Annotated in this window: 51 protein-coding genes and 1 pseudogene; 42 read left to right on the top strand and 10 right to left on the bottom strand. The window is 37.5% G+C overall.

Annotated elements, in window-relative coordinates; genetic code table 11:
* On the bottom strand, positions 1–1,193 hold a 1,193-nt coding region (locus tag M0Q20_RS05160; protein WP_295059103.1), incomplete at its 3' end, for a methyl-accepting chemotaxis protein.
* A 169-nt stretch (positions 1,194–1,362) separates the two neighbouring features.
* On the opposite strand from M0Q20_RS05160, the gene luxS reads away from it, so the two are divergent.
* The 5 genes from luxS to M0Q20_RS05135 are packed head-to-tail and all read left to right on the top strand — an operon-like array spanning position 1,363 to position 4,156.
* On the top strand, positions 1,363–1,866 hold the full coding sequence (gene luxS, locus M0Q20_RS05155; protein WP_295059102.1) for an S-ribosylhomocysteine lyase: 504 nt from the start codon (positions 1,363–1,365) through the stop codon (positions 1,864–1,866).
* 3 nt (positions 1,867–1,869) lie between these two features.
* Positions 1,870–2,172, top strand: coding sequence for a hypothetical protein (locus M0Q20_RS05150; RefSeq protein WP_295059101.1), 303 nt, complete (start codon positions 1,870–1,872; stop codon positions 2,170–2,172).
* A gap of 7 nt (positions 2,173–2,179) precedes the next feature.
* Complete coding sequence (locus M0Q20_RS05145; RefSeq protein ID WP_295059100.1) at positions 2,180–2,674, top strand: hypothetical protein; 495 nt, start codon at positions 2,180–2,182, stop codon at positions 2,672–2,674.
* A gap of 49 nt (positions 2,675–2,723) precedes the next feature.
* The gene (locus tag M0Q20_RS05140) at positions 2,724–3,392 is read left to right on the top strand and encodes a uracil-DNA glycosylase family protein (protein WP_295059099.1); all 669 of its coding nucleotides are present in this window, start codon (positions 2,724–2,726) and stop codon (positions 3,390–3,392) included.
* A gap of 8 nt (positions 3,393–3,400) precedes the next feature.
* Positions 3,401–4,156, top strand: coding sequence for an MnmC family methyltransferase (locus M0Q20_RS05135; protein ID WP_295059098.1), 756 nt, complete (start codon positions 3,401–3,403; stop codon positions 4,154–4,156).
* Here the strand turns inward: M0Q20_RS05135 and M0Q20_RS05130 are convergent.
* From M0Q20_RS05130 to M0Q20_RS05115, 4 genes are all read right to left on the bottom strand, one after another.
* Positions 4,153–6,366 (bottom strand): methyl-accepting chemotaxis protein, encoded by a 2,214-nt coding sequence (locus tag M0Q20_RS05130; RefSeq protein ID WP_295059097.1) that lies wholly within the window; start codon positions 6,364–6,366, stop codon positions 4,153–4,155. The two genes, M0Q20_RS05135 and M0Q20_RS05130, sit on opposite strands and share 4 nt — an antisense overlap.
* A gap of 104 nt (positions 6,367–6,470) precedes the next feature.
* Entirely contained in the window at positions 6,471–8,246 is a 1,776-nt protein-coding gene (recQ, locus tag M0Q20_RS05125) for a DNA helicase RecQ (RefSeq protein WP_295059096.1), read from the bottom strand.
* Positions 8,247–8,380: 134 nt separating this feature from the next.
* A complete protein-coding gene (ribE, locus tag M0Q20_RS05120; protein ID WP_295059095.1) occupies positions 8,381–8,992 on the bottom strand; it encodes a riboflavin synthase in 612 nt (203 codons plus the stop codon).
* A 59-nt stretch (positions 8,993–9,051) separates the two neighbouring features.
* A complete protein-coding gene (locus M0Q20_RS05115) occupies positions 9,052–9,738 on the bottom strand; it encodes a tetratricopeptide repeat protein (RefSeq protein ID WP_295059094.1) in 687 nt (228 codons plus the stop codon).
* A 99-nt stretch (positions 9,739–9,837) separates the two neighbouring features.
* Here M0Q20_RS05115 and mnmG point away from each other — a divergent pair, with 99 nt between their 5' ends.
* From mnmG to M0Q20_RS05090, 5 genes are all read left to right on the top strand, one after another.
* Positions 9,838–11,727 carry a tRNA uridine-5-carboxymethylaminomethyl(34) synthesis enzyme MnmG gene (gene mnmG / locus M0Q20_RS05110; protein ID WP_295059093.1) on the top strand — a complete coding sequence of 630 codons (1,890 nt, stop codon included), beginning with the start codon at positions 9,838–9,840 and terminating at the stop codon, positions 11,725–11,727.
* Positions 11,727–12,593: a hypothetical protein gene (locus M0Q20_RS05105; protein ID WP_295059092.1), complete on the top strand. Its 867-nt coding sequence runs from the start codon at positions 11,727–11,729 to the stop codon at positions 12,591–12,593. Before mnmG ends, M0Q20_RS05105 begins: the two co-directional genes overlap by 1 nt.
* Positions 12,594–12,654: 61 nt before the next feature.
* Positions 12,655–13,179 carry a ubiquinol-cytochrome c reductase iron-sulfur subunit gene (gene petA / locus M0Q20_RS05100; RefSeq protein ID WP_295059091.1) on the top strand — a complete coding sequence of 175 codons (525 nt, stop codon included), beginning with the start codon at positions 12,655–12,657 and terminating at the stop codon, positions 13,177–13,179.
* 15 nt (positions 13,180–13,194) lie between these two features.
* A complete protein-coding gene (locus M0Q20_RS05095; protein ID WP_295059090.1) occupies positions 13,195–14,409 on the top strand; it encodes a cytochrome bc complex cytochrome b subunit in 1,215 nt (404 codons plus the stop codon).
* 10 nt (positions 14,410–14,419) lie between these two features.
* Complete coding sequence (locus M0Q20_RS05090) at positions 14,420–15,367, top strand: c-type cytochrome (RefSeq protein WP_295059089.1); 948 nt, start codon at positions 14,420–14,422, stop codon at positions 15,365–15,367.
* 45 nt (positions 15,368–15,412) lie between these two features.
* On the opposite strand, the gene M0Q20_RS05085 is transcribed toward M0Q20_RS05090, so the two are convergent.
* Positions 15,413–15,877: an RDD family protein gene (locus tag M0Q20_RS05085; RefSeq protein ID WP_295059088.1), complete on the bottom strand. Its 465-nt coding sequence runs from the start codon at positions 15,875–15,877 to the stop codon at positions 15,413–15,415.
* Between the two features lie 258 nt (positions 15,878–16,135).
* Between M0Q20_RS05085 and M0Q20_RS05080 the strand changes: the two genes are divergently transcribed.
* The 4 genes from M0Q20_RS05080 (at position 16,136) to M0Q20_RS05065 (ending at position 19,901) form a co-directional block, all read left to right on the top strand.
* Complete coding sequence (locus M0Q20_RS05080) at positions 16,136–17,422, top strand: alginate export family protein (RefSeq protein WP_295059087.1); 1,287 nt, start codon at positions 16,136–16,138, stop codon at positions 17,420–17,422.
* 170 nt (positions 17,423–17,592) lie between these two features.
* Entirely contained in the window at positions 17,593–18,558 is a 966-nt protein-coding gene (gene moaA / locus M0Q20_RS05075) for a GTP 3',8-cyclase MoaA (RefSeq protein ID WP_295059086.1), read from the top strand.
* A complete protein-coding gene (locus tag M0Q20_RS05070; protein ID WP_295059085.1) occupies positions 18,558–19,316 on the top strand; it encodes a 7-carboxy-7-deazaguanine synthase QueE in 759 nt (252 codons plus the stop codon). Before moaA ends, M0Q20_RS05070 begins: the two co-directional genes overlap by 1 nt.
* 3 nt (positions 19,317–19,319) lie before the next feature.
* Positions 19,320–19,901, top strand: coding sequence for a 6-carboxytetrahydropterin synthase (locus tag M0Q20_RS05065; RefSeq protein WP_295059084.1), 582 nt, complete (start codon positions 19,320–19,322; stop codon positions 19,899–19,901).
* On the opposite strand, the gene M0Q20_RS05060 is transcribed toward M0Q20_RS05065, so the two are convergent.
* A complete protein-coding gene (locus M0Q20_RS05060) occupies positions 19,898–21,115 on the bottom strand; it encodes a molybdopterin molybdotransferase MoeA (RefSeq protein ID WP_295059083.1) in 1,218 nt (405 codons plus the stop codon). The two genes, M0Q20_RS05065 and M0Q20_RS05060, sit on opposite strands and share 4 nt — an antisense overlap.
* 89 nt (positions 21,116–21,204) lie before the next feature.
* Between M0Q20_RS05060 and M0Q20_RS05055 the strand changes: the two genes are divergently transcribed.
* From M0Q20_RS05055 to M0Q20_RS05015, 9 genes are all read left to right on the top strand, one after another.
* The gene (locus M0Q20_RS05055; protein WP_295059082.1) at positions 21,205–21,594 is read left to right on the top strand and encodes a hypothetical protein; all 390 of its coding nucleotides are present in this window, start codon (positions 21,205–21,207) and stop codon (positions 21,592–21,594) included.
* Positions 21,585–22,262 carry a 16S rRNA (uracil(1498)-N(3))-methyltransferase gene (locus M0Q20_RS05050; protein ID WP_295059081.1) on the top strand — a complete coding sequence of 226 codons (678 nt, stop codon included), beginning with the start codon at positions 21,585–21,587 and terminating at the stop codon, positions 22,260–22,262. The genes M0Q20_RS05055 and M0Q20_RS05050 overlap by 10 nt, the downstream gene beginning before the upstream one ends.
* 100 nt (positions 22,263–22,362) lie before the next feature.
* Complete coding sequence (gene rpmE / locus M0Q20_RS05045) at positions 22,363–22,563, top strand: 50S ribosomal protein L31 (protein ID WP_295059080.1); 201 nt, start codon at positions 22,363–22,365, stop codon at positions 22,561–22,563.
* A gap of 12 nt (positions 22,564–22,575) precedes the next feature.
* Positions 22,576–23,391, top strand: a complete 816-nt coding sequence (rsmI, locus tag M0Q20_RS05040; protein ID WP_295059079.1) for a 16S rRNA (cytidine(1402)-2'-O)-methyltransferase — start codon at positions 22,576–22,578, stop codon at positions 23,389–23,391.
* Between the two features lie 38 nt (positions 23,392–23,429).
* Positions 23,430–24,110, top strand: coding sequence for a 23S rRNA (guanosine(2251)-2'-O)-methyltransferase RlmB (gene rlmB / locus M0Q20_RS05035; protein WP_295059078.1), 681 nt, complete (start codon positions 23,430–23,432; stop codon positions 24,108–24,110).
* On the top strand, positions 24,107–24,889 hold the full coding sequence (locus M0Q20_RS05030; protein WP_295059077.1) for a hypothetical protein: 783 nt from the start codon (positions 24,107–24,109) through the stop codon (positions 24,887–24,889). The genes rlmB and M0Q20_RS05030 overlap by 4 nt, the downstream gene beginning before the upstream one ends.
* Positions 24,883–25,746 carry a hypothetical protein gene (locus M0Q20_RS05025; protein WP_295059076.1) on the top strand — a complete coding sequence of 288 codons (864 nt, stop codon included), beginning with the start codon at positions 24,883–24,885 and terminating at the stop codon, positions 25,744–25,746. The genes M0Q20_RS05030 and M0Q20_RS05025 overlap by 7 nt, the downstream gene beginning before the upstream one ends.
* Before the next feature lie 91 nt (positions 25,747–25,837).
* The gene (locus M0Q20_RS05020) at positions 25,838–27,058 is read left to right on the top strand and encodes an LL-diaminopimelate aminotransferase (RefSeq protein WP_295059075.1); all 1,221 of its coding nucleotides are present in this window, start codon (positions 25,838–25,840) and stop codon (positions 27,056–27,058) included.
* Positions 27,059–27,141: 83 nt separating this feature from the next.
* Positions 27,142–28,401 (top strand): homoserine dehydrogenase, encoded by a 1,260-nt coding sequence (locus M0Q20_RS05015; protein ID WP_295059074.1) that lies wholly within the window; start codon positions 27,142–27,144, stop codon positions 28,399–28,401.
* A 13-nt stretch (positions 28,402–28,414) separates the two neighbouring features.
* On the opposite strand, the gene M0Q20_RS05010 is transcribed toward M0Q20_RS05015, so the two are convergent.
* Positions 28,415–29,245, bottom strand: a complete 831-nt coding sequence (locus M0Q20_RS05010; RefSeq protein ID WP_295059073.1) for a universal stress protein — start codon at positions 29,243–29,245, stop codon at positions 28,415–28,417.
* 90 nt (positions 29,246–29,335) lie between these two features.
* Between M0Q20_RS05010 and M0Q20_RS05005 the strand changes: the two genes are divergently transcribed.
* Genes M0Q20_RS05005 through M0Q20_RS04985 form a run of 5 tightly spaced genes read left to right on the top strand, consistent with a single transcriptional unit; the run spans position 29,336 to position 34,019 of the window.
* On the top strand, positions 29,336–29,686 hold the full coding sequence (locus M0Q20_RS05005; protein WP_295059072.1) for a hypothetical protein: 351 nt from the start codon (positions 29,336–29,338) through the stop codon (positions 29,684–29,686).
* A gap of 9 nt (positions 29,687–29,695) precedes the next feature.
* A complete protein-coding gene (locus M0Q20_RS05000) occupies positions 29,696–30,082 on the top strand; it encodes a CBS domain-containing protein (RefSeq protein WP_295059071.1) in 387 nt (128 codons plus the stop codon).
* Positions 30,082–31,572, top strand: coding sequence for a DUF1538 domain-containing protein (locus tag M0Q20_RS04995; RefSeq protein ID WP_295059070.1), 1,491 nt, complete (start codon positions 30,082–30,084; stop codon positions 31,570–31,572). Before M0Q20_RS05000 ends, M0Q20_RS04995 begins: the two co-directional genes overlap by 1 nt.
* A gap of 53 nt (positions 31,573–31,625) precedes the next feature.
* Positions 31,626–33,689: a molybdopterin-dependent oxidoreductase gene (locus tag M0Q20_RS04990; RefSeq protein WP_295059069.1), complete on the top strand. Its 2,064-nt coding sequence runs from the start codon at positions 31,626–31,628 to the stop codon at positions 33,687–33,689.
* Positions 33,690–34,019, top strand: a complete 330-nt coding sequence (locus M0Q20_RS04985; RefSeq protein WP_295059068.1) for a YraN family protein — start codon at positions 33,690–33,692, stop codon at positions 34,017–34,019.
* Here M0Q20_RS04985 and M0Q20_RS04980 read toward each other — a convergent pair.
* A complete protein-coding gene (locus tag M0Q20_RS04980) occupies positions 34,016–34,411 on the bottom strand; it encodes a thioredoxin family protein (protein ID WP_295059067.1) in 396 nt (131 codons plus the stop codon). The two genes, M0Q20_RS04985 and M0Q20_RS04980, sit on opposite strands and share 4 nt — an antisense overlap.
* Positions 34,412–34,487: 76 nt before the next feature.
* Here M0Q20_RS04980 and M0Q20_RS04975 point away from each other — a divergent pair, with 76 nt between their 5' ends.
* The 14 genes from M0Q20_RS04975 (at position 34,488) to M0Q20_RS04910 (ending at position 53,582) form a co-directional block, all read left to right on the top strand.
* Complete coding sequence (locus tag M0Q20_RS04975) at positions 34,488–35,903, top strand: aldehyde dehydrogenase family protein (protein ID WP_295059066.1); 1,416 nt, start codon at positions 34,488–34,490, stop codon at positions 35,901–35,903.
* A 292-nt stretch (positions 35,904–36,195) separates the two neighbouring features.
* Positions 36,196–36,546 carry a c-type cytochrome gene (locus M0Q20_RS04970; protein ID WP_295059065.1) on the top strand — a complete coding sequence of 117 codons (351 nt, stop codon included), beginning with the start codon at positions 36,196–36,198 and terminating at the stop codon, positions 36,544–36,546.
* 27 nt (positions 36,547–36,573) lie between these two features.
* Positions 36,574–37,764, top strand: coding sequence for a cytochrome c3 family protein (locus M0Q20_RS04965; protein WP_295059064.1), 1,191 nt, complete (start codon positions 36,574–36,576; stop codon positions 37,762–37,764).
* A gap of 6 nt (positions 37,765–37,770) precedes the next feature.
* Positions 37,771–38,787, top strand: coding sequence for a cytochrome c3 family protein (locus M0Q20_RS04960; protein WP_295059063.1), 1,017 nt, complete (start codon positions 37,771–37,773; stop codon positions 38,785–38,787).
* A 191-nt stretch (positions 38,788–38,978) separates the two neighbouring features.
* A complete protein-coding gene (locus M0Q20_RS04955) occupies positions 38,979–39,719 on the top strand; it encodes a cytochrome c3 family protein (RefSeq protein ID WP_295059062.1) in 741 nt (246 codons plus the stop codon).
* Between the two features lie 102 nt (positions 39,720–39,821).
* Complete coding sequence (locus M0Q20_RS04950) at positions 39,822–40,925, top strand: 6-bladed beta-propeller (protein ID WP_295059061.1); 1,104 nt, start codon at positions 39,822–39,824, stop codon at positions 40,923–40,925.
* A 9-nt stretch (positions 40,926–40,934) separates the two neighbouring features.
* Positions 40,935–41,870: a peptidylprolyl isomerase gene (locus tag M0Q20_RS04945; protein ID WP_295059060.1), complete on the top strand. Its 936-nt coding sequence runs from the start codon at positions 40,935–40,937 to the stop codon at positions 41,868–41,870.
* Positions 41,871–41,874: 4 nt separating this feature from the next.
* Complete coding sequence (locus M0Q20_RS04940) at positions 41,875–43,653, top strand: hypothetical protein (protein ID WP_295059059.1); 1,779 nt, start codon at positions 41,875–41,877, stop codon at positions 43,651–43,653.
* A 13-nt stretch (positions 43,654–43,666) separates the two neighbouring features.
* Positions 43,667–44,677 (top strand): hypothetical protein, encoded by a 1,011-nt coding sequence (locus M0Q20_RS04935; protein ID WP_295059058.1) that lies wholly within the window; start codon positions 43,667–43,669, stop codon positions 44,675–44,677.
* Positions 44,674–46,752 (top strand): cytochrome c3 family protein, encoded by a 2,079-nt coding sequence (locus M0Q20_RS04930; protein ID WP_295059057.1) that lies wholly within the window; start codon positions 44,674–44,676, stop codon positions 46,750–46,752. The genes M0Q20_RS04935 and M0Q20_RS04930 overlap by 4 nt, the downstream gene beginning before the upstream one ends.
* Positions 46,753–46,761: 9 nt before the next feature.
* Complete coding sequence (locus M0Q20_RS04925) at positions 46,762–47,301, top strand: hypothetical protein (protein ID WP_295059056.1); 540 nt, start codon at positions 46,762–46,764, stop codon at positions 47,299–47,301.
* 94 nt (positions 47,302–47,395) lie between these two features.
* Positions 47,396–50,551 (top strand): cytochrome c biogenesis protein CcsA, encoded by a 3,156-nt coding sequence (gene ccsA / locus M0Q20_RS04920; RefSeq protein WP_295059055.1) that lies wholly within the window; start codon positions 47,396–47,398, stop codon positions 50,549–50,551.
* Between the two features lie 14 nt (positions 50,552–50,565).
* Positions 50,566–52,935, top strand: a complete 2,370-nt coding sequence (locus tag M0Q20_RS04915; RefSeq protein ID WP_295059054.1) for a fused MFS/spermidine synthase — start codon at positions 50,566–50,568, stop codon at positions 52,933–52,935.
* A gap of 50 nt (positions 52,936–52,985) precedes the next feature.
* Entirely contained in the window at positions 52,986–53,582 is a 597-nt protein-coding gene (locus tag M0Q20_RS04910) for a DUF4136 domain-containing protein (RefSeq protein WP_295059053.1), read from the top strand.
* Positions 53,583–53,629: 47 nt separating this feature from the next.
* On the opposite strand, the pseudogene M0Q20_RS04905 reads toward M0Q20_RS04910, so the two are convergent.
* Positions 53,630–54,042 (bottom strand): annotated as a pseudogene (locus M0Q20_RS04905) (hypothetical protein); the annotation flags it as partial.

The raw sequence follows: 54,042 nt of genomic DNA, 5'->3' as shown, positions 1-54,042 counted from the left end.
ACACCCATAGCGGTAGTAGAGAGTTCATGAGATATGGAAGCATTCTCACTTGATGACTGCTTTGAGGTCTCTATGAGGTCTTTAAGGGTGCTTATGAGAGAGTTAAAGCCGTTAGCCATTTGCGATAACTCAAGCGGAGCGTTTTCGTCTGCTTTTATTGTCAAATCGTTATTTTTTGTAATATCTAGCAGAGTCGTCTTAAAGCTCTCTAGCGGATTTGAGATAGACATCTTTATAAAATATAGTATAAAAAAGGTAAAGATAACTATGCCGATAATTACGGTTGATATTAGTTTTACTATATCAGAAGCAGCCTCCTCAAGTCTCTCCTCTACGGTAGAATTTGTAACTTTAAAAAGTTCGAGCTCTACATCTCTAAGAAGGTTTATTGAAGCGGTAACGTTTGAGAACCATACAGAAGCATCAACACCAAAACCTCCCTCCATGCCTCTCTCTTTTGCTATATCTATCATATGATTTGTCTTCTTTACTGCCTCACCTTTATAGCTATCTTCGTAGAATTTTTTCAACTCTTTAGATGTAAGGTGGGTAAATTTTCGTATATTGACCTCGTAGGTACTTATGCGTCCTAAAAATGCAAAGTAATTCTTTTCTGTAAAAGAGTCTCGGCTAAAAGCAACATTGAGATTTGCTCTAATTTGTCCCATGGACTCCTTTGAAGATGCCATGTGTGTATAAGCTTGAAGTGTATTTCTTATATCTTTGCTCTCGATGAGTGAGGGTGCAGATGTAGTGGCATCTACAAGAGTTATCACTATGTTTGTAAAGTATGCTCCAACTTCTGTCTCGTGTATAGAGTGTGAGTCGATAGCTGCTCGTTTTTGACCCAAGTTTACAAAAGAGTTTAAGACTGTATCGTCGCCATTTGTTAGCTTATAGACGGCTTTTAGCTCATCTAAAGCAGTATCAACCTTTTTCCTTAATGACGGAATATCATCCCCGTTGTTTTTTCCCTTGCTTGCAACAAACCCCACGCTAAGACCTCTCTCAACCTGCATGCAGTGAATCACTTTTGCAAGAGCTTCTGTCTCTAAAACACGCTTTTTAGTTGTCTCTAAAATGTTCTTCTCATTAATAGTATCTAATACCATAGAGATAGATAGAAGTACTATAGCGATAATTGGGATTATCGCTAAAGATAGTAGCCTTAGTTTAATACTTAACTTCTTCATTAATTTACACCTTATTTTGTTGTTAATGAATAGTAGCTCAAATTAGTTCATATTTTAGATAGATTTATAATATTTTATTATAATTTATCCTCTAGGATAACGTCTCTGTTACCATTTGTAAAATAAAAAGATGTTAAAATACATCAATTTTAAAAGATAGGAATTTTATATGCCTTTACTAGATAGTTTTACAGTTGACCACACGATTATGCCCGCACCTGCCGTTCGCCGTGCAAAAGGGATGAAAACGCCAAAAGGCGATGATATAACGGTATTTGACCTGCGTTTTGTTCGTCCTAACCATGAGATTTTATCATCCGAGGGGATTCATACGCTAGAGCACCTCTTTGCCGGCTTTATGAGAGATCATCTAAACTCCAAAGATGTTGAGATTATTGATATCTCTCCTATGGGTTGTAGAACAGGCTTTTATATGAGTGTAATAGGTACACCGGATGAGAGTGTTGTAAGTGAGGCTTGGCGAGCCTCTATGGAGGATATACTAAATGTAAAAGAGCAAAAAGATATTCCTGAGCTTAATGTCTATCAGTGCGGAACATATAAGATGCACTCGCTCTTAGATGCAAAAGAGATAGCTTCAAAAGTTTTAGAGCGCGGTATAGGCATAATGGATAATGACGCACTCTCTCTTGACTTGGCAAAAGTGCAGTAGCAGATGTATATCTTAATTCCAATGGATGACAGCAACAAGCAAGAGGCACAAATAAGCATTATTAACGATGCAAAAGTGTGGATACAGCTACTTGTAGAAGATGGTAGGGTTGTAGAGATAAATCAAAATGAAGCAAGAGATGCCTTTGATAATCAGAGCCAAGTGTTAGTAGTTAAGAATGATAACGAATATGTCTGGCCCTTTATTGAGCTTGGGATGATGGTTTTAGTCGCACACACGCAAAGAAGTATTGATGATATCGTCGAAGCCTATCTATTTAAAGAGCTTAACGAGATGAGATATTAGAGGCGTTATGAAAAATCTTGAGCTCTTTAGGAAACTTTTCAATCCTCTTCCCGGTAATCACTATCTACAGGTCTCAACGGAGATAGATGAAGTTACGATGCTTTTTTCTCAGATGATGCAGAGTGTTGAGGGGAAGTTAAATCTTGCACTTTATAACGAAGAAACTCTAAAGCAAAAGATAGAGCTCTTATCCACAAATATTCAGCAGATAAAAGATTTAAAACACCCCTTTCGGGCAACTCCAAGGGATCATGATATAGTTCTTTTTAAAGATATATTTCACATTCATGAGAGTAAAGATATGCTCTTAAAGCTTGCTTACCATACGCTAGCAAATGCCGCAAATATAATAATTATGGAGAAAAAAGGGGTAATGGATGTTGAAGCTGTAAAAGAGATGCTCCAAGAGTATGAGTTTAGAGCCCCAAATGAGATAGAGATAGTAGATGGCTATGACTTAGTCATGGCAAAAAAGATGCATATGTGGGGTAACGGTCTTTAGTACCTATTCAAAGTGGATTGTGTTTAATTTGCTTTTGTATAATGCTTAGATGAAATCTCCTTTTAAACACTATCATCCATATGATGTTTTTTTAGACTTAAATACACAAAAAGTAATCGTGGGAACACTTCCGCCGCCTCGATTTTCTATGCAGCAGCTAAAGCCTCAAGATGTGGACTTTTGTTATGGTTCGCAAGATAATCTTTTATGGCAAGCGCTTAATCGCATCTATGACTTAGATCTTTTGTTTGACAACTCCAAAGAGGCAGTAGCTCAAAGAAAAGCATTTTTAATAAAAAAGCGTATAGGGATTTGCGATATTGTAGACTCTTGTGAGAGATATAAAATAGATGCCAGCGATATTGGCATACAAAATGTAGTTTTGCGGGACTTAGTAGGCTTTATAAAAACCTATAAAAATATTCACACTCTCATTTTTACCGGCGGCGGCTCTAAAAATGGACCTGAGTTTTTTTTCAAACAACAACTCAAAACCCACGAACTTAAGCTGCAAAAGTGCGCAGATGAGAATCTGCGTAAGCATACATTTACAATTGATAGCCGAGTTATTACCACCTACTCACTAATCTCTCCCTCCAATGCCGCCAACCGCTCTATAGGAGCAAATCCTACTTTTAAACAAAAAAGAGCTATAAATCCTAACTACAGTACTCTGGATTTTAGAGTAGAGCAGTATGAAAAAATATTTAATATATAATGGACAAAATGAAAAACTTTAATGACGAACTTCACTCAATGGTCTTAAGTGGGGATGGCAGTTATACGGCTTACTCGAAGGAGTATGGTGAACATTACCACTCCACGAAAGATGGTGCACTTTATGAGTCGCTCATAAAGCATGTAGAGCCTGCTTTTAGATTAAAAGCAGGAGCTAGGGAGCTAAATATTTTAGATATCTGCTTTGGGCTTGGGTTTAATACTTTGGCAACTATCTACTACATTAAGAAAAATTCTCTCAACATTAAATTAAATATTTTTTCCCCTGAACTTGACTCCTCGCTTGTAAAATCACTACTAAACTTTACTTACCCGCAGGAGTTTGAAGAGTTTAGGCATATTATTTCAGAGTTGACAAAGAGCGGTCTGTATCAAGATGAAGCTCTACATGTAGAACTCTTTTTTGGAGACGCTAGAGAGTATGTGAGAAATTTCAAGTGCGATAAATTTGACATAGTATATCAAGATGCATTTTCTCCTAGTTCAAATCCTGCTTTGTGGACAAAAGAGTATTTTGGTGACATAAAAAATATAATAAAAAAAGATGGGGTTTTAACAACATACTCAATCTCTCTGGCTACAAGATTGGCACTTTATGCCAATGGCTTTAACATCTATGTAAACGGCGGAGAAGGGTTTAGAGACTCTACGGTGGCATCTATGCAAGAGGTAGAGGGATTTAAGTATGTGGATATGGAGCATAAGATAGGGTGCAATCCAGATGCTAAACCTCTTATGGATTAGGTTTTAAACTTATCTAGCTGTGTTTTTAACGTCTGACTGATGGTGTAGAGCTCATTTGAGCCTGTTGAGATATCAAGAGCACTCTGTCTGTTTTTATTTACTATTTTGTCTATCGATTCTATATTATTTAAAATAAGCTCCGCTTTTTCTTGTACATCTTGCGTGCTTTGCAGAGATGAAGATGCCAAATCCGCAGTTGAGGTTATAATATCTTTCGTATGTTGGAGTTTCTCTCTCATAAGCTCTGAGTTATCACTAAGGGCTCTTGTTTTCTCAACATTTTGATTCATCTGGTTGCTTGCATCTGTTATGGATTGAATAATTATGCTTATGTTTGCATAAATCTCGCCTATTGCTTTTTGAGTGCTCTCAGCGAGTTTTCTTACTTCATCCGCAACAACTGCAAAGCCTCTTCCATGTTCGCCTGCACGTGCTGCTTCTATGGCAGCGTTAAGGGCTAGAAGATTTGTTTTGTCTGCAATATCTTCTATGATTGCTAAAACATCACTAATTTTTTGTGCATCGTTTGTTAGCTGATTAAGGTGAGAGGCGATATCTTCTTCTGTTTGGGCATTTCGTTGAATCTTATCTACTATATCTAAAACATTTGTCTGAAGTTCTTGTAGATTATCCTCTGCTTTTGCCGTAACTTCTTGAGTCTCCTGAACATTAAGGGTGGTTGTGTTGAGCTTCTCTTTCATGTCATCGCTCATATTTTTTGTAGCATTGACTAGCTCAAACTCTTGGTTTGCACCTTCGCTTATTGAGGAGGCGCTGTTTTTCATCTCAAGAGTGTGTCTGCTGTTTGAATCAGATGAGTTTTTTGCCTCATTTAGGGCTTTGCGAACCTCTTGAAGTAACTCTATAAAAGCGGTAGAGACTTCTCCAAGCTCATCGTTTTTTTTATAAAGCGGCTTCTCGTTAGACAAATCAAGTGTCTTTAGAGTAGAGACAATAGTCTCTCTTATTGAGGAGATACCGTTTTTTATGAAGGAGTAGAGTCTAAAATTTAGAAGTGCCGATACTGTTATGAAAAATAGTATTAAAATCAATATATTGTAAAATGTTTTCTCCAAAGATGAGGAGGTCTCGCTGTAGATAGTTTTAATTTTATTGTTGACCTTTTGTTTTATGGCATTGAACTCTTTATTTATTATTGCACTAGTTAATGCCCACTCATTTGAAGCTATCTTTGCTAAAACTTCTCTGTTATCTTTGCTGTAAGCTTGCTCTATATCATCTAAGATTTTAGTTGAAGTTTTATACTCGGTTATTATTTTATTAAATGAGCTTCTTATCTCTTCATCTTTATAAAATGAGCTATTAATTACATTTTGTATTACAAGTTCTAGATTTTCTCTTGTCTGAATGAGTGCAATTCTAGCACCTTCAAAAGCAATCATGCCCGTTAATGCATTGGAGATATTGTTTTGAATTGAGTTAAAATCGTTAATTGCATCAAAAAGTTCATTTTGCGGTTTGAAATTATCTTCATATATTGTCTCAAGCGCGTTCTCTCCGCCACGCGAAGCATTTAAAGAGAAGTAGCCAAGGACTATCATGCTAATAATTACGACAAATATATTGCTAAGGAGTTTTTTTGAGATTAGCAGATTATCTTTGTAAACGAGTATTTTAAATATAAAAAAGAGAGAAATAACAAGGGCTATTGCAACTAAAGAGATTATGGCAATATAACTGGATATATCCTCCTTTGTCTCTTGAATATCTTCTATCTGGAGAACATTGACACCATCAACCTTTAACCCATCATCTTTCCATTGACCTATGCCGCTTTGTAGCCAAAAAACATTTTTATATCCATCTTTTACACTTGCAACAGCCGCCTTGTAGGATCTCCAACACTTTATGCCGTTACAGTAAAAAATCAGCTTTTCATTTTTGTCTTTTGGGAGTCTTGCATTGTTGTAGATGTCGTTGCTATCGTCAAAATCTGCAATTTTATTACTATCCCCTCCCTTTTCGTCATAGTAGGCAGAGATAGCGCCATATATTCTCTCAAGTGCGTATTCAGGAACTTTTCTAGTATCTACAAATATTGCACCGTTTTTTTCTAAAGAGAGGGCTGTGCTTGTATCTACGAGAGTTACACCATGTTTTAAAGCAGTTTGTGCATCAGGAGTGTCTGATTTTGCAAAAGAGTAACTGTAAAAAAGGGCAAGGGTAAGAAAGATTTTTAAAATATTCATGGGATAAACCTCTACAAGATTATATATAAAGTAGTATATCAAAAAGTGATTATATTATTACAAATATTTTATAGAATATTAAATTTGATAACATGCTTATGACATCAACTGTTAAAAACCTCTAAAAATGCCTCCCCAAATTGCTCAAACTTCTTTTGTGCAATGCCGTTGACCATAAGCATACTATCTTTGTCATGTGGTTTGGATGCGGCGATATTTTTAAGTACTTTATCTGAAAAGATTATATACGCAGGTACTTGAAGTTCATTTGCAAGTTCTGTTCGTTTTGTTCGCAACTTCTCAAAGAGTTCTGCATCAAAATCAAGCGTCTCCTCGCTCTTTATTTTTTTCTCTTTTATATTTATCTCAAGGCGTGAAGATTTTATGAAAAGCTCTTTTTTACCTCTTAAGATATCAGCCGCTTCATTTGTGAGTTTTAGAACGCTAAATTCTCCCAAGTGAACAATTTTTAGCTCTATTAGCCTCTCTAAAATAACAAACCACTCTTTTTTAGCAAGATGCATCCCGATGCCGTAAACCGAGAGTTTTTCAGCACCGTTTGCCAAAAGTTTCTGCTCCTTTGAGCCCCTTAGAATGTCTATAATGTAGTTTTTACCAAAATTTTGTTCTGTTTTATAGATGGCACTTAGAAGCATTTGCGCCTCTTTTGTGATGTTTTGCCTCTTTTCATCGCTACTTAAACAGTTATCGCATCTATTTGCGCAATCATCAATCGTATCTTCAAAATAGTCGGCAAGTTGTTTGTGAAAGCAAATCTCTCCTGTTGCATATTTATAAATAGTCTCTATTTTCTGGTTTAGATGCTCTTTGTACTCGCTGTTTTGAATATCTTGCAAAAATCTTTTATGTTGGGCTAGGTCTGCTGCATTAAAGAGGAGTAAAACCTCTGCATCTTCGCCATCCCGCCCCGCACGTCCTATCTCTTGGTAGTAGTTCTCAAGTGATTTTGGAAGCGACATGTGGGCTACAAAACGGATATCGCTCTTATCTATTCCCATTCCAAAAGCGATAGTTGCTACCATGATGTCAACTTTGTCGTTGACAAATATTTTGAAGTTCTGCTCCCTTACATGCTGGGGCAATCCTGCATGATAGGGCAGAGATTTGTAGCCGCTTTTATTAAGAAAGCTACTTAGCTCCTCGCACTTTTTTCGTGAACTTACATAGATGATTCCGCTCTCTTTTTTATGACGATGTAAAAAGGCCTTGAGTTGTTCATGTCCGTTGGAGACCCTTCTTTGTGCGGAGATAAAGATATTTTTACGAAATACTTTACCCTTTAAAAGCAGCGGATTCTCAAGTCGTAACTCCCTTAAAATATCATGAGTTACATGCTCTGTTGAGGTTGCTGTAAAGGCGCAGATTGGGGTGTTTGGGAAGTTTGCTTTTAAGTTTCCAAGCGCTCTGTAGTCATCACGAAACTCATGCCCCCATTGCGAGATACAGTGCGCTTCATCAATAACAAAAAAGTTTATATTTAAACCTCCTAGCATGCTGAGTGTTGTTTGGCTGTTGAGCCTCTCCGGCGAGAGATATAAGAACTTTAACTCCCCCGCATACGCTCTTTTTATAATCTCATCTACTTCATCACGACTCTGCGCAGAGCTTATCATCTGGGCACTCATATTTTGCGCCTGAAGTGAGGCTACTTGGTCTTGCATAAGAGCAATAAGAGGAGAGATAACGATACTTATGCCGTCACTTAACATGGTTGGAAGCTGATAAACTAAAGATTTTCCGCCACCCGTTGGAAGAATCATAAGCAGATCTTGAGCATTTAATATAGCATCAACTCCCTCTTCTTGAAACTCTCGAAAGCTGTTATGCCCAAAGTAATCTTTAAGTGCTTTGTATTTCATTGGTATTTGACCTTGTAGTTCTCGAAAAACAATGTTTTTCCTAAAGAAACTTTGTTTTGTAGCTTTAGGGGGTTGGAAGGGACATTTGTCCCTCCTGCTAAAACGGACGCGTTCGTTTTAGTATGTAACATCAGTTAGTATCTAGCTGATATGGAGTCGATATCATCCCATGAAAGAGTCTCTTTTTTACGAGAGATAATGTGCTCAACATATCTTGCAAACATATCGGTCTCAATATTTACATGAGAGCCTCTGCGATAATTTTTAAAGAGAGTCTCTTTCATAGTGTGCGGTATTATGGTAAGTCTAAAGCTATCGTCAAACACCTCGTTTACAGTTAGGCTTACACCATCAACTGTTATGGAGCCTTTGGGGATAATGTAGGGGATAAATTTTTTCTCAACTTTTATAAAAACATCAAAGGAGTTGCCGCTGTTTTTTATCTCTTTTATCTCGCCAATAGCATCTATATGCCCTTGAACAATGTGCCCTTCAAATCTATCTCCCATCATCATGGCAGGCTCTATATGAACCTCGTTTTTGAAGTTCTCCATCGCCAAAACACTCTGGCTCTCAGGAGAGAGTTCAACACTAAAGCCGTCATGCTCTACTCTTATGACAGTCAAACATGCTCCATTTATGGCGATTGAATCGCCAATCTTAGCTTTATGTTTGGCACGAAGGCTAAGTGTGCTTCCTGCTAAGCTTTTAACATGTGCAATTTCACGTATTAGTCCAGTAAACATATGTTTTCCTTTTATTTCTGCTTCAAAGAGGCTAGCTTTATTGCCATAGCGTTATAAATTTAGAAGACGATCTTGCCCTCTTCTTGAAGCCCTTGAATAATCTCTTTTGCTTTTTTATGCCCCTTGTAGGCTGCTTTTCTACAGTACTCAAGTGCCGTATCATGATTTTGTTCGCATCCAACTCCTTGATCGTAGAGAAGTCCAAGGTTGTAAAGTCCCTCTGCAAGTCCGCCATCAGCCGCCTTTTTAAAGCAGATAAAGCATCTTGTCTCGTTCATCTCAACACCATGTCCATCTTTATATAGGACACCAAGATTATTAAAAGATGCAAGATTTCCGCGTTTTGCTCCCTCTTCGTACCAAAAAGCAGCTTCGGAGTAGTTCTGCAAGCATCCAAGTCCACGCTCTAACATAAGTGCCACCTCATACATTGCCTGTGGAACTTCTCTAATGGCTGCTTCCATGTAGAGTTCATGTGCCTTAAACTGGTCATGTTCAACCCCGCCTAGTCCATTCATGTAGAGTATGGCGAGATTATAAAGTGCATAGGGCTGTTTTAACTCTGCAGCTTTTTGGTAAAGTTTTAGTGCTTTTTCATCATCTCTTTGGCAACCCTGCGCATTTTGGTACATGTAGCCCAAGGAGGTCATAGCATCTGCATTGCCGTTGTCTGAGAGTTGCTCATATAGTTCAAAGGCAGTTTTAAAGTCTTGGCTGTTATATGCGTCGTGTGCTTTTTTTATCATAAGTTTAAACCATTATTTAGAATATATTACGCAAATGATACTCAAAAATGATAAAATTCGCTTTAATAAATTAATTAAGTAAGAAGTGGAATTTTATATATGAATTATGATGTAATAGTTGTCGGCGGTGGGCATGCAGGAGTTGAAGCAGCTCTTAGTTGTGCAAGAATGGGTAGCAAAACTCTACTTATCTCAATGCTTGCCGAAAATGTGGGTGCGACAAGCTGTAATCCGGCAATCGGTGGTTTAGCAAAGGGGCATTTAGTCCGTGAGATAGATGCTCTTGGTGGAGAGATGGCTCTTATAACCGATGAAGCAGGAATTCAGTTTCGCATACTTAACCACACAAAAGGTCCAGCCGTTCGTGGAAGCCGCGCGCAGATAGATATGGACAGATACCGCGTGATTGCTAGAAACAAGATACTGACTACACCAAACCTTGAGCTAGTTCAGGAGATGGTAGAGTCGCTTATCATTGAAGAGGGCGAGGCAAAAGGGGTAAAAACTAATCTTTTAAATGAGTATAGGGCTAAAAAAGTAATTATAACAAGCGGGACTTTTTTACGCGGCATTATACATGTAGGAGAGATACAGCAAGAAGGAGGGCGTTTTGGGGAGCAGACTAGTATAGGACTTAGCCACTCACTTAAGGCATGCGGTTTTGAGATGGAGAGGTTAAAAACCGGAACATGTGCGAGAGTTGATGCCTCAACTATTGACTTTTCGGTTATGGAGAAGCAAGATGGAGATGAAGTTCCAAATCCTTTTAGCTTTAGAACCGACCGTGATGAGTTTAGAAAAACTAAAAAGCAGATTCCATGTTTTATCGCTTATACAAATGAAGATACCCATAACATAATAGAGAGTAACTTCTACCGCGCCCCGCTCTTTACGGGGCAGATTAGTGGAACGGGAGCAAGATATTGCCCAAGTATTGAGGATAAAGTAAACCGTTTTAGAGATAAAGATAGACACCATCTTTTTATAGAGCCTCAAACAAGAGAAAATACAGAGTGCTATATAAACGGCTTAAGCACATCGCTTCCGCCTGATGTTCAACAGCAGATGATTCACTCAGTCAAAGGTATGGAAAATGCAAAGATAGTTCGTTATGGTTATGCCATAGAGTACGATTTTGTAGATCCAAGAGAGCTTAAGCACTCACTAGAGACTAAAAAGATAAAAAGCCTCTATCTTGCAGGGCAGATAAACGGAACAACAGGTTATGAGGAAGCTGCTGCACAAGGTCTTATGGCCGGCATAAACGCAACTCTAAGTCTGCAGGGAAAAGAGCCTCTTGTACTGCGAAGAGATGAAGCATATATAGGTGTTTTGATAGATGATTTAGTTACAAAAGGTACAAAAGAGCCATACCGCATGTTTACATCACGAGCTGAATACAGGCTGCTATTGCGTGAAGAGTCGGCAGATACAAGACTTAGCCGTTATGGACACGCTCTTGGACTTATTGACGATGAGGTTTATGCAAAAGTAAAAGCAAAAGATAAGCAGATTCAAGAGGGTCTAAAGCTTTTAAACGAGACTGTTTTTACTCCAAACAAAGAGTTTCTAGCTGTTTTAGAGAGTATGGGTGAAGAGAAGATAAAAGATAGTATTACCGCACAACAACTAGTAGCAAGAAAGAGTTTTGATATAGAAAAAATGGTAAAAATTGTTCCGGAATTAGAAAAATATGAGTTATACATAAAAGAGGAGATTTTAGTTGAGGGAAAATATGCACGCTATATAGATAAACAAAGCGAGGAGATTCAGAAGATGAAAAAGTATCTCAAAATTGAGATACCGCAAGAGTTTGATTTTAGAAAAATCAGTGGACTAAGCAGAGAGATAGTTGAAAAACTTGAGACTTATAATCCTCCGACACTCCAAGCAGCTTCGCAGATAAGCGGAATTACTCCGGCAGCTATCGAGATTTTACATATATTTATAAAGATTGATGCAAAAAAAGCAAATTTTAAAGGAAGATGATGAATATCTACTACTATGTACACACAGGGCACAGAATAGGGCTTGACAGGTTTAGAAGAGCATGTACAATCATCCGCTCTTTAGGAGATATAGACATTACGCTTCTTTGTTCTGATTTTCGCATTGCGAATGAGGCGAAGCATTTTGGCGTAGATAAAGCAGTCGGTATAGATGTAGTTAGAAATATTCCTCAAATCGCTAAGCATGGCGATAAGCTTATCTTTGATTCAGAGGAAGCAAATCCGATAATGCTAGAAGATATGAGAGAGTACTTCTCTACTTTCATTCGTGTAAGCGATAGCGTGGATGATGTAAAAGCAGACAAAGAACTTTTAATCTCGCCATATCTTAGCGGGGAGGGTATCTGTAACACAGTAGCAGTAGATGATAAATATTTTTTGCAAGAGGAGAAAACAGTTGAACTCTCTCTCTTTTTCGGTGATGATGATTATGAGAAAGATTTGGAGAAAAATTTAACATCTATAGAGGATTTAAATCCTGACCTCTTGTTAGGTTTTTACTACTTCTTAGATTATGAAGATATGCTTAAGAAAAAATTCAGAAACTATCATGAGTTTGAAGAGTATGACACCGTTATAAAAAAATCAAAAATCTTAATTACATCATCCCCTCAAGCCACTCTAGAGAGTCTTGCAGCCGGCTCAAAGCCCATATATGTGCAACGAGAGGATTATACAACAGAGTTTTTAAAACTTTTTGAGACTCTAAATATCCCTGTTATTAGAAGTTATGAAAAAGAACATCTTATTGATACTATAAGCTCATTAAATAATCATACCTACTCAAAAATGAGACAAAATAGTAACAGATTGCAAGAATTTATAAAAGAAAACTTAAATTTATAATTAATTAAAAGTAATTTGGTGTATAATCAGAGCTAAATTTTTTAAGAAAGAGAGCTTAGAGATGCATAACAGTAGCCGTAGAGGTTTTATGGGTAGAGCATTTGGTGCCGTGGCAGGTGTCGGTGTTGTTGGTTCATTGGTTGCAATGAAAAAGTCTTGGGATCCGCTTCCGAGCGTTAAAGCAGCAGGTTTTACTACTCTTGATATGTCAATATATCCAGAAGGTGAGCTAGTAACTGAAAAATGGAGAGGAAAGCCAATCTTTGTTTTGAAAAAAACTGCTGAAATGATTGCTAAGCAAACAGAGAGTCAAAAAGCAAGAGGCGTTATCATAGGTGATTCTGAGTTTATGGTTGCTATCGGTTTATGTACACACTTAGGCTGTATTCCTAGCTATAATGCTGCAGAGGAGTCATTTTTATGTGCTTGTCATGGTGGTATGTTTAACTGGGCAGGTGAAGTAACTAAAGTTCCACCACCACGTGCATTTGATATTCCTCCATTTAAAATTGAAGGTAACAATATAATTCTTGGCGAAGTAGGCCCTGAATACAAAGCTATGAAAGATAGCGGAATAACGCTTTAGGGAGGGGGATTAATTATGGCACAATTTACAAAAGCAACAAGCATTAAAGATTGGTTAAATCAACGTTTAGCAATTGAAAAAGTTGAAAAGGTTATGGCATCTGAGTATTGGATTCCAAAGAACATTAACTTTTTATGGGCAATGGGTATGGTTTTAGCAATAACTTTTGCACTACTACTAGTTTCTGGAATTTTCCTTTTAATGTATTATCAACCGCATGTTGACTTAGCATTTGACAGTGTAAACTACACAATTATGAGAGAAGTTGACTTTGGCTGGCTCTGGAGACATATCCATGGTGTGGCAGCATCTGTAGTCTTTTTAGTTATTTACATTCATATGTTTACAGGTATCTACTACGGCTCATATAAGAAGGGTCGTGAGATGATTTGGATCTCAGGGATGCTACTATTTGTAACTTTTTCTGCAGAGGCTTTCTCTGGCTATATGCTTCCATGGGGTCAAATGAGTTACTGGGCAGGTATGGTTATTACTAATATCTTTAGTCTTGGTGATTTACATCTAGATGGTCTTGTTGAGTGGATTCGTGGTGATTATGTTCCTGCTCAAGCATTTTTGAGTCGTTTCTTTATGCTTCATGTTCTTTTATTACCATTGGTTATCATCGGATTAATCGGGCTTCACTTTGCAGCTCTTCGTATTCCACATGTTAATAATCAAGATGGTGAAGAGATTGATTTTGAAGCTGAGAGTAAAAAATATTTAGCTGGTGATAAAGCCGGTTCTAAAGTTATGCGTTTTGCTAATGACTTTATGAGTAAAGATATGATGATAGTAGGTATCTACTTAATATTTTTCTTTTATCTTGTTTTTTACAACTACAGTTTTGCACTTGATCCTGTAAACTTTGATCCTGCAGATATGCTTAAAACTCCTACGCACATCTACCCAGAGTGGTACTTCTTGTGGTCATATGAGATTTTACGCCCATTCTCTGTAAATATCGGTCTTATAGCTTTTGGTTTTGCGCAAGTAATCTTTGTTCTTCTTCCTTGGTTAGATAGAAGTCCAAATACAGTTCCGGCAAGCCGTCGCGGTCTGTTTCAGATTTGGTTCTGGTTGCTATTGATTGATATGATAGTCTTAACCGCTATGGGTAAACTACCTCCAGAAGGTATATTTAGCACTATTGGTTTAGTTGCTGCATTAATGTTTATAGTTTTATGGATTGCCCTTCCGTTTATAACTATGAATGAAAAAAAAGTATAAGGAGAATAGGATGAAAAATAAAGAACCTTTAATACTGGTTGTTGTTGTTGCTTTTAGTCTCCTAACGTACTGGTTAGTTGAGCCATTTGCGCACTCTGTAATGCACAAACATGTTGAGAGTCAAAATTTTGCTTATGCAGATTTACCGGCAATTACTAAAACCGGTAATGTTGCAAACGGTAAAGAGCTGACAATGGGAGCCGGTGGCTGTACAGGTTGTCACTCAATTACTAAAGAGGGAATACCGGCAAATATGGATGCTGTTACTGCTGCGGGAGTATATGGTGTAAATCCACCGGACTTAAGTGATGCAGGTGCGGTTTATGATGCTAAATTCTTAGCAGACCTTATTAAAAATCCTGCACATGCACTTAAAGTTGAGCATAAATTTGATGCAGCTAAAGGTCAAATGCACCCAATGGTTGCTTTTTACGGCGCTGGCGGAGATATTGATCAAGAAGTTGCAGATATGGTTGCATACATGCAGTCCATAGCAGTTAGTAAAGATGAGCTAACACCAAGAATGGCATATGAAAATGCTTGTGGTAGATGTCATGAGATGAGATATGAAAACTGGACACAACTAGGAACGAAGCCTTCATTTAAGTTTGAAAAAGATGCGTTGGCATACGATATTGAGGTACTAGAGTATCAAGAGGCGTTAACGGCATATATGGGTAAACTTCCTCCGGATTTATCAGCATATATTCGTTCAAGAAGTGAGCACTTCCTAAGCACTTTTATAGAAGATCCTCAAGCACACTTGGCCGGTACTGCAATGCCTAGAGTAGGTGTTACTGCCGATGCTGCCCAAAAAATTATTGAACATATGGCAGATGCAGGTGATACAAAAAGACATGAGAGAGCATCTGTTGGAGCTAACGTGATGTGGTACATTCTTATTTTTGCTATCTTTGCATACTTATGGAAAAGATCAGTTTGGAAAGAACTTCATTAACCCTATAAAGGCTTGACTCTCCTTGGAGTCAAGTCATCTTCTATTTTACTTTTTCTCAATTACAACAATCGTCTTACACACTAAATCATGCAGAGCTTTTTTATCTTTTCTATAAAAAGGAAGAAGAAGACCTAGTATAGTTGTAGCAGTAAATAAAAAAGCGATAAACCTCATAATAGCTTTTAAAAACGATATATTATTGCCATCTGTATCATTGACTACTCTCATCTCATAAGCTTTTTTTCCGGGGGTTTGTCCAAACTTGCTAAGTAAAAAAGCGTAAATTACTCCATATACGCTAACACCGATTAGGGGCGCAAGCTGCGATGATTGAAAATCATCTTTTCCATTCATTGCAACATATGTTATAAGATATAGTATCGGAACATATATCATGAATAGGTCTGTAATAAAAGCTTTGACTCTAGAGCTATAGGGCGCATAAGTCAGTTTTTTTGGCTCTTTTTTATCAGTAGTATTTCTGTTTTTTTTAAGTTTTCTAAATCTCATGGCGAAATTATAACAGATTAAAATAGCAATTAAAATTTTAATTTATATAAAATGTCGCTTAATATGTACAATTAATAACAAATTGTAAATAAATCGGTAATAAAGAGGATGATTTAAACAAAGTTTAAAATTCGGGGGTGTAGAATATGTGACGTCCTAATACATTTCATAATTTGAAGTGATATATAAGTGATAAAATTATCACTTATATATCACTTCAAATCTGTATGTATAAAGAGACAAAACAGGAGAGAATAGATGAGAAAAATGGTAAAAATGTCAATGGCTGCGGTCATGGTTATGGGTATAGGTTCGGTTTCTGCTCAAGCTGAGGGGACTGAAATATTAAGCAATATTAAAGTAGATGGTCAAGCAAGAGCACGCTACGAGATGGTCGATAAAAAGAACGCTACACCAAATGCGAATGCTGTAACTAATCGTCTAAAAATTGGAATTGGTGCTGATTTGTTTGGTACGGATTGGCTCTCTGCATATGCAGAAATGACTGATGTTCGTGCTTTAAACGATAACTACAACAGTACATCAAATGGGGAGAATCATCAAGTTGTAGCAGATCCTGAGCAGACACGTCTTACACAAGCATACTTAGATATAAGTCTTGGAGATCCAAAGTTAAGAATCGGTCGTCAAATGATTAACCTTGATAACCAAAGATTTGTAGGAGCGGTAGGTTGGAGACAGATGTTCCAAACATTTGATGCTTATACACTTACATATAATAGTATTGAAAATCTCAATCTATTTGCATCTTATGTTACTCAAGTAAATACGATAAAGGCTGACTCTGATCTCACGCCTTCAGAGGATACTATTGACACTAGAACTCTTCTTTTAAATGCTTCATATAAAGTAATGGATGAGTTAAAAGTTACTGCATATGGATACTTAATTGGTGAGAACAGTGATAATAATTTAGATGGCGGAAGCGATACTTACGGTATAGCACTTACTGGTAATGTGAATGCTATTGATGGTGTAAAGCTTGATTACCGTGCAGAGTATGCAGCGCAAAAAGATCCTTCAATGGAAGCTTCCGGCTTTAGTACACCCGCTCAAGACAAAGATGCTAACTATTACAATATAGAGCTTAATGCAAATGCTAGCGGTTTCTTAGTGGGTATTCAGTATGAAGTGCTAAGTGGAGCAAATGCAAGCGGAACAGAGACTGCATTTCAAACTCCTTTAGCTACACTACATGCACATAACGGTTATGGAGATATATTTTTAACTACACCGGATGAAGGTCTTGAGGATTTAAACTTTACACTAGGTTATAAATCAAAAGAGTTCGGTACACTAAAAGCAATCTATCATGACTTCTCTAGTGAAGTAGGAAGTATTGATTACGGTAATGAGCTTGATATTATATATACAAGAGCAGTTCCTAATGTAAACAACCTAACTGGTACTTTAAAGTTTGTGAAATATGATGCAGACGACGTAACTGGTTCTTCAAACGTTACAACAAATGTTGACATGACAAAATTCGTTGCAATGCTAGACTACAAATTTTCTACAAAATAGTCAAAATTTTCAAGCCACTCCTTGTGGCTTGATACCCTCTCTTTTTTAAACACATACTTATCATTATATATACTTTAATTTACTTTTTACCTCCAAAAGATATAATACAGACAAACTTATAGATGTTATTATAATTTCAAATAGAGATATTTGAAATGTCAGGAACTATTATGCTAATAGACAGCTACCAAAGAGTAGTTGATTATCTTCGTATCTCCGTAACAGAGAGATGTAACTTCAGATGTCAATACTGTATGCCCGAGAAACCTTTTTCATGGGTACCAAAAGAGAATCTTCTAACATTTGAGGAGCTTTTTTTATTTGTAAAAGTTGCTATAGATGAGGGAATAAAAAAAATCCGCATAACAGGTGGAGAGCCGCTTCTAAGAGAAGATTTGGATAAATTTATAAAAATGATTTATGACTACGCTCCAGATATAGATTTGGCTATGACGACAAATGCCTATTTACTTAAATCTACCGCACAAAAATTAAAAGAGGCCGGATTGAAACGGCTAAATGTCAGTATTGATACACTAAAACCCGAAGTAGCGCAAAAGATAGCCGGCAAAGATGTCTTGGCAAATGTTTTAGAGGGTGTTGAGGAAGCAAGAGCCGTCGGACTTAAAGTAAAAGTAAATATGGTTCCTATGAAAAATATGAATGCCGATGAGATTGTAGATGTTTTGGAGTACTGTAAGACACGCAACATGAGCATAAGATTTATAGAGTATATGGAGAACAGTTTTGCCTCTAAAGAGATAAGCGGATTAAAATCAGAGGAGCTTTTATCACGTCTGCGAGAACATTACAGATTTGAAGATGAAGGGTTTGACGGTGCATCACCGTCGCACTACTATAGAATGAGTGATGGCTATAGATTTGGGATAATAGAGCCGTATGAGGATGATTTCTGCAAGCAGTGCAACCGTATTCGTTTAACTGCAGAGGGGCAGTTAATTCCATGTCTTTATTTTGATGAGGCACTAAGTATTAGCAAAGCTATAAAAGGTGGAGATGTAGTAGGGGCTGCTGAAGTGCTTAGAGAAGTTGTAAAAAATAAACCTGAAAAGAACCGTTGGGGCGGAGAGGACGGCGAAGTCTCATCACGCGCTTTTTATGAAACGGGCGGTTGATGATATATCTGGTAGAACATTTTTACTCCATTCAAGGTGAGGGGCGTTATGTCGGTACTCCTTCTCTCTTTTTTCGTTTTGGCGGCTGCAATATGAAGTGTGAGGGTTTTGGATGTGAGGAGAGTGCCCCAAACGGCAGCAAGGTTTTGGGGTGCGATACTGTATATGCAGTAAACAAGGAGCATTTTTTACAAAACTGGGTTCCTATAAATAGTGCAAAAGAGCTACTTGGCGTTTTAGAGCTTTATGAGTTGCCAAAAAGTGTAGATATTGTTTTAACGGGCGGGGAGCCGCTTATATATGCAAATGAGCCTATTTTTATAGAGTTTTTACAATCTCTTAATGAGGCAGGACATAGAGTTACATTTGAGACAAATGCCTCTTTAAGTGTTAATTTTGAAAAATACCCAATATACAGAGAGTTTGTGTTTGCACTATCGGTAAAACTCTCAAACTCAAATGAGCCATTTAGCAAAAGAGTCAGGGGCGATATAATAAATGCTATTGCCACAAATGCCAAAGATGCCTTTTTTAAATTCTCTATAGACGCAGAGTCGATAGATTTAGGGCTTGAGGAGGAGATAGAAGAGATAGTTATGCACTCCCCAAACACGCAGGTTTACTGTATGCCTCTTGGGGGAACAAAAGAGGAAGTGGAAGCTAATACAGAGCCTTTAATAGAGTTTTGTAAGTCAAAAGGCTACAATTTTAGTGACAGGCTGCATATAAGAATTTGGGATCAAAACAGAGGTGTTTAATTTATGATAATAAGAAAACTTTTTAAATTTGAAAACGCTCATGTAGTAAGAGGGTGTTCTAGTATAAAATGCAGAAGCTCCATTCATGGACACTCATACAGAGTTGAACTTCTTTTTGAGTCAAATTTTTTAGATAACGGTCAGATGGTCTATGATTTTGGACTTATGAAGCAGAATATGAAAGACATTATTGATAGCTTTGACCATGCTATAACTATATGGAGCAGTGACGATGAAGAGTATATAAAAGATATGAAAAAGCACTCTGCAAGGTGGGTTGTTACTCCTCTCTCTCCATCAGCTGAGCAGTTTAGCAGAATATTTTTTGTACTTATTGACAAGCTCTTAAAACTTACAAGCACGGTTAACGGGGAGAGAGAGGTAAAACTCCGCAGCGTAATAATCCATGAGACGGCAACAGGCTACGCAGAGGCATTTAGAGAGGATGCTTACTCTGAGGTAATGGGCAAAATTGACTTAAATGAGATTCTATTTTCTCAAGAGATACAAAAGGGTTGGCAAGACTCCAGACTCTTTGAGAAGATAAAAAACGGCGAAAGCTTTATTAACCCTAAGAGTGTTTAACCACAGGAGAGGCTTTTTTGCTCTTTTGAGTTAAAGCTAAACCTTGTGGATATTATCTTGACTCTACTCTCTTTTTTTATTAGTTGACAATTTTCATCAGCTATGATAAAAGCATTTGAGAGCGCTAGAGGTGTTATCATTCCAGGTGAGAATTTATCATAAGGCATAAACTCCTCTCCGTTAAAGTATCCAGGAATAAGCGTTCTTCTGCCTCCCCTTATAGTGCAGTTATCTCCCATTTTTGTCTCTATTGTAGAGATGTATTTTGCCTCATCTCCGCTAAGAGCCAAGATGATGCTTTGAGCAAATAGCTCAAAATTGAGTGCTGCTGCTAGCGGATTTCCCGGGAGATTTAATACCAGAGTATCTTTAATTCGCCCAAATGTTGTCGGTTTACCGGGTTTTATCTCTACTTTGTCAAAAAATATCTCATAACCGAATTTACCAAATGCCTCTTTTGTAAAGTCGGCATCCCCGACGCTTACGCCGCCGGAAGTTATTATTAAATCGCTCTCTAGAGCGCTTTTTATATGCTCTGCGATATCTTCAAGTGAATCGCATGCAGTACCTATAAAATCAACCTCACAGCCAAGCTCTTTTGCTCTGCTAAAAAAGGTAGGGCTGTTTGTATTGTAGAGCTGATAAGACTCTATGCTCTCATAGTGCATCTTAAGCTCATCTCCCGAAGCGAAGATGGCAACTTTGGGCTTTTTATAAACCTTTATATGGCTAATACCTTGCGACGCTAAAAGCGTAATATGGTGAGCATAGATTCTTTGCCCTTTGTGTAGTAGAGTTGAGTCTCTTTTTATATCTTCGCCGCACAAACGTATATGTCTTGATGCTTTTATATTAATGGGAAGCCTAACACCGCCAGCCGCATCAGTAACATCTTCTATAGGAACGATTGCCTCGCATCCCGAAGGGATTTTAGCCCCAGTCATTATCTTGATGGCAAATCCGCTCTCTAGCTCCTCCTTTGAGTTGTCTCCTGCAAATATAGTGTGATTTACTTTTACCTCTTTGCCTGCATCATTTAGTTTTACGGCAAAACCGTCCATTGCCGAATTATCATATGGCGGAAGATTGTGGCATGCGGTAATCTCCTCTGCCAAAACAGAGCCTAAAGCCTCTTCAAGCGGCACTATTTTCAGTGATTTTGCCGTAGCGTTTTTATAAATATACTCAAGTGCTTTTTCTATAGTAACTGCCATATCTCTTCTTTCATGTGAGCCTCTTTAATTTTAAGAGCCTCTTTTTATTGAATTTATTGTAATATTTCACTATGAATGAAATGTATGATATGAGTATTGTAACACACAACTGGGGTGTTGGGCTAGTTTTAGGCGCTATTTTTGCAAATATTGTTATGCTATATGGTATAAAAAGTTTAACAAAGTACACAAGAGCTATGTTACTTTTTACGCCGATTGTATCAACTACTATAGGTATGGTTATCTTTACCGGGGTTGTTATGATGGCAGCAAAGCATCTGGACTTTACGATAGAGAATATCGCTATGATACTCTTTGCGATTATTTTGATATATCTTGAGATAAAACGCTCAAGAGCACTTAGTCACATTAATAAAAAAGATCCAGACGCATTTAAAAACTTTAAAGCGTATGCAATTAAGATATTTTTATGGGAGATTTTTGTGACTCTTAGTATCTCCTTTTGGATGTGGCTTTGATATATGTGCTCAATGATGAAGCAGGGGAGCAGACTCTACATATAAGAGGTGAGCTTTATAAATATCTAATTAAAGCCCGCCGCCATAAGGAGGGAGATGAGATATCTTTTAGGTCAAGAGAAAAATTGGAAATCTTGCATAGATATAGAGTCGATACGCTTGATTCAAGAAGTGCGGAGCTAGCGCTTATCTCTTCAGAGTTATATGAGGTAAAGAGTAACAAAAGCCTCCATATAGGTTGGTGTGTTATAGATGCAAACTCAATAGAAAAAGTTCTCCCTTCTCTTTGTGAAATAGGTGTTAAGAGAGTCTCGTTTATATCATGCCAAAGAAGTCAAAAAAACATTAAACTTGATTTTAAAAGATTTACGAGAATCATAGAAGCTTCAATGCAGCAAAGCGGAAGAAGCAACTATATAGAGTTTGATACATATAGAAGTGTAGAGGAGTTCATAGCAAAGTTTCCGGATACTAACGTATTTGATTTTTGTGATGATACGCTGCAGGATTATAGTGACGTAAGAACTGTTTTAATAGGGTGCGAGGGTGGTTTTTCTCCTAAAGAGAGAGAGCTTCTTAGCTCTTTAAAAAGATTTAGACTAAACACACCTATGGTACTGCGTTCAGAGAGTGCAGTTGTTGCAATAGCTAGTAAAATACTGTTTTAAGATAAATATTGGTATAATCCCATTCTTAAAAATCCGCCCCCATACGGATTTAAAAAATATATAGATATTCGCACACAAACGAGTGTCAAAAGGCAAAAAAATGAAAAAAGATCTTCACCCTAAATTAGTAGTCTGTACAGTAAGCTGTGCATGCGGAAACAGCTTTGAGACTGAGAGTGTAAAAGAGGAGATGAGAATAGATATCTGTAATGAGTGTCACCCATTTTTTACAGGTTCTGAGAGAATGGTAGATACCGCAGGAAGAATTGAAAAATTCAACCAACGTTACGCAAAAAAATAATCAAGACTCCTCTTGCTTACACTTCTCCCGACTCCAATTGGGAATATAGGCGATATATCGCTTAGAGCTATTGAGGCTCTAAGTAGCGCCGATACACTTCTATGCGAAGATACTCGCGTTACAAAAAAACTAATCCACATACTAAAAGAGCGTTACGACACATCTTTTAAGCCTGAGCAAAATTTTATCTCACTCCATTCACATAATGAAAAAGAGTTTATAGAGTCTCTTGAGAACTCTTTTTTTGAACAGAATGTTGTTTATGTAAGTGATGCGGGGATGCCCGGTATCAGTGACCCGGGTCAAGCACTTGTTAGGTATTGCCAAAAAAATGGTGTTGTTTACGATGTTTTACCGGGAGCAAATGCGCTTTTGACAGCATTTGTTGCAAGTGGATTTGTAGAAACAAAGATGCTTTTTTGGGGATTTTTACCTCATAAGGGTAAAGATAGAGAGGCTTCTCTTTTGGGTGCTCTTGGTAGCGGCTTTACCACGGTTGTTTATGAGTCTCCGCGCAGAGTTGAAAAGCTCTTAACTGAAATTGCTCAAGAGGATCCATCAAGAGAGATATTTTTAGCAAAAGAGCTTACAAAAAAGCATCAAAGCTACTACTTTGGAACTGCTGATGAGATAAAACAAACAATAGGTGCAAATATTCGCGGTGAGTGGGTTGTAGTCATTAGTGCATCTGCTGCACAAAAAAGTAGCGCCGTAACTCAAAATGACATCTTAGAGCTTGATCTGCCAAAGAAAGTTCAAGCAAAGCTTATCTCAAAAATAACAGGAGAAAATACAAAAGCTTGTTATGAGAGACTCTTAAAGCTATAGATATATACTATTTTCAATTTTTTGGATAGAATGTTCAAATGTTAATTTATGCAAAGCAACCAATCAACTATATTATAAATAATCATCCTGCAAAGATAAAGAGGCTTTATCTGGCAAAAGAGATAGAGAAAAAAGAGTATTCACGATTAATGAAAATGGATTTTGAGATAAAGAGAATTCCATCTGATGCGGCAGGAAAAATGTGTAAAAATGCCTCCCATCAAGGAGTACTAGCAGAGGTGGATGACTATCCGCTACATGATTATAAAACCTTTTTAGATTATGAGTATCTGCTTGTTCTCTCAGGTTTGACGGATGTCGGGAATATCGGTGCAATAATTAGAACAGCTTATGCACTTGGCGTAGAGGCTGTAATTGCGTGTGGAGTAAAATCACTTCCTCTTGAAGCAGTAACTAGAACAAGTACCGGAACTCTTTTTGATATGCCTTTTGCGATAGAGACAAATATTCATGATGTTATAAACGACTTAAAGATGTCAGGATTTAGCACATATGGTGCTGATATGCAAGGCGGTGACATTAGAGAAGTAGAAGTAAGAGGCAAAAGAGCCCTCTTTTTAGGAAGTGAAGGTGAAGGGTTAAGTACAAGAGTTAGCTCAAAAATGGATATGATTGTAAGTATAGCAATGGCGCATAAGTTTGACTCTTTAAATGTCGGTGCAGCCGGAGCAATTTTGATGGATAGGATGAGAAGATGAGTGAAGGTCTTGAAAAATTAAAAAGTATTGGCATACAAAAAGTTCATGAAGTAACTCACATTTCAAGAGTGCATGTTCAGGCAATATTTAATGAGAATTTTGAAGGCATGGGTAGTGTTCAGCTGTTGGGCTTTATATCTATTTTAGAGAGAGAGTACTCTGTTGATTTAAGTGAGTTAAAAAGCAAAGCAAAAGAGTATTTTGAGAGTAATGCACCGGTTGAAGAGAACATAGAGAAAGTTAAACTTTTTTCATCATCAAAGAAGGAGAGAAACCCTGCTTTTGTTTATGGAGTAATTGCGCTAATTATTATTCTAACACTGCTCTACTTTGCTTCAAGAGCGCCACAGAGCGACATGTTAGAAGACAATACTACTTCTCAAGCAGCTACTATAGTAATTCAGGATGATGAGAATGTCTCAGAGTTTGATGAAAATATTACTGAGGAGAGTTTGCTAGAGCCGACTCTAGAAAAAGAGCAGGAGATAGAGGTAAAACCGATAACATTAAAAATTATTCCAAAGACAAGAGTATGGTTGGGTTATATTGATTTGTCCAATCATAAAAAATATCAGAAGATTTTCTCCGATGAGTTAGAGTTTGACACTACAAAAGATTGGCTTTTAGCATTTGGGCATGGTCATATAGATATAGATATAAACGGCGAAATAAAAAGCTTTCAAGACCCTAAAAATATAAGATTTTCATATATCGACTCTGAACTAAAAGAGATAAGTTTTGAGGAGTTTAAGAGTTTAAATAGGGGTAGTGGATGGTAAAAATATTTTTACTCTCTGTAGCGCTTATATCTTCTCTTTTAGCTCAGCAGCCAAAAGAGATAAACAGCGATGATCCTTTAATTCAAAAAGTAAAAAGCCTAATAGCTCCTGCTACATTTGCCAAGGATAGAGCCTATATAGATATCATCTTCTCTCCAAGATCGGATTACTACAACAGCCAAGGAAGAGTAGATTCTGTAAAAGTAATCCAAACACTTAAAGATAACGGTATTTTAAACCTCTTTTTTAAAACTCCTCGTGAGATAAAGATAAGCTTTAAGACAGAGGGCGTGCCTCTGTTTTTTGTAAAGATAATGAGTGATTCGCTTAGAAATTTAGGTTACTACAGATATGTAACAAAAGAGTCAAGCTATAATGACTCTAAATTTACATGGAAAATAAGTCTAATTTCTGAATATGCGGCAGATCCTCTGATTCTAAGTCAAGAGCTAAGAAAGAGTAATTGCGAAATTATTGATGTAGTAAGAGAGAATGAGAGTGACTGGCTATATTTGATTGATATGAAAGATGCCAAATTAGATGTAAGCACTCTTGAAGACTCAGAGGAGTTTAGACTCAAGAGATCACTCTACTCATATTGGTTAGACGTATCAAAAGTAGATAAGATTGAGATATCAAGCTCTCATAGGAATGATTGGTATCCCTATATAGCCTATTATGACAAATCCCTAAAGCTACTGCGAGTTATTAAGATAGATAAAAAAAGAAGCAATATAACACTCAACATGAGAGAGAATACACACTATATAAAGATTTCTGATATATACTCTCTTAAAAATATAAAAGATGACTTGGTTTTAAAACCAACCGCAAAAAAAGTACAAGCCCCTCTGTAAGAGTTCTGTTTATATCGCTTTGGAGTTGCTTGTAAACAAATTATAAAATTTTTTCGATAGAATGTCATTAATAATTTAAGCAGGAATATTCATGTTTGACGAAATAGAGTTTGATAGAGTAAAAAGATTACCAAAGTATGTTTTTGCCGAGGTAAATGAGTTGAAAATGGCACAGCGTAGAGCAGGTGCAGATGTAATAGACTTTTCTATGGGAAATCCTGATGGGGATACTCCTGAGCATATTAGAGAGAAGCTTGTTGAGTCTGCACAAAAGACAAAAACACATGGTTACTCAACATCAAAAGGAATACCAAAACTTTTAACGGCAATTGCAGATTGGTACAAAAGAAGATATGACTGCGATTTAGACCCTATGACAGAGTGTGTCGCAACTATGGGCTCAAAAGAGGGGTATGCACATCTTGCATACGCTATAACTAATCTCGGCGATGTTGCCATTGTGCCGGACCCGACATATCCAATTCATGAGTATGCATTTATATTAGCAGGCGCAAGCGTAATCAAATTTGGAATAGAGTTTGATGAAGATTTTAAGATAAATGAAGATAAGTTTTTCCAAGATCTCGTAAAGGTTTTTAAAGAGAGTGCTCCTAGACCAAAGTATGTGTTAGTTAATTTTCCGCACAACCCTACAACAGCAACCGTTACGCAGGATTTTTATGTCAGACTTGTAGCGCTTGCAAAAGAGCTTAGATTTTATGTCATCAGCGATATTGCGTATGGCGATATAACATTTTGTGACTATGTTACACCATCTATCATGAGCGTTGAGGGTGCAAAAGATGTAGCAGTTGAGAGTTTTACTCTCTCAAAGAGTTACAATATGGCTGGATGGCGCGTGGGATTTTTTGTAGGTAACAAAAAGCTTATCGGAGCACTTCAAAAAATTAAGTCTTGGCTTGATTACGGTATGTTTACTCCTATCCAAGTGGCGGCTACCGTAGCATTAAACGGCGACCAGCAGTGTGTTAGAGATATTACTGCAAAGTATGAGCATCGTCAAGATATTCTTTTAGAGGCATTTGAGAGAGCGGGTTGGCATATTAGAAAAAATCAAGCAAGTATGTTTGTATGGGCAAAGCTTCCTGAGTGTGTAGCGCATCTTGGTAGCTTGGAGTTCTCAAAGAGGCTGCTTGTAGAAGCCGGAGTAGCTGTTGCTCCGGGGATTGGTTTTGGCGAGTATGGAGAGGGTTATGTTCGTATAGCTCTGATAGAGAATGACAACAGAATTCGTCAAGCAGCACGAAATATAAAAGAGTTTTTAAAACAGTTTACAGAGCAAGAGAAGTAATAACCTAGTCCTTAGGCAAAGCATTGGTAATTGAATAATAGTTGGGCTTGGTTTAATTAATATTAAAAAAATAGGGAAACGGTATGATAAAGATAGGAATAATAGGCGTTGGGACTGTTGGAACGAGTGTAGCACAAATTTTAAGAGACAATGCTGATGTGATCTCTGCTCGTGCGGGAGTCAATATAGTCGTAAAAAGCGGAGTAGTAAAAGATCTAAACAGAGATAGAGGTTTAGATATTAAACTCACAGACAATGTTGATGAGATCCTAGAAGATGATGAAATTGATATTGTAGTTGAGCTTATGGGCGGTGTTGATGAGGCTTTTGAGATAGTCAAGCGTGCTCTTAGAAACGGCAAAGCAGTTGTAACCGCAAATAAAGCACTTTTGGCTTACCACAGATATGAACTTCAAGAGATAGCGCAAGATATAGCTTTTGAGTATGAGGCTAGTGTTGCAGGCGGTATTCCTATTATCAATGCTCTTCGCGATGGACTCTCGGCTAATCACATAGAGTCTATTAGCGGGATTATGAATGGCACGAGCAACTATATGCTTACTGAGATGATTCAAAACGGCATGAGCTATGCAGATGCCCTTAAAAATGCGCAAGATCTAGGCTACGCAGAGGCAGACCCGACTTTTGATGTAGGCGGCTATGATGCGGCACATAAGCTTCTAATCCTTGCAAGTATCGCTTACGGTATAGATGCAAAACCTGAAGACATTTTGATTGAAGGCATTGAGAATGTCTCAAAAGATGATGTAGAGTTTGCAAACGAATTTGGATATGTTATTAAGCTTCTAGGTATTGCTAAAAAAGATGCAGACATGGTGGAGCTTCGCGTTCACGCAAGCATGATAAACAAAGATGAGATGATTGCAAAGATAGATGGTGTTATGAATGGAATTAGTGTTGTAGGCGACAAGGTAGGTGAAACACTATATTATGGACCCGGTGCAGGCGGAGACGCTACTGCAAGTGCAGTTATAGCAAATATTATTGATATCGCAAGAAGCGGAAAAAGCAGACCTATGCTTGGCTTTGACAGACCGATGGAAGCAGGATTAAAGCTTAAATCTATAGAAGATATTGAGTCAAAATATTATCTTCGTATAAATGTATCTGATAAAAAAGGCGTATTAGCAAAGGTTACCAAGATGTTTGAAGATAGTAATATATCGGTTGAAACTATGCTTCAAAGACCTACATCATCAGACTCTGCAAATTTATTAATCTCTACACATACGGCTTATGAGAGGGATATTCAAAACTTGATAAACTCATTAGAGAGCTTAGAGTTTGTAAACTTTAAGCCTGTCATGATTAGGATAGTGTAGGGCTAGTAACTCCTTACACTTTTAAGATAACGACATCTTTTTCTGAGCCTTCTAGTATATCAAGTGCATAAAAACTTATTTTGCCTGTTGTATGAACTGCTACTATATCAAAAACAATATCCTTAACTTCACTCTCAAATAGTTTCGGATTTAGCGAACTTTTACGTACTCTACCCGATATCTTTACATCTTTTGGTAGTTCTAAAGAGCTTATAAAAATATCTAATTTTTCAGTAGACTCTTGCATTAAAGAGAGTTGATACTCAGCAAGGTCTGAGTCATTAAACCCATAATTGTTCAATCTGTTTTCAAACGGAACTGTATAAAAGTTTAAAAGTTTTATATGCAGATTGGGAAATATATTGACTACTTTTCTTATAGCTTTTCTTGAGTCATTAGAGAAATCTGTAAGCATTAAAAGATTTTTGTATTTTAACTCATGGTCACTTTTTACAACCAAAACAGGAATAAGAGAATTTCTGATTATATCTTTTGTGTGTGAACCCATATAAGAATCGCCCAGAAAATAAGTCTCTCCGCTTTTGCCCATAATAATCAAATCACTATTTAAAATTTGCGCAGCTTTTGCTACCTCGCTTCTTATTTTCCCGCTGACACAGTGGAAGTTTTCATCTTTAATGGCAGGAAATTTTTCATTTAACACTTTAATGCTATGCTCTCTTATGTAAGAGAGATCTTTTTTTTTAGAAAAAAATGAGTTCTCGACGACATGAACAACATGTACGTCTCCATTGAATTTTTTTGTAAAGTCTATAGCTTTTTGTAGTACCGTAAGGCTGTCTTTTGAAAAATCTACAGCTACTAAGGTTTTAAGCTTGTTCATTATGTATCTCCACTGTTTTAACTAACATGTATTTTATCTTTTTATTGTAAAAAATATGATAGAATTTATCAAATTTAAAGGAGCAAAGAGATGAAATTTGTGGTTTTGACTGTAATAACATCAAGTGAATATGAGGATACTCTAAAAACCGTTGCAAAAGATGCCGGTGCTAGTGGCAGCACTACTCTTCAAGGAAGAGGAAGCAGCTCAAAGGAGAAAAAGAGTTTTTTTGCTCTTACTTTTGAAGGAAACCAATCTGTGATTATTTATATCTTAGAAGAGAAGCTATCAAAAACAGTCCTCAAAGCAATAAACATGGAGATACAAAACAATCCGACAGATTGTATCGCTTTTACAATGCCGATTTCACACATGATAGGGCTTGATAGAGAGCTACTTAAAGTATTTGAAGAATCAATTAAACTTGAAGAGAACCTATAGGAGAAGATGATGATAGTAGAGAATGTTATGAAGAAGAGTGTAACTACGATTAAGCCTTACGCAACGTTAAAAGAGGCACTCTCGCTTATGAAAGAGAAGAAGCTAAAATCACTGATTGTTGATAAAAATTCACCTAGCGATGCTTATGGAATAATTACAAATACAGAGATATTAAAAGCAATATTGGCAGAAGATGGCGATATAGAGCTTCTAAATGTTTACGACATATATAACAAGCCCGCTTTTAGCGTCTCTGGAAAAATAGATGTAAAGTATGCTGCAAAAACAATGATAGAGCATAATATCAAAAGAGTTGTAGTAACAGACAATAACGAACTCAAAGGCGTACTCTCAATCACTGATTTAACCGACTATTTGATGAGTTTGGTGGATTAATGCTAGAACTAATAAAAGAGTTTAAAAAAACTTTTATAGAATCATTTTTAAATCTAATTCCGATTCTGCTTATTATCGCAGGATTTCAAATCTTTGTTTTTCAGAGTGTTCCGGATGATTTAGACTCTTTAGTTTTTGGCTTTTTTATAGTTACTATCGGGATAACATTCTTCTTAATGGGGCTTGAGATTGGAGTATTTGGGCTTGGAAATAGTCTCTCAAGTGAATTTTTGGAGAAAAAATCTATATTTTGGTTTGCACTATTTGGTTTTGCTTTGGGCTTTAGCGCCTCTATAGCCGAACCTGCCATAATAGCCGTTGCTTCTCAAATTCAAGCCATTACAAACGGTGCACTTGATGCTTTAGTGCTTCGACTTATAATCGCGACAAGTGTCGGTGCAATTACCGCCTTTGGTATTATTAGAACCATCTATGGATGGTCAATTTCAAAGATTATCATTATAGGGTATGCGATTGTTTTGATTATTACATACTTTACCCCTCGTGAGATTATAGGACTTGCTCATGATTCAGGGGTTATTGCTACTAATGTTGCGACTGTTCCTCTTATTGTAGCTATTGGTATTGGGATAGCTTCAGCGATTAAAGAGAGAAGTGCCTTAAGAGACGGTTTTGGGTTTGTAGCCCTTGCTACTATCACTCCAATGATTGGTATACAACTCTACGGAATTTTTGCTCTTGATGAGGGCTTCTTATCGCAAGTCCAATATATAGCAAATGAAGCAGAAGATAAGGCTCACTATATCGGTGGCTTTAGCATAACAAAGGTTATTGTAGATCTCTTTGATACATTTAAAAACATCTTGCCAATTATTGCAACTATTGTTATTTTTCAATACTTTGTGATTAGAAAGCCACTGCCAAATGTTAGTAGAGTAGTATTTGGATTTATCTTTTTGATTTTAGGACTTTACGGTTTTATCGTTGGAATAAAGCTCGGACTCTTTCCTATAGGAGAGTCAATTGCTCAAAATCTGGTAATTATGAATAATGTTTTTTTTATATATCTGTTTGCATTTTTAATAGGGTTTGGTACAACTATGGCAGAACCTGCTTTGGTTGCAGTTATAAAACAAGCAGACAAAATGTCAGAGAAGCAGATAAACGTTAAAATGATAAGGCTATTGGTCGCTCTTGGTGTCGGTATGGGCATCTTAATCGGCGTATATAAGATAGTAAGCGGAGGCGACATTTGGTTCTATATCGCATTTTTTTATATGCTGGCAATTTTGCTTGCCCTGTTTGCTCCAAAAGATATCGTAGCTTTTGCTTTTGATTTGGGCGGGGTTACAACATCAGCGATTACCGTGCCGATAGTTACGGCATTTGGGCTATATTTGGCAATAAATATAGATGGAAGAGACCCGCTAATGGATGGATTGGGACTTATGGCATTTGCCTCTATATCCCCAATGATAACGGTTATGGGATATGGCATCTTGATAGAAAAATTTAAAACTCCTCTTTGATTAATATAAAAAAGATAAAATTTTATGTAAAAATTAAGATTTGAGAGTTACAGATGGAAAATACCCAGACAATAGATAGTGTTTGTACGTACTGTGGTGTCGGCTGCGATATTGCTGCACATGTAAAAGATAATAAAATTCAAAAGATATTCGCGCATAAAGATGGAGTTGTTTCGCAAGGAAAGCTCTGCATAAAAGGGAAGTATGGATTTGACTTTGTTGACTCAAAAGAGCGTCTTAGAGTCCCAAGAATAAAAAAGAGTTTTTTAGATAAAAACCCATCTATAAAGGAGGCTATTGCATCATCGTTAGTTGATTTTGATGATGTTTGGTATGAGAGTAATCTAGATAGTGCCACAACTGCCGCTGCCATGAAGCTAAAAGAGATTCAAGCCAAATACGGCAGAAAAAGTATAGCATCTATTGGTGGTGCTAGAACCTCATGCGAGAGCGTCTATTTTTTTCAGAAGTTTACACGTCACACGCTTAACTCCCCGCATGTAGATAACTGTGCTAGAGTCTGCCACTCACCTTCTCTTAAAGGGATGCGTACAACTATTGGAGAGGGCGCTGCTACAAATCCTTACAATGATATCTACAACTGTGAGTTTATGATAGTTATCGGCTCAAATACGACAGAAGCTCATCCTATTATTGCAAATCGTATTGTTGATATGGCGCAAAAACATGACAATCTAGCTGTTTTTGATGTTAGAGAGATAAAACTCCACCGCTTTGCAAAATATAAGGCGATAATGCCTTATGAGGCAAATCTGCTTGTTTTAAATATGCTCGCACATGTCATTATTAGCGAAGAGCTTTATGATGAGAGCTTTATAGCGGAGCGTACTAAAGGGTTTGCAGAGTTTAAGGATAAGATTTTAAACGACCCTTACGCCGATCCGAAATATTTTGAAAATATCAAGGGGTATGAGCAGTTAAGCAAGACAATTCCAAAGGTAGCAAGGGAGTATGCACTTAAGAGATCCATGATTTTTTGGGGTCTTGGGATTACTGAACATATTGACGGCTCCTATGCGGTTATGGCTATAACACATCTTGCACTAATGACTGGAAATATAGGAAAAGTAGGGGCAGGGCTTATGCCTTTAAGAGGTCAAAATAATGTTCAGGGCGCATGTGATATGGGGATGCTTCCATATTATGACCCTGATTATCAAGAGCCAAAAGAGGTGGGGCTTATGACTCCACAGCTTGTCGATGAGATGCTCGAAGGACGCTTAAAAGCGGTGCTTAATATCGGAGAGGATTTAACACACATCCATCCAAATATAAATAAAGTTGACAGAGCAATAAGCAACTTAGAGTTTATAATGGTTCAGGAGCTTTTTGTAACGGATATTACGGCAAAAGCAGACATAATTATAGGCGTAAAATCAGCATATGAGAAAACAGGGGTATATGTAAATGCTATGAGAAGACTTCACCTCTCTCAACCGCTTGTAGAGTCTGACTTGCCTGATGATTGGGAGGTTTTACAACTTCTTGATAATAAAATGGGTGGAAAAAGTTCCTATAAAAACTCAAACGAGATTTGGGATGAGGTTCGTGAAGTTGCTTATCGCCGTTTTAGCGGAGCGTCATATAGCAGGCTTCAAAGACATCGTAAGCGTGGGCTTCAGTGGCCTGTTCATACAGAAGATACTCCGATTTTGCATCAGCTAGACTTTAGAACAGATGACGGTTTAGGCGAATTTCACTACCACCAATACAAGTTACGCAATATGCTTCAGGAGATAGTTGAGCAAAAAGATAGAGGCTACTATCTTACAACCGGAAGAACGATAGCCATGTATAATAATGCGGCACAAACAAAGCAGACACTTAGTCTAGTGGATAGATATGATGAGGATATTTTACTTGTAAATAGTGGTGATGCGGATGATTTTAGGAGCAAACGTGTTATCTTAAGAACACAGCATGGGGAGACAAAGCCTCTTAAAGTAAGATTTACGGACAAAGTGGAGCCAAAAACTCTTTTTGTAACGTTTCACTACGCAGACTCAAAGATAAATTCACTCTTTGGAGATGAGAGTGACGAACTTATTTTAACGGCTGCTTTTAAATCTGTAAAAGTTGAAGTAGTAAATACGTAGATGAGCAGAGCCAAAGGGAATACGGCAGAAGATATCGCTTGTCAGTTTCTTGCAGATAACGGGTTTGGCATAATAGAGCGAAACTTTTACTCCCGTTTTGGCGAGATAGATATAATAGCTTCAAAAGAGAGTGTTTTGCATTTTGTAGAGGTTAAGAGCGGATTGGATTATGAGAGTGCCGTTTTAAATATTACAAAAAGCAAGCTCTCTAAAATCATAAAAACAGCACATGTCTATATGAAGAAGAGCTCTTTGGATGTGGATTTTGTTTTTGATGCTTTAATTGTTGTGGATAAGAAGATAGAGTTTATAGAGAACATTACGCTCTAGGGCTCTTTTTTAAGATTTACCTCTTCTATGAGATTTAAAAAACCATCAATCTCTCTGCTTCCTCTATCAGCATGTATTACCTCGCCTTTGCTTGTCAGAAAATAGTGTCTTGGAACGCCCTTAGTCACAAACTGTTTAGGTATTTCGTGTCTATCTCTTGAGAGGTACAGAAGCACATACTCCTCTTGAAGTCTATCGATTGCTTTTTGGTTTGATAGTGTAAGTTTTTTAAATCTTTCACACCATCTACATACATCGGCACCGATAAAAAGGTAAACTCCCTTACTCTCTTTTTGAGCTTGTTTTAGTGCTTTGTCATAGTCGTTAAGCCAGTTAAGTTCGGCACTATAAAGAGTTGTAAAAAGTATAAACAGGAGTGTAAAAAGTTTCATTTATTTTAAATTCCAAAGAGTATTATTTTACACTATAATAACATAATAATAAAAACAATGAGGTAGGAGGGTTTTTATGGTTGCAAATATATTTTTTGGCTCAAAAGAGGTCTCAAGCAAAGAGTTGACGCATAGAGTAAGTCCATACAGTGGCGAGATAGTCTCTTCATCAGCAGTCTGTAGTGCAGATGATGCAAACAGAGCACTCCTTATCGCTAAAGAGGCAGCCAAAGAGGCTAGAAAAAGCACTATTTCGCAGAGGTGCGAGTGGCTTTTAGATGTTGCTAAAAAACTAAAAGAAAATAGAGAAGATATAGCAAAGACAATTACAGATGAAGTGGGAAAACCTATCGCTTTTGCAAGAGTAGAAGTTGACAGATGTATAGAGACTGTAACAATTTCTGCCGAGACTATGCGCACTATGCACGGTGAGACTATCAATACAGACGCTACGATAAGCGGCAAAAAAACGACAGCCTTTTTTATTCGAGAGAGTGCGGGGGTTGTTGTTGCAATTACTCCTTTTAATTTTCCACTCAATTTAGTAGCGCATAAGCTAGCTCCTGCATTAGTAGCAGGCAATAGTGTTGTATTGAAGCCGACTCCTGAAGCCCCGCTTACTGCTTATAAATTTGCAAAACTTTTTATAGAGAGTGAGTATGCGATAAAAGATGCTCTGAGTGTCGTTTACGGTGATGCAGAGGTTGGCAATGCGCTTATAACAAGCGATATTCCTCGTGTTATAAGCTTTACGGGTAGCGTTCCTGTAGGTAACATAATTACAAAAAATGCCGGAATTAAAAAAATATCGCTTGAGCTTGGAGGAAATGCTGCAACCTATATTGATGAGAGTGCAGATTTGGATTTGGCGGCTTCGAGATGTGTTATGGGTGCATTTGTAAACTCCGGACAAGTTTGTATCTCCCTTCAACGTATCTATGTAAATGCAAAAATATATGATGCATTTGCACAAAAGATGGCAGATGAGACAAAGAAACTTGTTGTCGGCTCTCCTTATGAAGAGGATACTTTTATGGGTCCTCTTATTGATGAAGAGGCTTGCAGTAGAGCTATGGAGTGGGTGGAGAGTGCCATAGAAGAGGGTGCAATCGCAATGTTGCCTCCACGAAAAGAAGGAAGGCTTTTTTACCCTTGTGTTATGAGCAATGTTAGAGATGATATGGCGATTGTTTGTGAAGAGGTTTTTGCTCCCATAGTCTCCTTGGTTAGAGTTGAGAGTTTTGATGATGCACTTCCACGTATAAATAACTCTCCCTATGGACTTCAATTTTCAATCTTTACAAATGACTTAAGTATTACAAAAAGAGCAATCTATGAGCTTGATGCGGGAGGAGTTGTAATTAACGACATGCCGACCCTACGTTTTGACATTCAGCCTTATGGCGGAGTAAAACTTAGTGGTGTAGGACGAGAGGGTCCTAGATTTGCTATTGAAGAGATGAGTGAGATAAAAAGTATCGTTATCTGCTAAAAAATAAGAGTAGTAAAGTTACAAAGTTACTAAAAGTAAAAATATTTATTTTGTAATATAAAATCTTAAATCTGTTAAAAAAATCTCATTTTACATAATTTATAATCTATTCTAAAATATGTAAAATGCCTAAAACAAGGGGTATTTTAGAAGAGTTCAGACTCTATAACTGCCCAAGTAAAAGTTAAGAAAAAGCACAAAATAGTAAAAAAAAAAGATGATTAATTCATATTAAAATTAGAAAAAGTTATGATATAATCGGGCACTGTTAAGTTAAAACAAGGGGCTTTAGATGAAAAAAATAATAGTAGGATTATCAGTTTCAACACTTTTTTTGTGTAGTGTTTGGGCTCAAGATATAAGTGCCAAAAGAGGTCAAGAGATATTTGAAGCAAAAGGGTGTGTGGCATGTCACAAGGATAATGTGGATACAATTGGACCATCGTTATCTACAATTGCTAGAGGATATATAGGAAAAGAGAAGGAACTTCTCTCATATCTTAGAGGACAGGCTCCGGCTATTATTGATCCTGCACGTGCGCCGGTTATGGATCCGCAGCTTGTAAAAATAAGGACGCTTTTTGATCCGGATATGCAAGCGCTTACAACATATATGATTTCTGCAAACGATAGACCGTTTTAATATTTAGCTAAAAAAGGGAAAATAGATATGAGATATAGTTGGTTTTTTATATTGAAAATAGCAGTTGCCTTACTCTTTGTATCTGTTAATGTCTTCGCGCAAGAAGCTGTTTTAACAGAGGCTGAAAAGTTTTACGGCACAGAACTTAGGACATCAAAAAAGGTTCAACACCCTCCTTTTGAGTGGGGTGACTGTACTGTTTGTCATACAGACGCAAAGGGAGAAGAGGCTCTTATCATGGATCCTCCTGAATTATGTGCAATGTGTCATGAAGCAAAGGACGACAAAGAGTTTATTCACGGTCCGGTAGCAGCAGGTGCTTGTACGGCTTGTCATGACCCGCATGAATCAGACAATGCAAAGCTATTGGTTGCATCAAGTATAAACGAGCTTTGTAACTCATGTCATCAAGATAAAGATGAGTTTTTACGAAATACCGCAAACATTCATCCACCGGTAAAAGATCAATGTACCAACTGTCATGATCCACATACAGAGAATCATCTCTACCAGTTAAAAGCTGATGGAAAACAAGATTTATGTGTTATGTGTCACGTAGATAAAGAGGTTTGGATTAGCACCGTATCAGATAAGCATGGTGCGCTTGATAGACCAAGAAAGTGTCTGGAGTGTCACGACCCACACGGCTCAACAAATCCTAAATTTTTAGTAAAAGATACAAACAAAGAGTTGTGCCTATCATGCCATAGCGAGTCTCTAACAAGAGATGAAAATGGAGACAAACTTCTAAATATAGGAAAACATCTAGATAATAATCCTGACTGGCATGGTCCTATCTTATGGGGAGATTGTGCAGCGTGCCACAATCCGCATGGTTCAAATAACTTAAGTATGTTAAACAAACCGTTCCCTAGAACTTTCTACGAGAAGTTTGAAGAGGATAATTATATCTGTTTTCAGTGTCATGAGAAAGAGAAGATTATGGATGCCAATACAACAACGGCGACAAACTTTAGAAACGGTGCAGATAATATGCACTTTGTTCATGTAAACAAAGAGAAAGGTCGCTCTTGCCGTGCATGTCATGATTTTCACGGTACAAAAGAGTACCCGCATCACTTAAGAACAAAAACGAAATTTGGTAAGATAAACTTTCCTATTCGTTTCATTGAGACAGAAGATGGCGGTTCATGTGCACCTGCATGCCACGCTCGTCGTCACTATGATAGGGTAACACCAAAAGTTAACCTTAAGTAGGCTGATTTGAAACCCCTATATCTGCTGCTTTTTTTAATTGCCGCACTCTGCGGCAATACACAAGAGAAATCTTCAATACACCTGCCTCAAGATAAAACACGCTATGTTGGAGAGAGTAGTACTTTTGTAATAGATACTACATTCAGTGAGGCAGACTCTATAGTTATAGAGCATAGCAATAAAACTACAACATTAGAAGTAAAACCGCAAAAAGATACATACTGTAAAACAATTAAATTAGATCCTGGACAAAACACCGTTTTTGTCACTCTTTACAAAGGTGGAGAAGTTGTACAAAAGAGCAGCAGAGAGCTATATTTTCTTTCAGAACTCTTTGAAGGGATTGATGAGTATGAGCTTCAAGAGTATGATATAAGATTTTTCCATAAGGATGAAAAAGAGAATAAATGTGCTTCATGTCACAACATGAAATCAAATATTCCAACAAACAATGAAGTTCTTGAAGATGTTACAAAGACAACTTGTTATGAGTGTCATAATGGCATGATAAGTACAAGAAACACACATGCACCCGCTGCAAACTGGCTCTGTACGGATTGTCATAACGGAAAATTCGGTGAGTATAATATGCAGGACAAAGGTGCTTCAAAATATTTAGTAGCAGATCCGGTTGCAAAGACTTGCAGTGAATGTCATGAGGGAGTTGAGGAGTGGGAGAAGAGCAGGTTTAGTCATGGTCCTGTAAATGACGGAAGATGCGAGAGATGCCATAATCCGCATGGCTCAGACAACGAGTTTTTTCTAAGAAAAAGTATCTGGAATTTATGTACTACCTGCCATGCTGAAATGTCAAACGGACAACATGTTATACCCGCTATAGGTTTTGGCGCGCCGACAAAAAGTGGAGGACATCCTACAAAAGGAAGAGACGATCCTGCCCGCCCCGGACGTGAGTTAACTTGTAGTGGGTGCCACAATCCGCACGGATCTAGCGGACTGTTCCTCTTGAGAATGAGAGGCACTATGCCATATGGTGTATGCCAAAGATGTCACAAGAAGTAAACGAATGGTTAGAATCATCACAAAAATATCACAATAACAGATTTTATCTACATTTTGTTACAAAAAGTAACTTGACGCAAGTCAAATAGATATTTGTTTGTCTTTTAATTATATTTTATTTAGAATAAGTTATACTTGTAATAGAAAATAGTATTACAAAAAATTATATACTATTTAGGGAAGGGGACAAAATGATTAGTAATAAAATCAAAGTTATGGTGCTCGCATCAATGTTGGGTATTTCGTCTGCATTTGCCGGTCCAATTAGTGGTAGTCCGCATGATTTATCGGCTAATGCTCTGTTAGATAGTAACACTGCTGATAATGGTGAGATATGTGTATATTGTCATACGCCTCACGCGGCAAATACTGCTTTTACAGGCGCACCTTTATGGAACAAAGCTACTCCTACAGGAACATTTGATATGTACGGAGCAACAATAGCAGGAACAAATACGGCAGCAACTCCGGCAAGTCCGTCTCTAGCATGTCTTAGTTGTCATGATGGTGTAAGTGCTATTGACTCTATCGTAAATGCACCGGGTTCTGGTATGAATGCTGTAGCTGGGTCTAATGACATTAATAGCTTAGCAGTTGATTACGGTGGAAATATAGGTGGTACTCCGGGTACTACAACTGTCGGTAACCCTGACTTAACAAACGACCACCCTGTCTCAATTGTATATACTCCTGGTACAGCTGGACTTAGACCGGTTGCTACGGTACTTACGACACTAGGTGATAATAGTGCTTGGTTAGGTGCTACTACTGTTGAAGATTTGCTTCGTGGAGTTGGAAATGACCAAGTAGAGTGTGGTAGTTGTCATGATCCACATAACGGTGGAAAAACACAAGGAACAGATACTGAGGTTAACTTCCTTCGCCATACAAATCAAAATAGCTACCTTTGTCTAGGTTGCCACGATAAATAATATTCAGTAGAGGAGGCTTTCCCCTCCCTGCTGTCTTCATTTTCCCATTATACTTTCTTTGTTATAATGTAGTATTGTTATATCAAAGTCGGAGTTCTTATCATGAAAATTATCTTTCTTTCAATCCAAGTTGTTGTAATGTTCTTTTTTCAAGCCTGTGCCACTAAAGAGGTTGAAGTAGAAAAAATTATAACGTTTCCTCAATATCCACAAACACCAAAGATACTATATCTTGCGACCTATAGAGGTGGCGCAAAAGAGGATAAAACAAGTGCATTAGATGCTTTTTTGGGTGAAAAAAAGAGCGAAAAAAAGGTCTCAAACATCATTAAACCATACGGTGTCGGTATTCAAGACGGCAAACTGTATGTTGCAGATACTGGTTCGGATGCAGTATTTGTAATAGATGAAGAGACAAGAGAGCTTATGTTTATAGGCAACGGCACAGTGGGCAGACTTGCTTCCCCTGTCGGAATTGCATTTGATAGAGATAAAAATCTATATGTAAGTGATTCACGCGAGAGGAAAATAAACCGCTATGATATAAACGGGCAGTTGAATTTGACTTTTGGAGATAGAATGGAGTTTGCAAATCCTACAGGAATTGCAATAGATAAAAAACAGCATAGACTCTATGTGGTAGATACAAAAGCGCATCAGTTTAAAGCTTATGATATCGCTACAAAAGAGCTTCTGTATAGTGTAGGTCAAAGAGGTACAAAAGATGCAGAGTTTAACTATCCTACAAACATTGCAGTAGATCAAAGAAACGGAAATATTGTAGTCGTAGATACGCAAAACTTTCGAGTACAGATTTTTGATAAAGATGGAAAATTTATAACTAAATTTGGAAATATCGGTAACAAACCGGGAACTTTTGCAAGACCAAAGGGTGTTGGAATTGATAGTGACGGCAACATTTATGTAGCCGATAGTGCATTTAATAATGTTCAGATATTTGATGAGAAGGGAAGTGCACTTCTTATGTTTTTTGGCGGTGGGGGTTACGGTCCAACTCAGTTTCGTCTAATTACCGGAGTATATATAGATGAGAATGATAAGATAATAATTGCTGATGGTTTTAGCGGAAGAGTACAGACATTTCAATATATCAGCGAGAAGTGGAAAGAGAAGAATCCTCAAAGATATAGTGAAATTACCGCTCCTCCGGAGCTAGAGTCGGATAGTCAAGCAGAAAAAAAATAGGGTGGGGTTTTGAATAAATTTTTTTTAATAGTCTTTTTAGGCACGTTTTTATACGCAGATAAGGTTCTTTTACCGGAATCCACAGTTGCAGTTGTAAACGGTACTGCTATTTCAGTAGATGAGAGAGATAAGGAGGTTGGAAAACTGCTTCCAAAGGCTTATTTTCACTCAACTATAAATGATGAAAAGCTTAAAGTTTTACAAGAAAAAGCACTTGATGCTCTGATTGAAAAAACACTTTTATATACTTATGCTGTTTCAAAAAATATAAAAACAAGCAAGAGCGAAGTAGATGAAGTTTTAACAAATCTCGCTGCAACTTACGGTTCTAAAGAAAAGCTAGAAGAAGCAATAAAGCAGCTTGGGTTTACAAAAGAGACCTTTAGAGAGGTTGTCAAAAAAGATGAAACTCTAAAAAAACTCTATAAAAAAGAGATAGAGTATGATATAAGCGAGAGAGAGCTAAAAGATTATTATGAAAAAAATAGCTACAAATTTAAAGAGCCTGAAAAGATAAGAGTTAGGCTGATACATGTGAGAAATAATCCCGAAGATCCAGAAGGTAGAAGCAAAGCAAAAAAGAGAGTCGAAGATGCGATGGCAGAGATAAAGAAGGGAACTCCCTTTGCAGATGTAGCGGCAAAGTACTCTACTGCTATGAGCCGTATTAAAGGGGGAGATATGGGATTTCTTCATAGAGGGAGGTTAGAAGCAGCGGTTGAAGAGGTTGCTTTTACTATGGAAATTGGGCAAATGAGTGAGATTATAGAGCAAGATATAGGTTTTTTCATAGTAAAAGTAGAAGATAAAGCCCTCTCAAATCAACTCTCTTTTGAGGAGATAAAGGATGGACTTAGAAAAGATTTAAAAACTAAAAAAGAGGATAAGAGAAAAGCAGAACTACTTGAGAGGTTAATGCAAAATTCGGTGATTGTGAAACAATAACGTGATGAAAAAAAAAACCCTATGCTGCCTCTGCCTTACTCTTGCAGTAGCCTCGAAGCTCTCAGCAAACGACTATCCGGATAAAGGTCTTTACGGAAGCTTAAATTATCTATATATCCAAGATGATTATACAAATAGTGGAAGAGAGAGTTCAAAAGAGAATTTTACACAAGAGTATAAAATGGGTTACAAAGGCAATATTTACAGTCCCCGCCTACTTGATTATTCACTAGAAGGAGTAATAAGGTTTGAGACAGAAGAACTTCAACGAGACGAAGAGACTTCAAAGCAGAAAACAGAGGGTAGAGATTATAAAGCTTACCTAAATTTTATCAAAGACACAAAGATGCCTTTTACCGTTTATGCAAATAAAACCCAAAGACCGGTAAACACGGTCTATAGTGCTTACTCAACGAACTACGATTATGAGACTAGTAGCGAGGGGATAACCGGTTCTTTGAATTTTGAGCCATATATGGTTACATATGGGGCTACAACAACAAAAACAGTCTCAGAGTTTAGTGATAGGCTGCAAGATTCTCAAACTACAACCTACAACAGCTCATTTCGCTATAACAAAAAAAATCACAACATTCAAGCAAACTACTCACACTCCATACTGAAAAATGATCAAAACTACATTAACGATGAAATAACAAGCATAAATCAGGTAAAAGATACATTTGTATTTTCTCATGACTGGAGAGCTTCTGATGGCTTAAGCATTGCTTCTACTGCATCTTATGAAAATGATGAATATTATGTAAGAGAGACTATGGATGCAGGTGTAAATATAGGTTATAGACCAAAAGATGCCGATTATGATACCTATCTATCACTTCTAGGAACTACAATGGAGTATGGAAATTCAACCGGAGGTGAGAAATATAACTTTGACTCGTTAAATGTTAACCAAGGGTTCAACTATAGAGTAACTCCGAGTATCACTATATCAGAGTCCGCTATGCTGTTTGTATATGATGATGCATCCTCAAGCGGCAGTAGCTCGTATGTTAATTTGGATGCTACGCATACCTACGCAACTACTATATTTACGGATGTTCCTTTTACTCTTGTAAGCAAGGTAGGCGTGCAAAAAAATGACTCTACTACAAAAAGCGCCTTTGATGCAAACTCAACCACTACAAAAATAAGCTCAGAGAGATATGACCTTCACCTAACCGCTAGAGCCAAAAAAATTTTCCCGACAATAAACTCAAACCTAAGTGTAGATAGCGGTTATTATCACTCTTTGTACTCTACTAAAAGAGAGGAGCAGAGATATAACTTTGGACTCTACTTTTTATCAAAAATTTTTAGTATCGTAAATAATAATATTACGGCAAGATATAGCCAGACAGATACTCTCTCAGAGCCATCTTTAACAGCATCAGGGGTAAGAAGCAGCTCTTCTACTACAAACATAATGGAGTCTTTGGATTTTCATTTTAGACTCGGGGTAAAAGGGCGTATAGGGTTTAAAGTCGGAGCAGAGTATATAAATACTAAAACCGACAATACCTCTGATAGCCGTGTTGACCCAAGAGCAGAGATGAATATGAACTATAGGCTTTTTAATAACTGGGCATTTGATGCTTCTGCAAGAATAAGTGAAGCATATAATACTCTTGAGCATTCAGGAAATGCAAATTTAACATTTAAAGCAGGAAAAACCACTTTTTTAATGGGATATCAGTATAATAATAGTGAGATAGAGAGTGTTTTAAACACGATAAAAAATGAGCGCTCAATTTTTAAAGTACAGTTGACGCGAACATTTTAAAGAAGGGAAAAAGATGAAAAATTTTTTATATGTGCTAGTTTTTGTAGTGCTCACAGAAGCTTCTTATGCAGCAGAAGGTGTAAAGCTAGTCTGGCCGCCGCCACCGGATGAGGCTAAGATAGAGTTTGTCTCTTCCATACACAACTCTAATGATTTAGGGATTAAAAAAAGTTTTTTCTCAAAGGCTTTTGATTTTCTGTTTGGAGAGGAGGAGAGAAGTCTCCAAGCTCCATTTGGTATTCACGCCCATGATGATAGAGTTTACACAACAGATATTGCTACAAGATCACTCTATGTGTTTGATAAAAAAAAGAACAAAATGATTACAATTAACAGCTCTAAAAAAGAGCAGTTTTTATACCCTATAGATGTTGTGACTGATGAGAGCGGAAATATTTATATCTCAGATTCAGTAAGGGCGAAAATATATATCTTTGATGAAGATGGAGATTACAAATACTCCATAGCGCCAAAAATGCTGCAAAGACCTGTTGGAATCGCAATAAGCAAAGATAAAAAACTCTATATCGTGGATGCGCTCTCAAGTCAGATACATGTGACTTCCCTAAAGGGTGATTATTTAGGCTCTATCGGCAAAAACGGCTCAGGTGACGGGGAGTTTAATAGACCTACATTTATAGATATCGGAAGTGACGGAAAGCTTTATGTGTCAGACTCTATGAATCACCGTGTGCAGATACTAAGTAGTGATGGAGAGTTTATAGACAAATTTGGACAGTTAGGGCAAGAGATAGGGAGTTTTGGTAGCCCTAGAGGAATATCGCTAGACTCTTACAATAATATCTATGTAAGCGATACGATGTTTAATAATATACAAATTTTTAATCAAAATAAAGAGCTGTTAATGGTGCTTGGTCATCATGGAAACAGAAGAGGCGAGTTTGCCCTAGCAGAAGATATCTCAATAACAAAAGATAATATGATATATGTAGCAGATACCAACAATAACCGTATTCAACTCTTTAAGCTTATTAACTCAGCACAGACAAGGAGTTCAAAATGAAATCTTTAACAACTGCTTTAGTAGTTTTTCTGTTTTTTTCCATCAGCGAGTCGGCAGCCTCGATAGTTAACACAAAGCATAACCTCTCGGTAACAAGCAGTGCCGGAAATATAAAAGCCACAAGTGAGACTGAGGTGTGTGTCTTTTGTCATATACCGCACTTCTCGCAATCTGTCGGAAAGCCGCTTTGGAACAGAAGTATGCCCACAACAGATTACATTATGTACGATAGCGATTATCTAAAACGTATGGGTTATCCTGCAATTGCCTCAGATCTTGGCTCAGCAAACGATACTCCCGGTGCACTCTCTCGACAATGTCTTAGCTGTCATGATGGAACAATTGCGGTAGGTGCAGTCTCCAAACTAAGACGTGATTATGACGGCTCATCGATAATAGATATGAGCGGTGATGCTCCGGATGGAACTATACCTGATACTGCAGTAGGATTTATAGGAACGGATCTCTCAAACCATCATCCGGTAGGAATTATTTACGACTCAACAGTAACTAAGGTATTTGGTGATGGCGGAGTTCGGACTATGGAGTTAAAAGCGACACCTGATGCTCCTATAAAACTTTATGAGTACGCAGGATATAGTGGGAAATATGTAGAGTGCTCCTCTTGTCATGACCCGCATAAAGACAATAGCAAATTTTTACATGTAGAGTCTGGGGCAAATCATGGGCAAAATTTTGTAAGCACTTGTACCTCCTGTCATGTAAAAACTGATTGGGTGGGGAGTGTACACCAAAACCCTCCATTGAATCCACTCTATACAGATCCGGAGGTAATAGCAAAATATGGAACCGGTGCTGTAGGAGAGCTTGGATGCGCAAATTGTCATGTGCCTCATAATGGAGAGGGAGTTGGATACCTAAACAGACAAGTTAATGAGCAGACATGTTTTCAAGGGGCTGCTTCTGATGAGAGTGGTGCTGCTTGCCACGGTGTCGGTGGAGCAAAAGATATTAAATCCATCCTCAGCAGAGCATATACACACCCTGTTTTAGCAGAGGACAATATCCCCGGAACTCAGCATACAAATCTTGATACGCTCTATGGAACAGGAAATCCTGATCCGCTTGCTATAAAAGGGATAGATTGGGGAACAAATAAGCATGCCGTATGTATGGATTGTCACAATCCGCATCAAGCACGTGCCGGTACGCATATAGTTGACGGTTCATGGTATGGACAGCCTGGAGCATCTACTAATCTTGTCTCAAATGTACTCAAAGGCGTTCCCGGTATTGAGCCGACTTGGCCACCGGAGTGGCAGCAACCAACTACATTTACAACTATGGAGAGTTCTGAGAAGGAGTACCAAATCTGCTTTAAGTGTCACTCTTATTGGGGTATGGGTGATGCAATAAACGGTATTAATACTAGTGGCTATGTCTCCCCTAGTGATGGGGTTACACCGCTCACGGATGTTGCATGGGAGATGAACATAAACAACAAATCTGGACATCCTGTTGTTATAAATCAACTTGCTCGAACAGGCTCATATGCCCCGCAGCAGCTAAGTGATGCCCAACTACTTACTCCTTGGAGAGAGAACCCTGGGCTAAACACCATGTACTGCTCTGATTGTCATGGAGCGGATAATGAACTCGGCGGTGACCCAAAAGGACCACATGGCTCAAACTTGAAGTATATTTTAAAAGGAGTAAATCAATATTGGCCAAAAAAACCAGATGGTGTTACTCTCTACACTATGGACGATATCGGCACTGCGGGAGATACTGGTAACATGTGTAAAAACTGTCATGATATAAGGCACCCTCACGACAAGTGGAGACAACAGATGTCTGGAAGAGGCTTTGCTTGTATTGAGTGTCATCTTACTATCCCGCATGGTTCGCCAATTTCAAGATTGATGGGATATGAAACATTTCCTGCGCCATATAATTACAACGGAAACAGTCTAAAAATGACGGGATGGAAAAAAGGTTTTTATGATCCAAATGATGTAGGTACTAGGACAAATGCATATGCTCCTACTTGTGGTGGTGGAGGTATGTGCCATAATTCAAATGCCGGTGGCTATGACCAGAACTTGATGCCATAGGTAAGTAAAATGAAGAAATTTTTATTAATAACACTTTTATTTGTGTCACTTGGTATGGCTAGCTCAAACGTAAATGATGACAAACGCATAAAAGATGCGCTTCTAAAATATAACTACGGAATCATCAAGATGACAAAGAGCGGTGATACAAAGCTTTTAAAAGATATGCTCACTCAAGAACTCTTCTTTAAGCTAATGGTTTGGGCAGACTCTTGGAAGTTTAGCAACCTTGCCATGGTTGCGCAAATAAATGATTTGAGGTTCTCTCCAATTGCTTACAATGAAGATAATGCCACCATAAGAACTTTGGAGAACTGGACATTTGGGTATGCTGATTTGGTAAATAGAGATTATGCGCTTGAACCCATGACAATATTTTACAAGATGAAATATACGCTGAAAAAACATCATGGAGAGTGGATTATAATTGCCGTAGAAAACCTTCAAGAGGAGGCTTTTACAGAGCCGGATATACATGACACATCTTTGCAAAAGAAAAAAGAGGTGCCAAAAGAGGATAATGAGCGAGGAAAAATAGAGACACATTAACCGTTATGTAGTAACTCTGTGATAGACTCTCAATTTTATAAAGTAGTATAAACTATTGTAATACTATACAAGATTTAAAACTTTAAGGAAAAGTATGACATTTATTAAACAAGTGTGGTCATTTTTAATCTCTATGAAACTAATGGCTGTTTTAATTCTGTTGTTTGGAGCCGCAAGCGGCGTAGGAACGTTTATAGAGAATGATTATGGCGTAAATGCATCTTGGGCTGTTGTTTATGCGAGCAGATGGTTTGAGGTAATTCAGATACTGCTTGGAATAAGCATCTTGGGAAATATTTTTAAATATAAAATGATTCAGAAAAAGAAGATCCCTGTTCTTATATTTCACTTAGGCTTTATAGTTATTTTGTTAGGTGCGGGCATAACGCGTTACTGGGGTTATGAGGGTGTTATGAGTATCCGTGAAGGTACGACTGAACACCGTATGCTATCATCTGATGCATTTTTGCAGATAGAGGCAAAAAAAGGCTCCAAAGAGTTTGCAAAACATAAAGTAGTCTATGTCTCTGAGCTTGGAGGAAGAAGTTTTAGTGAGAGTTTGGATATTGATGATAAAGAGCTTAAGGTAGCTTACAAAGGCTTTATAGCAAAAGCCATAAAAACTGTCGTTGAAGATCCAAATGGAGAGCCTATTGCAGGACTTGTTGTAATGGCGCCTCAAGGACCTGAGAAGTACTTTATAAGCAGCAAAGAGTCCTTTGATGTCGGTCCGCTTGCAGTCTTTTTTGATAAAGATGTCAATGTAAATAAACCTGCTATTCGCCTTATGAGTGATGACGATAAAATATCTTTTGTATCTAATGTTGATATTGGCTGGACAAAGATGGCTGATCAATCTCAAGGGATTTATGAAGCAGGAGTGAAATATCCATTTAATGCCGGAGAACTCTTTAATATCAGAGGCGTTCAGATGGTTGCAAAAGAGGTCTATGAGAGAGGTAGAGTTAAGGTTGTTGATGCAGATGAGTACTATAAAACTGCAAAACAAGATCTAAATATGGATAAAAACCCGCTATCTGCACTTGTGGTAGATGTTACTTACAATGGAGAAACACGCGAAGTTGCTATGATGGGCAGAGGGAAGCGTTATCAAGGTTTTACAGAGTTGCTGCGCATGGATGATATAGAGCTTTCACTAGAGTGGGGCGCAAAGATTTTAGAGCTTCCGTTTGCGCTTAAGCTAAATAAGTTTGTGATGTTAAAGTACCCAGGCTCAATGAGCCCATCCTCATATGAGAGCTATATTACTCTCTTAGATCATGAAAACAATGTTAGAGAGGATCATAAGATTTTTATGAATAATGTACTTGACTATGGTGGATTTTTGTTCTTTCAATCATCTTACGACAAAGATGAGAAGGGAACTGTGTTATCCGTAAATCATGACCCGGGAAAATGGCCTACTTACTTAGGTTATCTGATGTTGGGAATAGGGATGTTTTTAAACCTCTTAAATCCAAACAGCTACTTTGGAAAACTTGCTCGAATGAAGTATGAGTATAAGGCAAGCATAGTAGCTGTTGCAGTTGTATTAGGCTCTTTGTTTGGGGCACAACCTATGCTGGCTTCTACATCAGTAGAAAATATTAAACAGATAGATAAGGGTCATGCAAAAGTGTTTGGAACTCTGCTTGTTCAGAGTCGTGACGGAAGAATTAAGCCTGTTGATACAATGAGTATGGAGTATCTAAATAAAATTACCGGAAAAAGTAGTATGTTTGGACTGAGTCATAATCAGATAATTTTGGGTATGGCGTCAAATCCTGAAGCTTGGAAGCAGGTGGAGATGATTAAAATCTTCCACCCGCAACTCAAAAAAGATTTAGGGATTCAAGAGTCAAAAAGCAGTTTTGCATACAATATGGCTTTTGATAGATCGGGCAACTACATTATAGGCCCATTGGCAGAAGAGGCTCTTAGAAAGCGCCCGGGGGAGAGAGGCACTTACGAAAAAGAGATTATTAAAGTAGATGAGAGAGTAAATGTTGCTTACATGGTCTACTCAGGGCGTTTTATGACCGTTTTTCCTTTAGAAGGAGATCGGAGTAACAAGTGGTACTACCCACAAGAGGCACTAGAGACTTTCCCTAATAAAGCTGCAAATGAAGTGCTAACTCTTTTAAGAAATAACTCATTAGGGCTCTCAAAAGGGTTGCAAACCGGTGATTGGAGTGATGCAGATAGAGCAATAGATGAGATAAAGGCTTATCAGGCTAAGATAAATCCGGATATAGTAGCAGATGACATGCTTATAAAAGCAGAGTTGTTGTACAACAAACTAAAACTCTTTGAGAGACTATACCCTGTTTATCTATTCTCCGGTCTTCTTTTGCTTGTGTTAATTTTTATACGATTAGCAAAGCCTGCCTTAGACTTAAAAAGAGTTGTAAGTGCAATACTTATTATCTTTGCAGTTGCATTTGTCATTCATACGTTTAACCTTGGACTTAGATGGTATATAGCAGGCCATGCGCCATGGAGTAACGGATATGAGGCGATGCTCTATATCTCTTGGAGTATAATTTTAGCCGGACTTTTATTTGCACGCTCATCAGAACTTGCAGTTGCAACTACCGGTCTTTTCTCTGGGATAACACTCTTTGTTGCACACTTAAGCTGGCTTGATCCTCAGATTACTACTTTAGCACCGGTACTTAAATCATACTGGCTTACAATACATGTATCTGTAATTACGGCTAGCTATGGTTTCCTTGGGCTTAGTACACTGCTTGGTTTTATATCGTTGATATTTTATATCATGCTGGGCAATGAGAGTAGACGTGAACAGATTAGCGTTAACATAATGGAATCAGCTAGAATAAGCCAGATGTCAATGATTGTAGGGCTTTGTCTTCTTACAATCGGAAACTTTATTGGAGGAGTTTGGGCAAATGAGTCATGGGGAAGATACTGGGGATGGGACCCTAAAGAGACATGGACTATCGTTACGATAGCTGTTTATGTTTTTGCTACACACTTGCGTTTTATCCCGGCTCTTAAGTCAAACTTTTTATATAACGTAGTCTCCGTTATAGCATATGCATCAGTTATTATGACTTACTTTGGAGTGAACTATTATCTCTCAGGTATGCACTCTTATGCGACTGGAGATCCTGTTCCGATTCCTGAGTGGGTCTATTATGCTATCTCTATAATAACATTGGTAATTATTGTAGCATCGTTTAATCGCAATAAGTTGGTAAAAGTAAAACCGATATCTAAAAAGTAAACATCACCAAGCAGATGTACAAAGAGCAAAGCAGTAAGTTTTTCTTAAAATGGATAGTTTCGTTTTTTTTACTGCTCTCCGGAGCGACGGCTTTAATTTATCAAGTTCTTTGGAGCCGACTTCTTTCGCTTAGTATCGGCTCGACTTCGGTCTCCATAAGTATAATTTTAGCAGTTTTTTTTCTTGGACTAGGAGTCGGTAGTTACTTTGCGGGTGCGCTTATTGAAAAATTTAAAAATGCTCTTAAGATATATATAGTAGTTGAGATATTAATCGCACTAAGTGCGCTTGCTTTACTGCCTACTCTTTTAAACCTCGACTATTTTATATTACTCCTTCCTATTATTAAGGCGGGAGTATGGTTTAAATTTCTAATTGTAACGCTACTTCTTTTTGTTCCGACATTTTTTATAGGTACGACATTTCCTCTGCTTATGGCGGTTGCAATTAGACATAGAAGCGAGTTAGGCGAGAGGCTTGCACATTTTTATGCTTTTAATACTATAGGTGCCGTTATTGGCGCGCTTGGCTCCGGTATCTACCTTATCCCCTATTTTGGTCTTGACGGTACTCTCTATATTGCCGCTTTTGTTAATTTTTTTATCGCTTTTATGGGGATTTTGTTTTATAGGCAGATTGCTATACCTCACAGTGTCAACCCCTCTTCTTTAGAAACCCTGCAAGATAGAGTCAAGCCAAACAACAAGGCTCTTGTTGTGCTTTTTGCAACAGGCTTTGCCGCTATTGCAACAGAAGTGGGTTGGATGAAGTTTTTAATTATATATACCGGAAGTACGATATATGGTTTCTCTTTTATTTTAGCTATGTTTTTAACCGGTTTGGGTATAGGCTCATTTGTTGCTAAATTACCAATTTTTTCAAAGATAAATGTAGAGAAGACGCTATTTTTCGGTCTGATTTTACTTGCCCTCTCTCTTATGAGTGCTCGAGTTGGGTTAGGGGTTTTTCCTGAACTTTATGAGCAGTTAAACACTCTTGATGTGACTCCATTTATTTATAGATGGAGTAAATATCTGGTAATGTTTTTGATTCTTCTGCCGGCAACCGCAATACTTGGTGCGATTTTCCCTATCGCCCTTAAGTACTACTCAAATGATATAAACAGAGTTTATGATTATGTAGGCAGAGCATATGCGGTTAATATAGCCGCAGGAGTAATTGGCTCGGTTGTAGCAGGATTTTGGATTATTCCACACTACTCAACTGATTTTTTATTGACGGCTGTTTCTATATTTGTTCTTCTATCATCTCTTATTTTCATAAAAAGCCTAAAGGGCAAAAGGGTCGTATTGTTGTGGAGCGGGTTTGGTTGGCTTATTCTGCTTATAAGTTTTTATGGAGCACAAATAGATTATAAAAAGATGATAAATATAGTACTTCAAAGAGATTTTGCGGCTCACTCAAGTAACCTTAAGCCAACGATTCACTACATTAAAGAGGGTCAAACAGGAATAATTGGACTACATAGCTATGCAAATACTCCATGTATCTCGGTACTCTCAAACAATGGAATGAATGAGTCATGGATTGATACATGTAACCCTAACAACATGGTCTTAAGCGAATTTTTATTAGCAAAGATAGCATTGATGTTAAATCCAAGTGCAAAAGATGCGTTTATTTTAGGTTATGGAGGGGCAACTACTGTTAGAAGTATGAGTATGAGCAGACTAGAGAGTATTGATGTCGTAGAGCTAGATTTGGCAGTGTTAGATGCAGTAAGAACTCTTTATAGCGGTAGATTGCCTACAGATGATGACAGCAGAGTAAACATAAAGATAAACGATGCGCGAAACAGTTTGCTTGTATCTGATAAACTATATGATATTATTGTATCACAGCCTTCTCATCCTTGGCTTATAGGAGCATCAAATATAATGAACAAGGATTTTTTTGAGATAACAAAATCAAGACTCTCAAAAGGAGGAGTTAATGGGCAGTGGGTGCCGCTGTTTAAGATAGATATAGCAACTCTAAAAGGCATCATTAAGGCTTATACAAGCACGTTTGAACATGTAGTTAGTTTTGTTAATGTCTCAACAAGAGATTTTTTAATGTTTGGCTCAAATGAGCCGATAGTTATTAGTTATAAGGCGGTAAAACAGCAGATGCAAAATCCTTTGACAAGAGCCGTGCTAGATGAAAACGGCATACATGAGCCTGAAGATATTTTGGAGTTTTTTGCACTCTCTAGAGAAGAACTTGTCTCAATCTCAGCAAATGCAGAGATGGCAACGGATAAAAATCTACTCTCTGAGACATTTTTGTCTAGATATAAAAAGAGAGAGGATAACAGTTTTGATACAGTTGGATTTTTAAGAAAACATTTTTCACATAATGTAAAATCTTATTTAAGAGAGTAAATTTTTAGTAAAAATTGTTTTAATTAACATAATAAAGGAGGAGATAAAATATGAAAAATTTGTTAATGGCAGTTGTTATTGCTATTTTTACAGCGGGGTGTTCCACACTTGAGGTACAGGTTGATTATGACCCGGAGTATAAATTCTCAAGCCTCTCTACATTTAGTGTCGTCTATACAAACAGAAATGATACGAGAGATTTTGACAGAGATCGCATCAGTAGGCTAGTGGATGCTTATATGCAGGATAAAGGGTATATTAAATCCCAGAAGAGTCAAGCCGAGTTTTACATTACAATGCATCTTGATGTGCAAAAGAGGAGTCAGATAGAGACTAATTATGAGACTATAGGAATTAAACCTATGCCATATGTATATTATGGAGCAGGTCCGGCAGGGGCTTATCCAAGAGGTTACTACCCTTCAGGAATGGTTGCTACGGAGCCTGATGTTAGGGTAACTACTAGAACTAACGAGTATGAAGAGGGCAGACTTGTACTAGAGGTTTTTGATGTTAAAGAGAACAGAGTTGTCTGGCGGGGTATTGCAATGGATGAACTCTCAAAAGAGTATACTCAAGAGCAGAAAAACGACTATTTAAAAAGAGTTATCTCTGAGCTTTTTAAAGACTTTCCGGTAAAGGAGTAGAAGCTAAATTGGGCTATCTTAAAAAGATAGCCTAATCTATATCTCTGTTATAAGGAGGTAAACTTAGCCTCCTCTATAAGAACAGAGAAGTTGTAACCGTAACCTAAATCAACATTTGTTTTAACTACTCCGTTTGTAGTAACAGTATCTCCTACTTGCACGGTAGAGTTTACCGCTGTTGCGATTATATCGTTTGTTCCGGCACTTCCGGAGCCGTCTTGAAGATGAATCCAATCTTTACCCATAATATTTTTAGAAACTTTTACTACTTGAGCATTTATCTTTACGTTTTTATCTTTAAGAGCATCTTTTTTTGCGTATAGCTCTTCTATGGTGTATCCATCTCTATTTTTTGCTACAGAGATAGTAGTTGTGTCAGATTCTGCTTGCGTTGCTGTAGCCTCTTTTGAGTGGTTATAATTTGCATGCGCATCCTCTAAGGTTGATGAGTTAGTAGATG

It is taken from the genome of Sulfurimonas sp., from assembly GCF_023229025.1.
Classification (GTDB): Bacteria; Campylobacterota; Campylobacteria; order Campylobacterales; family Sulfurimonadaceae; genus Sulfurimonas.
The sequence above is the reverse complement of the archived record's forward strand: the minus strand, read 5'-3'. Positions and strand labels throughout refer to the sequence as shown.

What these genes read in the sequence shown, in the direction of transcription:
- luxS (WP_295059102.1), top strand. Translation starts at nt 1,363, where the DNA reads ATGCCTTTACTAGATAGTTTTACAGTTGACCACACGATTATGCCCGCA.
- M0Q20_RS05150 (WP_295059101.1), top strand. Translation starts at nt 1,870, where the DNA reads ATGTATATCTTAATTCCAATGGATGACAGCAACAAGCAAGAGGCACAA.
- M0Q20_RS05145 (WP_295059100.1), top strand. Translation starts at nt 2,180, where the DNA reads ATGAAAAATCTTGAGCTCTTTAGGAAACTTTTCAATCCTCTTCCCGGT.
- M0Q20_RS05140 (WP_295059099.1), top strand. Translation starts at nt 2,724, where the DNA reads ATGAAATCTCCTTTTAAACACTATCATCCATATGATGTTTTTTTAGAC.
- M0Q20_RS05135 (WP_295059098.1), top strand. Translation starts at nt 3,401, where the DNA reads ATGAAAAACTTTAATGACGAACTTCACTCAATGGTCTTAAGTGGGGAT.
- M0Q20_RS05130 (WP_295059097.1), bottom strand. Translation starts at nt 6,366, where the DNA reads ATGAATATTTTAAAAATCTTTCTTACCCTTGCCCTTTTTTACAGTTAC.
- recQ (WP_295059096.1), bottom strand. Translation starts at nt 8,246, where the DNA reads ATGAAATACAAAGCACTTAAAGATTACTTTGGGCATAACAGCTTTCGA.
- ribE (WP_295059095.1), bottom strand. Translation starts at nt 8,992, where the DNA reads ATGTTTACTGGACTAATACGTGAAATTGCACATGTTAAAAGCTTAGCA.
- M0Q20_RS05115 (WP_295059094.1), bottom strand. Translation starts at nt 9,738, where the DNA reads ATGATAAAAAAAGCACACGACGCATATAACAGCCAAGACTTTAAAACT.
- mnmG (WP_295059093.1), top strand. Translation starts at nt 9,838, where the DNA reads ATGAATTATGATGTAATAGTTGTCGGCGGTGGGCATGCAGGAGTTGAA.
- M0Q20_RS05105 (WP_295059092.1), top strand. Translation starts at nt 11,727, where the DNA reads ATGAATATCTACTACTATGTACACACAGGGCACAGAATAGGGCTTGAC.
- petA (WP_295059091.1), top strand. Translation starts at nt 12,655, where the DNA reads ATGCATAACAGTAGCCGTAGAGGTTTTATGGGTAGAGCATTTGGTGCC.
- M0Q20_RS05095 (WP_295059090.1), top strand. Translation starts at nt 13,195, where the DNA reads ATGGCACAATTTACAAAAGCAACAAGCATTAAAGATTGGTTAAATCAA.
- M0Q20_RS05090 (WP_295059089.1), top strand. Translation starts at nt 14,420, where the DNA reads ATGAAAAATAAAGAACCTTTAATACTGGTTGTTGTTGTTGCTTTTAGT.
- M0Q20_RS05085 (WP_295059088.1), bottom strand. Translation starts at nt 15,877, where the DNA reads ATGAGATTTAGAAAACTTAAAAAAAACAGAAATACTACTGATAAAAAA.
- M0Q20_RS05080 (WP_295059087.1), top strand. Translation starts at nt 16,136, where the DNA reads ATGAGAAAAATGGTAAAAATGTCAATGGCTGCGGTCATGGTTATGGGT.
- moaA (WP_295059086.1), top strand. Translation starts at nt 17,593, where the DNA reads ATGCTAATAGACAGCTACCAAAGAGTAGTTGATTATCTTCGTATCTCC.
- M0Q20_RS05070 (WP_295059085.1), top strand. Translation starts at nt 18,558, where the DNA reads ATGATATATCTGGTAGAACATTTTTACTCCATTCAAGGTGAGGGGCGT.
- M0Q20_RS05065 (WP_295059084.1), top strand. Translation starts at nt 19,320, where the DNA reads ATGATAATAAGAAAACTTTTTAAATTTGAAAACGCTCATGTAGTAAGA.
- M0Q20_RS05060 (WP_295059083.1), bottom strand. Translation starts at nt 21,115, where the DNA reads ATGGCAGTTACTATAGAAAAAGCACTTGAGTATATTTATAAAAACGCT.
- M0Q20_RS05055 (WP_295059082.1), top strand. Translation starts at nt 21,205, where the DNA reads ATGAGTATTGTAACACACAACTGGGGTGTTGGGCTAGTTTTAGGCGCT.
- rpmE (WP_295059080.1), top strand. Translation starts at nt 22,363, where the DNA reads ATGAAAAAAGATCTTCACCCTAAATTAGTAGTCTGTACAGTAAGCTGT.
- rlmB (WP_295059078.1), top strand. Translation starts at nt 23,430, where the DNA reads ATGTTAATTTATGCAAAGCAACCAATCAACTATATTATAAATAATCAT.
- M0Q20_RS05030 (WP_295059077.1), top strand. Translation starts at nt 24,107, where the DNA reads ATGAGTGAAGGTCTTGAAAAATTAAAAAGTATTGGCATACAAAAAGTT.
- M0Q20_RS05025 (WP_295059076.1), top strand. Translation starts at nt 24,883, where the DNA reads ATGGTAAAAATATTTTTACTCTCTGTAGCGCTTATATCTTCTCTTTTA.
- M0Q20_RS05020 (WP_295059075.1), top strand. Translation starts at nt 25,838, where the DNA reads ATGTTTGACGAAATAGAGTTTGATAGAGTAAAAAGATTACCAAAGTAT.
- M0Q20_RS05015 (WP_295059074.1), top strand. Translation starts at nt 27,142, where the DNA reads ATGATAAAGATAGGAATAATAGGCGTTGGGACTGTTGGAACGAGTGTA.
- M0Q20_RS05010 (WP_295059073.1), bottom strand. Translation starts at nt 29,245, where the DNA reads ATGAACAAGCTTAAAACCTTAGTAGCTGTAGATTTTTCAAAAGACAGC.
- M0Q20_RS05005 (WP_295059072.1), top strand. Translation starts at nt 29,336, where the DNA reads ATGAAATTTGTGGTTTTGACTGTAATAACATCAAGTGAATATGAGGAT.
- M0Q20_RS05000 (WP_295059071.1), top strand. Translation starts at nt 29,696, where the DNA reads ATGATAGTAGAGAATGTTATGAAGAAGAGTGTAACTACGATTAAGCCT.
- M0Q20_RS04995 (WP_295059070.1), top strand. Translation starts at nt 30,082, where the DNA reads ATGCTAGAACTAATAAAAGAGTTTAAAAAAACTTTTATAGAATCATTT.
- M0Q20_RS04990 (WP_295059069.1), top strand. Translation starts at nt 31,626, where the DNA reads ATGGAAAATACCCAGACAATAGATAGTGTTTGTACGTACTGTGGTGTC.
- M0Q20_RS04985 (WP_295059068.1), top strand. Translation starts at nt 33,690, where the DNA reads ATGAGCAGAGCCAAAGGGAATACGGCAGAAGATATCGCTTGTCAGTTT.
- M0Q20_RS04980 (WP_295059067.1), bottom strand. Translation starts at nt 34,411, where the DNA reads ATGAAACTTTTTACACTCCTGTTTATACTTTTTACAACTCTTTATAGT.
- M0Q20_RS04975 (WP_295059066.1), top strand. Translation starts at nt 34,488, where the DNA reads ATGGTTGCAAATATATTTTTTGGCTCAAAAGAGGTCTCAAGCAAAGAG.
- M0Q20_RS04970 (WP_295059065.1), top strand. Translation starts at nt 36,196, where the DNA reads ATGAAAAAAATAATAGTAGGATTATCAGTTTCAACACTTTTTTTGTGT.
- M0Q20_RS04965 (WP_295059064.1), top strand. Translation starts at nt 36,574, where the DNA reads ATGAGATATAGTTGGTTTTTTATATTGAAAATAGCAGTTGCCTTACTC.
- M0Q20_RS04955 (WP_295059062.1), top strand. Translation starts at nt 38,979, where the DNA reads ATGATTAGTAATAAAATCAAAGTTATGGTGCTCGCATCAATGTTGGGT.
- M0Q20_RS04950 (WP_295059061.1), top strand. Translation starts at nt 39,822, where the DNA reads ATGAAAATTATCTTTCTTTCAATCCAAGTTGTTGTAATGTTCTTTTTT.
- M0Q20_RS04940 (WP_295059059.1), top strand. Translation starts at nt 41,875, where the DNA reads ATGAAAAAAAAAACCCTATGCTGCCTCTGCCTTACTCTTGCAGTAGCC.
- M0Q20_RS04935 (WP_295059058.1), top strand. Translation starts at nt 43,667, where the DNA reads ATGAAAAATTTTTTATATGTGCTAGTTTTTGTAGTGCTCACAGAAGCT.
- M0Q20_RS04930 (WP_295059057.1), top strand. Translation starts at nt 44,674, where the DNA reads ATGAAATCTTTAACAACTGCTTTAGTAGTTTTTCTGTTTTTTTCCATC.
- M0Q20_RS04925 (WP_295059056.1), top strand. Translation starts at nt 46,762, where the DNA reads ATGAAGAAATTTTTATTAATAACACTTTTATTTGTGTCACTTGGTATG.
- ccsA (WP_295059055.1), top strand. Translation starts at nt 47,396, where the DNA reads ATGACATTTATTAAACAAGTGTGGTCATTTTTAATCTCTATGAAACTA.
- M0Q20_RS04915 (WP_295059054.1), top strand. Translation starts at nt 50,566, where the DNA reads ATGTACAAAGAGCAAAGCAGTAAGTTTTTCTTAAAATGGATAGTTTCG.
- M0Q20_RS04910 (WP_295059053.1), top strand. Translation starts at nt 52,986, where the DNA reads ATGAAAAATTTGTTAATGGCAGTTGTTATTGCTATTTTTACAGCGGGG.